Origin of the sequence: Halomonas sp. A11-A, from assembly GCF_003182195.1 — a bacterium.
In the GTDB taxonomy this organism is placed as follows: domain Bacteria; phylum Pseudomonadota; class Gammaproteobacteria; order Pseudomonadales; family Halomonadaceae; genus Halomonas; species Halomonas alkalicola.
This window is the reverse complement of record NZ_QGTM01000003.1, coordinates 1-56,324: the sequence shown is the minus strand read 5'-3', so window position 1 is coordinate 56,324 and position 56,324 is coordinate 1. Positions and strand designations below refer to the sequence as shown.

50 protein-coding genes, 4 tRNA genes and 4 pseudogenes (1 of these 58 running past the window's edge) are annotated in these 56,324 nt (G+C 67.6%); 16 read left to right on the top strand and 42 right to left on the bottom strand.

Translation table 11 applies throughout. The annotated features are described in order from the left end of the window. The 3 genes from DER72_RS16565 to cysQ all read right to left on the bottom strand — a co-directional run. A protein-coding gene (locus DER72_RS16565) for an OmpA family protein (RefSeq protein ID WP_110068635.1) crosses the window boundary here: on the bottom strand, positions 1–449 show its 5' portion. 214 nt of this gene lie to the left of the window's left edge; 449 of the gene's 663 nt are visible here — the first part of the coding sequence; it begins with the start codon at positions 447–449; its stop codon lies off the left edge, out of view. Between the two features lie 267 nt (positions 450–716). Further along, positions 717–1,184: a DUF2489 domain-containing protein gene (locus tag DER72_RS03620; protein ID WP_110068634.1), complete on the bottom strand. Its 468-nt coding sequence runs from the start codon at positions 1,182–1,184 to the stop codon at positions 717–719. 43 nt (positions 1,185–1,227) lie between these two features. Further along, positions 1,228–2,058, bottom strand: coding sequence for a 3'(2'),5'-bisphosphate nucleotidase CysQ (gene cysQ / locus DER72_RS03615; protein ID WP_219983226.1), 831 nt, complete (start codon positions 2,056–2,058; stop codon positions 1,228–1,230). 202 nt (positions 2,059–2,260) lie between these two features. On the opposite strand from cysQ, the pseudogene DER72_RS03610 reads away from it, so the two are divergent. Further along, positions 2,261–3,732: pseudogene (locus DER72_RS03610) on the top strand (SLC13 family permease). Positions 3,733–3,812: 80 nt separating this feature from the next. On the opposite strand, the gene cyoE reads toward DER72_RS03610, so the two are convergent. From cyoE to DER72_RS03590, 4 genes and pseudogenes are all read right to left on the bottom strand, one after another. Further along, complete coding sequence (cyoE, locus tag DER72_RS03605; RefSeq protein ID WP_375153259.1) at positions 3,813–4,736, bottom strand: heme o synthase; 924 nt, start codon at positions 4,734–4,736, stop codon at positions 3,813–3,815. Between the two features lie 7 nt (positions 4,737–4,743). Continuing rightward, positions 4,744–5,810, bottom strand: a pseudogene (locus DER72_RS03600) (heme A synthase). 21 nt (positions 5,811–5,831) lie between these two features. Further along, positions 5,832–6,380 carry a hypothetical protein gene (locus tag DER72_RS03595; RefSeq protein ID WP_110068632.1) on the bottom strand — a complete coding sequence of 183 codons (549 nt, stop codon included), beginning with the start codon at positions 6,378–6,380 and terminating at the stop codon, positions 5,832–5,834. After that, positions 6,380–7,120 (bottom strand): SURF1 family protein, encoded by a 741-nt coding sequence (locus DER72_RS03590; protein WP_258306183.1) that lies wholly within the window; start codon positions 7,118–7,120, stop codon positions 6,380–6,382. The genes DER72_RS03595 and DER72_RS03590 overlap by 1 nt, the downstream gene beginning before the upstream one ends. A gap of 10 nt (positions 7,121–7,130) precedes the next feature. On the opposite strand from DER72_RS03590, the gene DER72_RS03585 reads away from it, so the two are divergent. Then, positions 7,131–7,325 carry a DUF2909 family protein gene (locus tag DER72_RS03585; protein WP_110068630.1) on the top strand — a complete coding sequence of 65 codons (195 nt, stop codon included), beginning with the start codon at positions 7,131–7,133 and terminating at the stop codon, positions 7,323–7,325. 40 nt (positions 7,326–7,365) lie between these two features. On the opposite strand, the gene DER72_RS03580 is transcribed toward DER72_RS03585, so the two are convergent. From DER72_RS03580 to DER72_RS16355, 9 genes and pseudogenes are all read right to left on the bottom strand, one after another. Beyond that, positions 7,366–8,223 (bottom strand): cytochrome c oxidase subunit 3, encoded by an 858-nt coding sequence (locus tag DER72_RS03580; protein WP_110068629.1) that lies wholly within the window; start codon positions 8,221–8,223, stop codon positions 7,366–7,368. Continuing rightward, on the bottom strand, positions 8,220–8,819 hold the full coding sequence (locus tag DER72_RS03575; protein WP_110068628.1) for a cytochrome c oxidase assembly protein: 600 nt from the start codon (positions 8,817–8,819) through the stop codon (positions 8,220–8,222). The genes DER72_RS03580 and DER72_RS03575 overlap by 4 nt, the downstream gene beginning before the upstream one ends. Positions 8,820–8,851: 32 nt before the next feature. Next, the gene (ctaD, locus tag DER72_RS03570; RefSeq protein WP_110068627.1) at positions 8,852–10,486 is read right to left on the bottom strand and encodes a cytochrome c oxidase subunit I; all 1,635 of its coding nucleotides are present in this window, start codon (positions 10,484–10,486) and stop codon (positions 8,852–8,854) included. A 33-nt stretch (positions 10,487–10,519) separates the two neighbouring features. After that, positions 10,520–11,641 (bottom strand): cytochrome c oxidase subunit II, encoded by a 1,122-nt coding sequence (gene coxB / locus DER72_RS03565; protein WP_110068626.1) that lies wholly within the window; start codon positions 11,639–11,641, stop codon positions 10,520–10,522. A 142-nt stretch (positions 11,642–11,783) separates the two neighbouring features. Further along, a complete protein-coding gene (locus DER72_RS03560) occupies positions 11,784–11,957 on the bottom strand; it encodes a DUF2970 domain-containing protein (RefSeq protein ID WP_110068625.1) in 174 nt (57 codons plus the stop codon). 388 nt (positions 11,958–12,345) lie between these two features. Beyond that, on the bottom strand, positions 12,346–13,044 hold the full coding sequence (locus tag DER72_RS03555; protein WP_110068624.1) for a pseudouridine synthase: 699 nt from the start codon (positions 13,042–13,044) through the stop codon (positions 12,346–12,348). Then, a complete protein-coding gene (locus DER72_RS03550; protein ID WP_110068623.1) occupies positions 13,044–13,859 on the bottom strand; it encodes an amidohydrolase in 816 nt (271 codons plus the stop codon). Before DER72_RS03550 ends, DER72_RS03555 begins: the two co-directional genes overlap by 1 nt. 78 nt (positions 13,860–13,937) lie before the next feature. After that, positions 13,938–14,894, bottom strand: a complete 957-nt coding sequence (locus DER72_RS03545; protein ID WP_258306190.1) for a transposase — start codon at positions 14,892–14,894, stop codon at positions 13,938–13,940. A 145-nt stretch (positions 14,895–15,039) separates the two neighbouring features. Continuing rightward, a pseudogene (locus DER72_RS16355) lies at positions 15,040–15,114 on the bottom strand (helix-turn-helix domain-containing protein); the annotation flags it as partial. 239 nt (positions 15,115–15,353) lie between these two features. Here DER72_RS16355 and rarD point away from each other — a divergent pair. Next, a complete protein-coding gene (gene rarD / locus DER72_RS03540; protein ID WP_110068622.1) occupies positions 15,354–16,271 on the top strand; it encodes an EamA family transporter RarD in 918 nt (305 codons plus the stop codon). On the opposite strand, the gene DER72_RS03535 is transcribed toward rarD, so the two are convergent. Together DER72_RS03535 and DER72_RS03530 are read right to left on the bottom strand one after the other, a co-directional pair. Further along, positions 16,272–17,984, bottom strand: a complete 1,713-nt coding sequence (locus DER72_RS03535) for a methyl-accepting chemotaxis protein (protein WP_258306182.1) — start codon at positions 17,982–17,984, stop codon at positions 16,272–16,274. Positions 17,985–18,193: 209 nt separating this feature from the next. Further along, a pseudogene (locus tag DER72_RS03530) lies at positions 18,194–19,467 on the bottom strand (O-acetylhomoserine aminocarboxypropyltransferase/cysteine synthase family protein). Positions 19,468–19,623: 156 nt separating this feature from the next. Here DER72_RS03530 and DER72_RS03525 point away from each other — a divergent pair. The 6 genes from DER72_RS03525 to csiR all read left to right on the top strand — a co-directional run bounded on the left by DER72_RS03525 (position 19,624) and on the right by csiR (position 25,770). Further along, entirely contained in the window at positions 19,624–21,336 is a 1,713-nt protein-coding gene (locus tag DER72_RS03525; RefSeq protein ID WP_110068621.1) for a SulP family inorganic anion transporter, read from the top strand. Positions 21,337–21,444: 108 nt separating this feature from the next. Continuing rightward, entirely contained in the window at positions 21,445–22,572 is a 1,128-nt protein-coding gene (locus DER72_RS03520) for an ABC transporter permease (protein ID WP_110068620.1), read from the top strand. Further along, positions 22,569–23,378, top strand: coding sequence for an ABC transporter ATP-binding protein (locus DER72_RS03515; RefSeq protein WP_110068619.1), 810 nt, complete (start codon positions 22,569–22,571; stop codon positions 23,376–23,378). Before DER72_RS03520 ends, DER72_RS03515 begins: the two co-directional genes overlap by 4 nt. Next, positions 23,378–24,316 (top strand): MlaD family protein, encoded by a 939-nt coding sequence (locus tag DER72_RS03510; RefSeq protein ID WP_110068618.1) that lies wholly within the window; start codon positions 23,378–23,380, stop codon positions 24,314–24,316. Before DER72_RS03515 ends, DER72_RS03510 begins: the two co-directional genes overlap by 1 nt. Beyond that, positions 24,313–24,918, top strand: coding sequence for an ABC-type transport auxiliary lipoprotein family protein (locus DER72_RS03505; RefSeq protein ID WP_110068617.1), 606 nt, complete (start codon positions 24,313–24,315; stop codon positions 24,916–24,918). Before DER72_RS03510 ends, DER72_RS03505 begins: the two co-directional genes overlap by 4 nt. Positions 24,919–25,080: 162 nt before the next feature. After that, a complete protein-coding gene (gene csiR, locus DER72_RS03500) occupies positions 25,081–25,770 on the top strand; it encodes a DNA-binding transcriptional regulator CsiR (protein ID WP_110068616.1) in 690 nt (229 codons plus the stop codon). A 3-nt stretch (positions 25,771–25,773) separates the two neighbouring features. Here csiR and sugE read toward each other — a convergent pair whose 3' ends face one another. Next, entirely contained in the window at positions 25,774–26,088 is a 315-nt protein-coding gene (sugE, locus tag DER72_RS03495; RefSeq protein WP_162899980.1) for a quaternary ammonium compound efflux SMR transporter SugE, read from the bottom strand. Positions 26,089–26,347: 259 nt separating this feature from the next. On the opposite strand from sugE, the gene DER72_RS03490 reads away from it, so the two are divergent. Further along, positions 26,348–26,557 carry a hypothetical protein gene (locus tag DER72_RS03490; RefSeq protein WP_110068615.1) on the top strand — a complete coding sequence of 70 codons (210 nt, stop codon included), beginning with the start codon at positions 26,348–26,350 and terminating at the stop codon, positions 26,555–26,557. A 71-nt stretch (positions 26,558–26,628) separates the two neighbouring features. Here the strand turns inward: DER72_RS03490 and DER72_RS03485 are convergent, their stop codons facing one another. From DER72_RS03485 to DER72_RS03450, 8 genes are all read right to left on the bottom strand, one after another. Continuing rightward, positions 26,629–27,585 (bottom strand): biotin-dependent carboxyltransferase family protein, encoded by a 957-nt coding sequence (locus DER72_RS03485; protein ID WP_181395599.1) that lies wholly within the window; start codon positions 27,583–27,585, stop codon positions 26,629–26,631. Then, the gene (locus tag DER72_RS03480) at positions 27,582–28,307 is read right to left on the bottom strand and encodes an allophanate hydrolase subunit 1 (protein ID WP_110068614.1); all 726 of its coding nucleotides are present in this window, start codon (positions 28,305–28,307) and stop codon (positions 27,582–27,584) included. Before DER72_RS03480 ends, DER72_RS03485 begins: the two co-directional genes overlap by 4 nt. Further along, entirely contained in the window at positions 28,304–29,059 is a 756-nt protein-coding gene (locus DER72_RS03475; RefSeq protein ID WP_110068613.1) for a 5-oxoprolinase subunit PxpA, read from the bottom strand. Before DER72_RS03475 ends, DER72_RS03480 begins: the two co-directional genes overlap by 4 nt. Positions 29,060–29,191: 132 nt before the next feature. Beyond that, positions 29,192–29,863, bottom strand: a complete 672-nt coding sequence (locus DER72_RS03470; protein ID WP_110068612.1) for a hypothetical protein — start codon at positions 29,861–29,863, stop codon at positions 29,192–29,194. 58 nt (positions 29,864–29,921) lie between these two features. Further along, the gene (locus DER72_RS03465) at positions 29,922–31,772 is read right to left on the bottom strand and encodes a protein kinase (protein ID WP_110068611.1); all 1,851 of its coding nucleotides are present in this window, start codon (positions 31,770–31,772) and stop codon (positions 29,922–29,924) included. 4 nt (positions 31,773–31,776) lie between these two features. Beyond that, positions 31,777–33,099, bottom strand: coding sequence for a 2-oxo acid dehydrogenase subunit E2 (locus DER72_RS03460; protein ID WP_110068610.1), 1,323 nt, complete (start codon positions 33,097–33,099; stop codon positions 31,777–31,779). Positions 33,100–33,112: 13 nt separating this feature from the next. Next, a complete protein-coding gene (locus DER72_RS03455; protein WP_110068609.1) occupies positions 33,113–34,090 on the bottom strand; it encodes an alpha-ketoacid dehydrogenase subunit beta in 978 nt (325 codons plus the stop codon). 1 nt (position 34,091) lies between these two features. Further along, positions 34,092–35,300 (bottom strand): thiamine pyrophosphate-dependent dehydrogenase E1 component subunit alpha, encoded by a 1,209-nt coding sequence (locus DER72_RS03450; protein ID WP_110068608.1) that lies wholly within the window; start codon positions 35,298–35,300, stop codon positions 34,092–34,094. A gap of 241 nt (positions 35,301–35,541) precedes the next feature. Here DER72_RS03450 and DER72_RS03445 point away from each other — a divergent pair, with 241 nt between their 5' ends. Then, positions 35,542–36,555 (top strand): DUF1853 family protein, encoded by a 1,014-nt coding sequence (locus DER72_RS03445; RefSeq protein WP_110068607.1) that lies wholly within the window; start codon positions 35,542–35,544, stop codon positions 36,553–36,555. A gap of 97 nt (positions 36,556–36,652) precedes the next feature. Here the strand turns inward: DER72_RS03445 and cysS are convergent, their stop codons facing one another. Together cysS and DER72_RS03435 are read right to left on the bottom strand one after the other, a co-directional pair. After that, the gene (gene cysS / locus DER72_RS03440; protein ID WP_110068790.1) at positions 36,653–38,059 is read right to left on the bottom strand and encodes a cysteine--tRNA ligase; all 1,407 of its coding nucleotides are present in this window, start codon (positions 38,057–38,059) and stop codon (positions 36,653–36,655) included. Between the two features lie 14 nt (positions 38,060–38,073). Continuing rightward, positions 38,074–39,768, bottom strand: coding sequence for a glutamine--tRNA ligase/YqeY domain fusion protein (locus tag DER72_RS03435; RefSeq protein WP_110068606.1), 1,695 nt, complete (start codon positions 39,766–39,768; stop codon positions 38,074–38,076). A gap of 129 nt (positions 39,769–39,897) precedes the next feature. Here DER72_RS03435 and DER72_RS03430 point away from each other — a divergent pair, with 129 nt between their 5' ends. Together DER72_RS03430 and DER72_RS03425 are read left to right on the top strand one after the other, a co-directional pair. Beyond that, a complete protein-coding gene (locus DER72_RS03430; RefSeq protein ID WP_110068605.1) occupies positions 39,898–40,395 on the top strand; it encodes a peptidylprolyl isomerase in 498 nt (165 codons plus the stop codon). Positions 40,396–40,474: 79 nt separating this feature from the next. Beyond that, positions 40,475–41,239 carry a UDP-2,3-diacylglucosamine diphosphatase gene (locus DER72_RS03425; RefSeq protein ID WP_110068604.1) on the top strand — a complete coding sequence of 255 codons (765 nt, stop codon included), beginning with the start codon at positions 40,475–40,477 and terminating at the stop codon, positions 41,237–41,239. On the opposite strand, the gene DER72_RS03420 is transcribed toward DER72_RS03425, so the two are convergent. From DER72_RS03420 to DER72_RS03370, 11 genes are all read right to left on the bottom strand, one after another. Further along, on the bottom strand, positions 41,228–42,286 hold the full coding sequence (locus DER72_RS03420) for a GTP-binding protein (protein ID WP_110068603.1): 1,059 nt from the start codon (positions 42,284–42,286) through the stop codon (positions 41,228–41,230). The genes DER72_RS03425 and DER72_RS03420 overlap by 12 nt on opposite strands. A gap of 155 nt (positions 42,287–42,441) precedes the next feature. Continuing rightward, positions 42,442–44,259, bottom strand: coding sequence for a SurA N-terminal domain-containing protein (locus DER72_RS03415; RefSeq protein ID WP_110068602.1), 1,818 nt, complete (start codon positions 44,257–44,259; stop codon positions 42,442–42,444). A gap of 118 nt (positions 44,260–44,377) precedes the next feature. Further along, entirely contained in the window at positions 44,378–44,650 is a 273-nt protein-coding gene (locus tag DER72_RS03410) for an HU family DNA-binding protein (RefSeq protein WP_110068601.1), read from the bottom strand. Positions 44,651–44,827: 177 nt separating this feature from the next. Next, positions 44,828–47,233 (bottom strand): endopeptidase La, encoded by a 2,406-nt coding sequence (lon, locus tag DER72_RS03405; RefSeq protein WP_110068600.1) that lies wholly within the window; start codon positions 47,231–47,233, stop codon positions 44,828–44,830. Between the two features lie 210 nt (positions 47,234–47,443). Beyond that, positions 47,444–48,724 (bottom strand): ATP-dependent Clp protease ATP-binding subunit ClpX, encoded by a 1,281-nt coding sequence (gene clpX / locus DER72_RS03400; protein WP_110068599.1) that lies wholly within the window; start codon positions 48,722–48,724, stop codon positions 47,444–47,446. Between the two features lie 108 nt (positions 48,725–48,832). Further along, positions 48,833–49,453, bottom strand: coding sequence for an ATP-dependent Clp endopeptidase proteolytic subunit ClpP (gene clpP, locus DER72_RS03395; RefSeq protein WP_110068598.1), 621 nt, complete (start codon positions 49,451–49,453; stop codon positions 48,833–48,835). A gap of 88 nt (positions 49,454–49,541) precedes the next feature. Further along, entirely contained in the window at positions 49,542–50,903 is a 1,362-nt protein-coding gene (gene tig, locus DER72_RS03390) for a trigger factor (RefSeq protein WP_110068597.1), read from the bottom strand. Between the two features lie 273 nt (positions 50,904–51,176). After that, positions 51,177–51,251 (bottom strand) — tRNA-His (locus tag DER72_RS03385). 41 nt (positions 51,252–51,292) lie between these two features. Beyond that, positions 51,293–51,367 (bottom strand) — tRNA-His (locus tag DER72_RS03380). A 38-nt stretch (positions 51,368–51,405) separates the two neighbouring features. Next, positions 51,406–51,482: transfer RNA gene (locus DER72_RS03375), tRNA-Arg, on the bottom strand. 68 nt (positions 51,483–51,550) lie between these two features. Then, positions 51,551–51,627 (bottom strand) — tRNA-Pro (locus DER72_RS03370). 204 nt (positions 51,628–51,831) lie between these two features. Between DER72_RS03370 and folD the strand changes: the two genes are divergently transcribed. After that, the gene (gene folD, locus DER72_RS03365; RefSeq protein WP_110068596.1) at positions 51,832–52,689 is read left to right on the top strand and encodes a bifunctional methylenetetrahydrofolate dehydrogenase/methenyltetrahydrofolate cyclohydrolase FolD; all 858 of its coding nucleotides are present in this window, start codon (positions 51,832–51,834) and stop codon (positions 52,687–52,689) included. 74 nt (positions 52,690–52,763) lie between these two features. Then, positions 52,764–53,510: a 5'-methylthioadenosine/S-adenosylhomocysteine nucleosidase gene (gene mtnN / locus DER72_RS03360; protein WP_110068595.1), complete on the top strand. Its 747-nt coding sequence runs from the start codon at positions 52,764–52,766 to the stop codon at positions 53,508–53,510. A gap of 269 nt (positions 53,511–53,779) precedes the next feature. On the opposite strand, the gene luxS is transcribed toward mtnN, so the two are convergent. Both luxS and pyrC read right to left on the bottom strand, forming a co-directional pair. Further along, a complete protein-coding gene (gene luxS, locus DER72_RS03350; protein ID WP_110068594.1) occupies positions 53,780–54,304 on the bottom strand; it encodes an S-ribosylhomocysteine lyase in 525 nt (174 codons plus the stop codon). A 110-nt stretch (positions 54,305–54,414) separates the two neighbouring features. Continuing rightward, positions 54,415–55,452, bottom strand: coding sequence for a dihydroorotase (gene pyrC / locus DER72_RS03345; RefSeq protein ID WP_110068593.1), 1,038 nt, complete (start codon positions 55,450–55,452; stop codon positions 54,415–54,417). A 171-nt stretch (positions 55,453–55,623) separates the two neighbouring features. Between pyrC and DER72_RS03340 the strand changes: the two genes are divergently transcribed. Beyond that, entirely contained in the window at positions 55,624–56,217 is a 594-nt protein-coding gene (locus tag DER72_RS03340; RefSeq protein ID WP_110068592.1) for a DMT family transporter, read from the top strand. Positions 56,218–56,324 lie beyond the last annotated feature (107 nt).

Sequence of the window (56,324 nt, the reverse complement as noted above, 5' to 3'; positions counted from 1 at the left end):
CGAATGCGCACGTCGGTATGCTCGCGCAGGCGACGAGCGACTTCGTCCAGGGTCGACTCGGCAGCGGGGGTCAGCGCATCGGAATCGAACGCGAAGTTGACCTCGCTGGAGAGGGTCACCGGCTCGAAGTCCGGCACGGGCTCGGGCTCAGGTTCGGGCTCAGGCATCGGCTCGGGCTCGGCCACCGGGGCCGGGGTGCGGTCGGCACACAGCAGGGCGCCGATGGCGGCACCGGCTACGGCACCGGTGGCGGCACCCTCTTCTTCATCGGAGCTGCCGCTGGTGGCGTAGCCGATGCTGCCGCCGATCAGGCTGCCAGCGATGCCGCAGGTCACCGGCTGCTGGTACCAGGGACGATCGGACGAGGGGGTGGTGTTGGGGGTGGCGCAGCCGGCAAGGCCAACCACCAGAGCGGAACCGAGCAGCAAGCCAGTCGTGGACTTCTTCATGTGAAACTCCTTCTCTTTTTCTTTCTTGGTTCCAGGTCAGGCAACAGGTTCACCGCCTTCCCAGATGATCCCGACGATTGGGCGCCGCGGAGTCGGCTCCGCCGCGACCAGACCTCGCCTGCCGCAGACCGCTTCACGATCCGGGCAGGTTCGGCACGGGCCAAGCTTGCAGCAGCTCGCCCCATCTTTCAATCGCCTTCTTATGAACTTAGCAGATCGTTACAATATACGCACAGTGTTCGATAACAGGCGTGAGGCATTCAGGCGTCAGTGCAGGCTGCCCGGCCAGTTGCGCCGGAACTCCAGTACCGCACCGGCCGCACCGAGCACCGCCTCGCGCAGCTCCTCCTCCACGCTCAGCCGCTCGCGATCTTCCTTGAAGCGTTCCTTGGGCGTCAGCGCCTTGCGCGCCGCGTGGGTGTGCAGGTGACGAGTACGCTCATACACCTCACCGAAGGGGCGAAAGGACTCGCGCTCCAGCAGCCGCGGATCCAGGATCTCCAGTAGCACCTTGCAGCGCCAGGCCCCCTCGGTGACATCCACCTGCTCCTGGAGCAGGGCCGAAGCGACGAGTTCGAGGTTCTCCAGGCAGTTGTCGCGAGCGCGGCGCTCCTCCTCCTCACGGAAGGCCTGCCGGCGGCGAACCTCCTGGCGAAGCGTATAGGCGTAGGCGGCCAGGCCGGCGATGATCGCCAGGCCGAGGCCGGCCAGGACAAGCGCAGTCGTTGTCGTCATCAGGGCTCTCGAGGTTGTGGGTCGAATCGGGATTGGCCCCATTCTACCGGTGCCGCCCGCTCTCCCCAACCGCCTGGCGCCCCAGGGCCGCCAGGCGCTCCCGCCAGACCGGTGTCGCACAGGCGATGAAGTGGCCGTTGACCAGGCTCTCCCCCCGCTGGCAGCGCAGTGCCGCCAGGCTGTCCGCCGCGAGGACCGCGCCACCGGCGGCCTCCAGCACCGCCTGGCCAGCGGCGGTGTCCCACTCGCAGGTGGGCGAGAAACGCGGATAGAGATCGGCATGCCCCTCGGCGATGCGGCAGAACTTCACCGAGCTGCCGCAGCGCACCAGTTGGGCGCCAGGGATCGCCGCGATCCATGCCCAGGTGATGGCGTCCAGGTGTGCCCGACTGGCCAGCACCCGTGGCGGCCAGCGGGGCGCCACCTGGATCGGCCGGCGCGCCTCGGCCTGCCAGCGCCAGGCCCCCTGGCCGACGATGCCGGCCCAGCTGGTGCCCAAGGCCGGCGCATGCACCACCCCAAGCACCGGTCGCCCCGCCTCGACCAGCGCCACATTGACGGTAAAGTCATCGAAGCCGTCGACGAACTCGCGCGTGCCGTCCAGCGGGTCGATCAGCCAGAAACGCTGCCACTCTCGGCGCGCCTCCCAGGGCACCTCGCCCCCCTCCTCGGAAAGGATCGGCAGCGTCGAGCCGGCTTCGAGGCCCGCCACCAGGAGCTCATGGGCGGCCAGATCCGCAGCCGTCACCGGCGAGGCGTCCTCCTTGGCGTCTACCCGGAAGCCCGCCTCGCGCACCGCCAGGATGGCACGCCCCGCCTCCTCGCATAGGCGCACCAGGGTCTCGAGGTCCGGCTGAGTATCGCTTGGCATCATGACGGGGCTTCCGGAGGTTTGGGGTGTCGGGTGGGGACGGCGGGAACAGGGTTACCCCTGGCCATGCCCCGGGTCAAGGTTGCCGGCATCCACCGAGCGCGGGCGCGGCGCCTTAGACCAAAGGCGAACAAGCCTATCCTGACGCACAGCTACAACTTAAGTAGAATTCCGCGCTTTCACGCACCCCGGTACCAATCCGCTGATGGAGACACGCATGCCGTCGAGTCCCGATGTTCCCGAGAAGACGCAGGGCCCTTCCGGTCCCGGCCGCTTCGGCCTGTGGCTGGGCCCCGCCCTGTTGCTCGCCACCCTGATTCTGCCGCCCCCTACCGGCATGAGCGAGGCCGCCTGGGCCTGCGTGGGGCTAGCGCTGCTGATGGCCACCTGGTGGTCCACCGAGGCCGTCCCCATCCCGGTCACCTCGCTGCTGCCCATGCTGCTGGTGCCTGCCCTGGGCCTTGGCACCCTGGGCGAGGCCACCGGCAGCTACGCCAACCCGATTATCTATCTCTTCCTGGGCGGCTTCCTGCTCGGCATCTCGATGCAGCGCTGGAACCTCCATCGCCGCCTGGCGCTGCATGTGCTCAAGCTGGTGGGCCACCAGCCCCGTCGCCAGATCGCCGGCTTCATGATCGCCACCGGCTTCCTGAGCATGTGGGTCTCCAATACCGCCACCGCCATCATGATGCTGCCGATCGGCATGTCGGTGATCAGCCTGCTCGGTGACAACAGCGACCCCGACGAGGTCAAGCGCTACGCCACCGCCCTGCTGCTGGCCATCGCCTACTCGGCCAGCATCGGCGGGGTGGCGACCCTGATCGGCACCCCGCCCAATGCCCTGCTGGCCGGCTACCTGGCAGAGGATCGCGGCATCGACATCGGCTTCGCCCAGTGGATGATCATCGGCCTGCCCATCAGCATCGCCATGATGGGCGCGGCCTGGTGGTGGCTGACCCGTGGAGGCTTCCGCCTCGAGGCCGGCGAGGACAGCGCCGGGGTGGTCGGCCAGGAACTGGCCAGGCTCGGCCCCATGAGCGCCGCCGAGCGGCGTGTGGCGATCATCTTCTCGCTGGCGGCGCTGGCCTGGGTGGTGCGCCCCCTGCTCAACGACCTGGGCATGCCGTGGCTCTCCGACACCGGCATCGCCATCGCCGCCGGCGTGGTGCTCTTCCTGGTGCCCAGCGGTCGCGGCGAGGGCGAGCGGCTGATGGTCTGGGAGGAGGCTCAGAAGCTGCCCTGGGGGATCCTGCTGCTGTTCGGCGGCGGCCTGGCACTGGCGGGCACCATCACCGCACCGGGCTCGCCGAATGGATCGCCGGCCAGCTGGCCATCTTCGGCACCTTCCCGCTGCTGGCGATGATCGCCGTGGTGGTCCTGGTGATCATCTTCCTCACCGAGGTGACCTCCAACACCGCCACCGCCGCGGCCTTCCTGCCGCTGCTGGGCGCCCTGTCCCTGTCGCTGGACATCTCGCCGCTGCTGGTCACGGTGCCGGCCGCCATCGCCGCCAGCTGCGCCTTCATGATGCCGGTGGCCACGCCGCCCAATGCCATCGTGTTCGCCACCGGCCACATGAAGATCCAGTCGATGATCCGCGCCGGTTTCGCCCTCAACCTGATCAGCACCGTGCTGGTCACCCTGATGGCCTACTTCCTGCTGATCACCCTCTGGTAGGCCACCACGCCTGACGACACCTCGCTCTCCAACACGACTCCGCCCGGCCTTGGCCGGGCGGAGTCATCGGTGCCACCGACTCATCCCCACAGGGACCAGGCCATGGCGTAGTGGTCGAGCAGCAACACGCCAAAGACGCCGAGGATATAGCGGATCGAGAACCAGAAGGCGGCCAGGGGGGCCCTGGGGTCCTGGCCCCGCCACACCTTCCAGTTCCAGTACATGAAGCGCGCATTGAGCGCCACCATACCCACCAGGTAGACGGCCCCGCTCATGCCAATGGCGAAGGGCATCAGGGTCACCGCCACAGTGAGCCACCCGTACAGCCACACCTGCAGCCGGGTAAAGGCCTCGCCGTGGGTCACCGGCAGCATCGGCACCCCGGCGCGGGCGTACTCCTCGCGCTTGTGCAGCGCCAGCGCCCAGAAGTGCGGCGGGGTCCAGGCGAAGATGATCAGCACCAGCAGCAGCGGCTCGGGACCGACCTGCCCGGTCACCGCCGTCCACCCCAGCAGCGGCGGCGCCGCCCCGGCCACCCCGCCGATCACGATGTTCTGCGGCGTGGCGTGCTTGAGAAAGGCGGTATAGACCAGCGCATAGCCGATCAGCGAGCCCAGGGTCAGCCAGGCGGTGAGTGCATTGACCTGCCAGGCCAGCAGGCCCACGCCCGCCACCGAGAGCAGCGTGGCCCACGCCAGCGCCACCGCGCTGGGCATGCGCCGAGCCGCCAGCGGGCGGCGGGAGGTGCGCAGCATCATCGCATCCAGCCGCCGGTCGACCACGTGGTTGAAGGCCGCGGCGCCGCCGGCGGCCAGCCCGATGCCGGCCAGCCCGAAGACCACCACGGCCAGCGACGGCAGTACCGGGCGCGCGAGCGCCATGCCCACCAGGGCGCACACCAGCATCACCACCACTACCCGCGGCTTGCACAGGGTCAGTAGGTCTCTCCAGCCCCAACGGGCCGACTCCAGCGGCACGGACGCTGCCGTGCGAACTTGCGTCATCATGGCCTCAGACATGGACCCACTCCTTCTTGGTCGATTGTTGTAATGCCGACACGCCTTCGGCCTCGCGCCAGGCCCACACCGCCATGGCCATGGCGATCACCAGCGCCACCGCCCCGGCGGTGTGCAGCAGCGCCAGCCACAGCGGCAGCCACAGCAGCACATTGGCGATGCCTAGCCCCAGCTGTACCACATAGAGGCCAGCCAGCGCCCCCAGCCAGGGCCTCAGACGCGCCTCATGCCAGTGGCGCATGGCCAGCAGCAACAGCGCCAGCCCCAGCACCAGGGCCCCCAGCCGATGCCCCATCTGGATGGCCGTGCGCGCATCGGCATGCAGCTGGCCATGCAGGTAGTTGGGCCCCACGCTCTGGGTCAGGTGAAAGCCCTCGCTCCAGTCCATGGCCGGCCACCACTGGCCGTTGCAGGTCGGAAAGCCCTGGCAGGCGATGCCCGCATAGTTGCTGGAGACCCAGCCTCCCAGGGCGATCTGCGCCACCAGCAGCAGCATGGCGAGCCCCCAGAGCGGCGTCAGCGGGCGGCGCGGCGGCGCCACGCCACCCGGCGTCAGTCGGCCGCCGGCGAAGCGACGCAGCCGCAGGTGCAGCCACAGGAACAGCAGCATCACCGACAGCCCGCCGAGCAGGTGGAGGGTCACCACCTGAGGCCACAGCTTGAGGGTCACGGTGAAGGCCCCGAAGGCCCCCTGCACCAGGATCACCGCCAGCAGCGCAAGGCTCACCCCCCAGGGATAGTCGGGCTGACGACGCAGCGGCGCGCCCAGCACCACCAGGGCGATCACCAGCAGCCCCAGTGCTGATGCCACGTAGCGATGCACCATCTCGACCCAGGCTTGGAAGGTCTCGAGCGGCGCCTCGGGCGTGTGGGCCATGGCCCGGGTCTCATCCGGCACCACCAGCCGCCCGTAGCAGCCGGGCCAGTCCGGGCAACCCAGTCCGGCATCCACCAGCCGGGTGAACACCCCCACCAGGATCACCGCCACGGTGAAGCCCCCCCCCCCACCAGGCTGAGAGCCATGAGCCGCCGCAGGCGGCGCCGATATGCCTCATTGGTCATTGTCGTCATCCCTGTCGCTTCCTAGCGTCCCGCCAGCCTGGGCTCATCCCGACGCAGCACCTCGGGGTTCATGCGCAGCAGGCGATTCACATCGTCGAGCACATCCCGGGGCGACACCTCGGGCCCATAGGCGAGCACCGGCACACCCCGCGGGTCCAGCACCCAGAGGTGGTCGGGGGCATGCCATGCCGGGGGCTCGGTCCAGTGGGCCACCGCCTCACCGGGCAGTGCACTGGCCTCACCGCCGACCCGCAGCCGGCTGACCCGCGGCGCCTCGCGCCCCAGGGCCCGGTGCAGGCGCCACCACTGGTCGGCCAGCGCCGCACACTGGTCGCCGCAGTCGAAGGCCAGTACCCAGTCACCGCCAAGCCCGGCGGCGTGCTCCCCCTCCAGGGGCCAGGCCGCCAGCGCCGGGAGATCCGGCGCCAGATCCCCGTGGGCGGTACGCTGCTCGGGAATGCCGACCCGCCAGGTCACCATGGCCCAGGCCACCAGCAACGGCAGTGCGAAGAGCGACAGCAGCGCCAGCACCTTGAGGCGGGACGCACGGGCTCGAGAGGTCTGACTCATCACAAGCTCTCCTGCTTGTTGTCTGTACGACAGGGATCATCATTGACCGCCCGGCGGTCACGCCCCAGGCGGCGGCCACCGATCACCATCACCACCAGGGCGGCCAGCGCCAGCCCCCACCACTGCACGGCGTAGCCCAGGTGGCGACTGGGGGGCATCACGCTGGGCGTCCACCAGGGTTCGAGCCGCCCCGGGCCCTGCTCGAGGTGCAGCCAGCCGTCATGGGCAAAGGGTCGCTCCCAGGCATCGAGCTGGATGCGCTGCAGGCGCTGCCCCTCGCGGTTGGGGCCGAACAGCGGCGCCCCCTCGCCCGCCTCCTGCCAGCGCCCCTCCAAGGTCACCAGACCTTGCGGGGTCGCCACCTCCGGAGTCTCACGGCCGGCACCACTGGCCAGGAAGCCTCGCTGCACCAACCACAGGCGGCCGTCGGCGGTGCGCAGCGGGGTCAGCGGCGCCACGCCGTGACGCCCATTGAGCACCCGGTTGTCGAGGAACAGCGTCTGCTCGGCGAGGTACTCACCGCTCAGGGTCAGGTGGCTGCCGTCCGGCGGCCGCTGGTGCGGTGCCTCCAGGTGCGGCGCCGCCGCAAGGCCCGCCAGGTAATCACGCTTCTCGCCCGCCCGCTCCCACTGCCAGAGCCCGAGCCCCAGGCCGAGCAGCACCAGCGGCGCCCACAGCAGCCACCACAGGCGTTGCCGCCATGGCCCGCGACGGGCATGCTGAGAGGGAGAATCGTTCAAGGAGTGCTCCATGCTACTCAAGGTCCTGATCGCACTGGTATTCCTGGCCATGCTGGCGAGCCTTGCCGCCGGTGCGGGCTTCCTGCTCCGCGACGAGGCCGCCTCGCGCCGGCTGCTGGTGTCACTCAAGCTCCGCGTCGCCCTGGCCGCCACCCTGCTGGGTCTGCTCTTCTACGGCTTCTACGCCGGCGGTCTCGCCGGCTGAACGCAGCCCGGGATGCTGGCGGACCCAGCCAGCCCCGGGCTCAGAAGACATAGACGAACAGGAACAGGCCGATCCACACCACGTCCACGAAGTGCCAGTACCAGCAGGCCGCCTCGAAGCCGAAGTGGTTGTCGCTCGAAAAGTGGCCGCGCAGCACGCGCACCAGCATCACCGCCAGGATGGTGGCGCCGATGATCACGTGGGCTCCATGGAAGCCGGTGAGCAGGAAGAAGGTCGCCCCGTAGATGCCCGCCTCCAGGGTGATACCGTAGTGGACATAGGCCTCGTAGTACTCGATGCCCTGGATGGTGATGAAGCTGATGGCCAGCAGCAGGGTGGCGAACAGCCAGTTGCGGGTGGTCTCGCGATGCCCCTCCTTGAGCCCCTCGTGGGCCACCGTCAAGGTGATACTCGACGCCACCAGAATCAGGGTGTTGACCAGCGGCAGCTGCCAGGGGCTGAAGGTGTCGCGGGGGCCGGTCACATCCCCGGGCGGCTCGAGCAGCGGCCAGCTGGCGGTGAATTCCGGCCACAGCAGCGCCGCCACCCCCTTGGCCCCCTCGCCGTCGAGCCATGGCAGGGCAAAGGTGCGGATATAAAAGAGCGCCCCGAAGAAGGCGGCGAAGAACATCACCTCGGAGAAGATGAACCAGCCCATGCCCTGGCGGAAGGAGCGGTCCATCTGGGCGTCGTAGAGCCCCTGGCGGGACTGCTTCACCACGTCGCGAAACCACAGCCCCATCACCGCCAGCACCGCCAGCAGCCCCGCCGTCATGACCAGGGTACCGCGGTCGTACACCAGCACCATGCCGGTGCCGACCATCATCAGGCCCAGGGCCAGCGAACCGAGGATCGGCCACTTGCTGGTTGCCGGAACGTAGTAGCTGCCACCGCTCATGCCTCATCTCCTTTGCCGGCAGTCGCCCGAGCCTGAAGCGGCGCCTCGTCGCGGGTGACCGGATACAGGGTGTAGACCAGGGTTACCGTATTGACCTCGGGCGGCAGGTCCCGGGCCAGCTGGAACACCAGCGGCAGCTCCAGGCGCTCGCCCGCCTCCAGATGCTGCTCCTCGAAACAGAAGCAGCTCACCTTGCGCAGGTGACGCGTGGCATTCGAGGGCGAGACACTGGGCACCGCCCGCCCCCAGGTGCCCTCGCCGCTGGCATTGTGGAAGGCGAAGCCCACCTCGGTGGTCTGTCCCGGGTGGACGCGCATCTGGCGGGTCTCCACCTCGAGGTTCCAGGGCAGCCCCGACCCGTTGCGGGTGATGAACTGCACGGTAACGTAGCGCGAATCGTCCACCCCCTCGTGCACGATGGCCTGGGCGGTGGTGTCCACCTTGCCGTTGATGCCGGTGACGCGGCAGAAGACGTCATAGAGCGGCACCAGGGCGAAGGCGAAGGCGAACATGCCCACCAGGGTGGCCACCGAGCGCACCACCGTTCGGCGCACGCCGGGGTTGGGGGCGGTGGAGTGTTGCTGGGGCTCTGTCATGGGTCACCTCCTTGGGCGCGGGCCAGGCTCGCTCAGTGCTCATGGCGCTGGAAGGTCGGCGGCGTTTCGAAGGTGTGCAGCGGGGCCGGGCTCGGCACGCTCCACTCGAGATCCTCGGCACCCTCCCAGGCCTTGGCCGGCGCCTTCTCACCGCCGCGCACGCAGAGGATCACTACCGCGACGAAGAGCAGCTGCGAGGCGCCGAACATGAAGGCGCCCAGGCTCGACACCAGGTTGAAGTCGGCGAACTGCAGGGCGTAGTCGGGAATGCGCCGCGGCATTCCTGCGAGCCCCGAGAAATGCATGGGGAAGAAGGTCAGGTTGACGCCGATCACCGAGAGCCAGAAGTGCCACTGGGCCAGCTTCACGTTGGGGTAGTGGCCGGTCCACTTGGGCAACCAGTAGTAGACCCCCGCCATGATGGCGAAGACCGCCCCGGGCACCAGCACGTAGTGGAAGTGGGCCACTACGAAGTAGGTGTCGTGGTACTGGAAGTCCGCGGGGGCGATGGCCAGCATCAGGCCGGAGAAGCCACCGATGGTGAAGAGCACCACGAAGGCCAGGGCGAACAGCATCGGCGGCTCGAAGGTGATGGAGCCGCGGAACAGAGTGGTGATCCAGTTGAACACCTTCACCCCAGTGGGTACCGCGATAATCATGGTGGTGTACATGAAGAACAGCTCGGCGACCAACGGCAGCCCCACCACGAACATGTGATGCGCCCACACCAGGAAGGAGAGAATGGCAATGGCGGCGGTGGCATAGACCATGGAGGCGTAGCCGAACAGCCGCTTGCGGGCGAAGGTCGGGATGATCGCCGAGACGATACCGAAGGCCGGCAGGATCATGATGTAGACCTCGGGATGCCCAAAGAACCAGAAGAGGTGCTGGAACAGCACCGGGTCGCCGCCGCCGGCGGCATTGAAGAAGTGGGTGCCGAAGTTGATGTCCATCAGCATCATGGTGATCACCCCGGCCAGTACCGGCATCACCGCGATCAGCAGGAAGGCGGTGATCAGCCAGGTCCAGACGAACAGTGGCATGTCCATCAGCCGCATGCCCGGTGCGCGCATGTTGATGATGGTGGCGATGATGTTGATGGCGCCGAGGATCGAGCTGATCCCAGCGATGTGCAGCGAGAGAATAAAGAAGGTGGTGGACGGCGGCGCATAGGTGGTGGAGAGCGGCGCGTAGAAGGTCCAGCCGAAGTTGGGCCCGCCCCCCGGCATCAGCAGGGTGGAGAGAAGCAGCAGGAAGGCCACCGGCAGCAGCCAGAAGCTGAAGTTATTGAGCCGCGGCAGGGCCATGTCCGGCGCACCGATCTGCAGCGGGATCATCCAGTTGGCCAGCCCCGTGAAGGCCGGCATGACCGCCGCGAAGACCATGATCAGGCCGTGCATGGTGGTCATCTGGTTGAAGAATTCCGGATTGACCAGCTGCAGGCCCGGCTGGAAAAGCTCGGCCCGCACCACCAGCGCGAAGATGCCGCCGATGAAGAACATGATCAGTGAGAAGATCAGGTAGAGGCTACCGATCTCCTTGTGGTTGGTGGTCAGCAACCAGCGCAGGATGCCACGCGGCGGCGCGGGATGGGCGGCTGCCTGGCCGCCGGCGGTGGCCGAGGTGCTCTGCTCGACGGGGTGATGCGGAGGCAGCTTGGGCGCCATCGTAAATCTCCCTGATCTGTCATTGTGCTGTTGTTATTGGTTCGCCAGCTTGTCGACCACGTCAGCCGGCTGGACGGCGTCGCCGGTGTCGCTGCCCCAGGCGTTGCGCGTCCAGGTGGTCACGGCGGCGATCTCGACCGGGTTCAAGGTGCTGCGGAAGGCCGGCATCGCCGTACCGGAGACGCCGTTGACGATGGTGTCCAGGTGCCACTCGAGGTCGTCAAGCAGCCGCTGGTTGCCGGCGAGCGCCGGGAAGGCCGGCGCCGCCCCCTGCCCCTCAGGCTGGTGGCAGGAGGCACAGATGCTGGCATAGACCGCCTCACCGCGCTCCATCAGCTCCTCAAGTTCCCACTCGCGATCGACGCCCATCGCCTCCTGCTCCGCCTCCTCGCGACGCTCGGCGAGCCAGGTATCGAACTCCTCCTCCTCCATGGCGTGCACCACGATCGGCATGAAGCCGTGATCCATACCGCAGAGCTCGGTACACTGGCCGCGATAGATGCCAGGCTCGTTGATGCGCACCCAGTTCTCGTTAACGAAACCGGGAATGGTGTCCTGCTTGACGGCGAAGTCCGGCACCCACCAGGAGTGGATGACATCGTCTGAGGTCATCAGGAAGCGCACCTTGCGATTGATAGGCAGTACCAGAGGATTGTCCACCTCGAGCAGGTAGTGCTCCTCCCGCGGCTCATCCCCACGAATCTGGGCGCGAGGTGTACTCATGCTGGAGTTGAAAGCGACCTCCTCGCCCAGGTACTCGTAGCGCCAGCGCCACTGCTGGCCGATGATCATCACATCGAGCTCGGCATCGGAGGCGTCGTACATCTTCTTGAGGGTCGCGGTGGCCGGCACCGCCATGCCCACCAGGATCAGCAGGGGAACGGCGGTCCACAGCACCTCCACAGTGGTGTTCTCGTGGAAGTTGGCCGCCTTGGCACCGCGGGAGCGACGGAACTTGAACAGGGAGTAGAACATCACCCCGAACACGACCACACCGATGATCACGCAGATCCAGAAGATGGTCATGTGCAGGGAGTAGATCTCACGACTGAGATCGGTGACCCCCACCGGCATATTCCAACCGCTGGCGACTGCCGCGGGGCCGAACGCAAGCCCCATCAGACAGCTCGCCATCCACACGAACAACGTGCGCATCGGCGCCTCCTTGTTTCCTTGTTATTGTTGTCTTAGCGGTTAACGCAACATTAGCTGTGTCTGCGATGCAGTATAGAAGGCCCTACCGTAACAACTCGCCGCAGTCGCCGGGTGTACCAACGCCGGATTCAACGGGACCCCTTCAGCGCGCGACCACGATGGCCACCGCCGCCACTCCCACCACGAACAGCAGCCCCATCAGCACGCCCACCACGATGAAGGCCAGCGGCCTGCCCTGCTCGAAGTCCTCGCGTCGGCGCTGCTCCTTCTGCACGCCGAAAAATGCCGCCAGTACCGACTTGATCACGCGCCACATCGCCAGCTCCTTGTCTGTTCATCGGGTGGCAGGGTGCGGTGTGACGGACGTCAAGTAAACGCTCATTCCCCGCGTCACTCCGCCGACCACCTCTCCTATACGCTAGCCCGGATACCGCATCATAAATGAAAAAATCGGCTGAAAATCGGTTATAATTCAAGAACCTAAAGCAGGACATCTTCCTGAAGCTGGCTGGCAAACTGGTGCCTGGGTAGCGCCGCGGCGTGCTGTCCCCGGCACAGAAAACACATGGGGGTTGGGGGCAGTGCGCCTTGAGCAAAGGAAATTGTTCAATAGCAATATATAGCCAACTTCCAGCTCTGGGCGGCATCATCGCCACCCAACCTGGCATCTGGGTGCTGCTGACCAACCCGGTGCAACATCCGGGCTAGAAGGCGGCGATTTGGTCGGCGGTGAGCTCGCGCCACTCCCCTTCGGGCAGCTCACCCAGCGCCAACGGACCGATGGACTCGCGGTGCAGGGCGACCACGTGGTTGCCGATGGCGGCGAACATGCGCTTCACCTGGTGGTACTTGCCCTCGTATAGGGTGAGCTCGGCGACCGTCGGCTCGCGCATGGCAAGCTCCGCCGGGCGGGTGGGTGTCTCCTCACCGTCGAGCACCACGCCCTCGGCGAAGGCCTCGATGGCGCGCGCCAGCGCATCGCCCTCCAGCGGCTCGGCCAAGGTGACCCGGTAGACCTTGCCGCAGCGGTGCTTGGGGGAGGTGACCCGGTGGGACCACTGGCCGTCGTCGGTCAAGAGCACGAGCCCGGTAGTGTCGACGTCGAGACGCCCCACCGGCTGCAGGCGCTCCACCTTGGGCAGCTCGATCAGGTCGATGGCCCGGGGATAGAGGGTGCGCCGGGCGGTGCACTCCACCCCTGCAGGCTTGTGGAGCATCACGTAGCGCAGCCCCACCAGGGTCAGGGGCGCGTCGTTCCAGATCACCCGGCTGGCCTCATCGATCTGGGTGGCGGGGTTCTTGACGATCTCGCCGTCGACACTGACTTCGCCGCGATGCAGGGCCTTCTTGGCCAGGCTGCGGGTCAGGTCGGTGGTCTCGGAGAGGAAGCGGTCGAGGCGCATCAGAAGCCGACTCCATCCGAGAGGATGAAGTGGTCGGCGTCGCGCCAGGCGGGAAACTTCTCCCGAAAGGCCTTGAGCTCGTCAAGCGACAGGCTGCCGGTCTTCACGAAGACGCGGCCTTCGGGCTCGTCGATCAGCGCCTCGCCCTTGGCGTCGATCAGCATGGAATCGCCGGCGTAGGGCAGTCCGTTGGCGTCTTCGCCGACGCGATTCACGCCGATCACCGGGCAGAGGTTCTCGATGGCGCGGGCCTGCAGCAGGGTGCACCAGGGGTGACGCCGCGGGGCCGGCCAGTTGGCCACGCAGAGCAGGGCGTCGTACTCGAAGTGCTCGCCGGGGGCCGGCTGCTGGCGCAGCCAGACCGGGAAGCGCAGGTCGTAGCAGACGCTGAGCAGGAGCCGGAAGCCCTTGAGCTCGACGATCACCCGCTCGTGGCCCATGGCGTAGCGCTCGTGCTCGCCGGCCATGCGGAACAGGTGGCGCTTGTCGTAGGTGGCAAGCGACCCGTCGGGGCGTGCCCATACCAGGCGGTTGAAGTAGTCCCCGTTCTCCACCACCGCTACGCTGCCGGTGACCACGCAGCCGCGCTGGCGTGCCTGCCCCTGCAGCCAGGCCACGCTGCGGCTCTCCGCCATGGGCTCGGCCATCTCCCGAGAGTTCATGGTGAAGCCGGTGGCGAACATCTCGGGCAGCACGATCAGGTCGGTATCGGCCTGACCGAGGCCGCCCAGGGTCTCCTCCAACATCCGACAGTTGGCATCCGGGTCTTCCCAGCGCAGGTCGCACTGCACCAGGGTCACTCTCAGCTCGCTCATGGGCCGCTCCTGCTCGATAGGTGATAGTGACAGCAAGCGTGACTGCTCCCCGCCCTAACGGGCGAGGCTTCCCACTTCTCAGGCAGCAACCGGCGACATGCCGGACTTACGCAAGCCTCCATGGGCAGAGACGGACAGCCCTTCCGCCTTCAGCTCGATAATGCCTTGATGCTTGATGTTCAGCGCCGCGTTGATGTCCCGGTCGTGCTGTGTGTGGCAGGCGGGGCACTCCCACGACCGGACGTTCAACGGCATGGCGTCCATCTTGTGCTGGCAGACATGGCAGGTCTTGGAGCTGGCAAACCACGGGTCGATCTTGACCAGATGCTTGCCCTGCTCCTTGGCCTTGTAGTCCAGCTTGGTCACCAAGGCATGCCAGGACGCATCGCCGATGTGCTTGGCGAGGCGGGCGTTCTTCATCATGTTGCGGACCTTCAGCGTCTCGACGATCACCGCTTGGCTGTCGTCAACGATCTGTCGAGAGAGCTTGTGCTGGAAGTCATGGCGGGCATTCGCCAGCCGCTCGTGCGCCTTGGCGACGAGTAACCGTGCCTTGGCCCGATTGGCGCTGCCCTTCTTCGTGCGGGACAACGCCTGCTGCTTGCGCTTGAGATTTTGCTGCGTCTGCTTGAGGAAGCACGGATTGGCGATCTTGCGGCCGGTGGAGTCAATGGCCAGATACGACAGCCCCATATCGAGGCCCACGACCTTAGCGGCGTCAACGTCCTTCAGCGGTGCCGGGGCAGCCTGCTCAGTGTCAAACAGCAACGAGGCGTAGTGCTTGCCGGTGACGGTACGGGTCAGGGTGATGCTTTTCAGCCTGCCCTCGACCTGGCGATGCATCCTGGCCTTGATCGGCCCGAGCTTGGGGACCTTGATCCAGTCGTCGCCGGCCTTGACGCCGACGCAGTGATAGCTGGACTGCTTGCCCCGCTTGCTCTTGAAGCGCGGATAGCCGGCTTTCTGCGCGGGGTCGAAGAAGCGCTGGAAGGCATGATCGAGGTTGAGGCACGCCTTGCTGGAGGGCGATGGAATCCGCCTCTTTCAGCCATCCGTACTTGCGCGATTTCTTGGCCACCGGGAGCAGCTTTTTGATGTCGTGCTTGGCGCTCAACGACTGGCCGTGGCGCTGGTAGCGATGGGACATGATGCGAAGGCCGGTGTTATAGACGAAGCGCACCGCGCCGAACTGGCGGTTCAGGAACTCCGCCTGCTCGGTCGTGGGGTAGAGTCGTACCTTCGTAGCCTTCAGCATGGCGCGCCATTGATGCATAGATATATGTACAGCTTATGCCGCCGGGCCCCATACCGCAAACCCAGCAGCGCTATCGCGCTGCCCGCTTGTATCCCCGCCCGAGTGGGCGAGGGTTTACGCGGATTTTTGCTAACTCAGGCCCGGAGCCACGTCAGCCGCCCCGTGGCGGCAAGGCCAATAGCCTGCTAACGTACAGCTTTTCCCGTCACCTTATACGCCGCCCTGGCCACGAGACCCCGATGCGCCCATCGCCGAGCCCTGCCCCCGATCGCGAACCCGCCAAGGGGGTCGCCTTCGGTCTCTCCGCCTATATCCTGTGGGGCTGCTTTCCGCTCTTCTTCGCCCTGTTCCAGGGGGTGCCGGCCTTCGAGATCCTGATCCACCGGATCCTCTGGTCCTGCCTGTTCCTGGTGGGGCTGGTCACCCTGCTTAAGCGCTGGGCACCGGTCCGCAAGGCTCTGAGCGAGCCGCGCCGCCTGGGCAGTGTGCTGGGCTGCGCTCTGCTGATCGCGATCAACTGGGGGCTCTACATCTATGCGGTGGAGACCCGCCAGGTGCTGCAGGCGAGCCTGGGCTACTTCATGACGCCGCTGGTCAACGTGGCGCTGGGGATGCTGGTGCTGCGCGAGACCATGCACCGGCTGCAGGCGGCGGCCGTGGGGCTCGCCGCCGTGGCAATTCTGATCCAGCTGCTGCTGCTCGGAGAGCTGCCGTGGATCAGCCTGGGGCTCGCCTTCTCCTTCGGTACCTACGGGCTGCTGCGCAAGCAGGTTCCGCTGGACGGCCTCTCGGGGCTCTTCGTGGAGACCTTGCTGCTGCTGCCGCTGGCACTGCTGACGCTGGCCAGGCTGGTCCAGGTCGACCTCTCCCACTTCCTGGGAGAGCCCCGCACCACCCTGCTGCTGATCGCCAGTGGGGTGATCACCGCCCTGCCCCTGCTGGCCTTCGCCGGCGCGGCCAGGCGGCTGCGCCTGGCCACCCTGGGTTTTCTGATGTACATCAACCCCACCATCCAGTTCGGCATCGCCCTGCTCGTGTTCGGCGAGCCTCTCACGGCGGTGCAGCTGGCCACCTTCTCGCTGATCTGGACGGCGCTGGCGCTCTACACCTGGTCCGCCTGGCAGGGGCGCGCGCGGCGCGAGATGGCCGGGGAGTGATCACGACAGGGCTTCTTGCTGCCGCCGCGCCGGATCCGGCGAAGCTCGCACCTCTGGATCCGCCGCCTGCAGCTCGCCCTCGAAGGAGGACGGCACCTGCTTCGTGTTCGTGTCGTGACTCTCGAGCACCGGGGAGTAGCCGACCCGAAAGCCGCCCCAGTGCTTGCCCGCCACCATGAGTGGCACCGACAGGTCGTGCATGATTTCACCGGTGTCACGCTTGTAGGTCTGCAGCAACAGCGGCTGGCGGTGACTGCCGCAGCGCTTGCCGGTCGGGTCATCGAAGATCCGCTTGCTGCGGCTGAACTTGAGATCGTGCGCGAGATCCCCGGTGGGAGGATGGCTGACGGCCAGGTTGTGGGTCGGCACATAGCCGTTACGATCGCAGCTGATGGCGTAGGCCAGGCCATATGCCTTGAGCAGCGGTTCCTGCACGCCAGGAAAGAGACGGTCGCAGCACTCGTCATAGCGCGTCCGATACTTGGTGGGCTGGGTATCCGGCACCGGCTCATAGCGGTCGTCGAAGAGCTGATCGATACTCAGCTCCCCGCGGCGCAGCGCCTTCTCCAGCAGTCCCTGCAGCTGATCCGCCGCCTGACGTGCCACGCGATAGACCTGCTGATGGCGGCCATCGAGACGCTGCTGGGCCAAGGCCGCCTCGACCTCTTCGGCGCTCTGCATCAGGGCACGGGCCTGGCACGCCAGACTGTGCATGTCGCGGTTGCCCTCATCGACCTCCCGGGACAACGACTGCAGGGTGCCGGCAATCCGCTGGCTATGGTGCCTCGTGTCCTCCATGGCGGTGGCGATCTCGGCAATCTCGCGCTCCACGCCCTGCACGCTGTGGTTCATGGCGGTGAGGCGCTCCCCCACCGTCGTTATCTCGGCCGCCTGGTGCCCCACGCGCCCCATCAGCGAACCGATGTTCTCGACCACCTGGTGAATGCTCACGCCGATATCGCTTACCAGGGATTCGACGTGGCGGGTCGCATCGGCCGTCCGCCCGGCCAGCGCCCTGACCTCGCCTGCTACCACGGCAAAGCCGCGCCCGTGCTCCCCGGCCCGCGCCGCCTCGATCGAGGCATTCAGGGAGAGCAAGTTGGTCTGCTCGGCGATCTCCTCGATCATGGCGGTGACCCGCTTCACGCTGCCGGCCTTCTCCTCCAGGGAACCGAGCTGCGCCAGCGCCTCGGAGGAGCGCTCGGCCAGCGCCTGCATCTCGGTGATCACCGCATCGAGTTGCTCTCGACTCGCCTCGCTCCCCTCCCGGGAGCTGGTCGCCAGCCGGGCGACCTGACTCGCCCCGCTGGCCACCTGCTCGATGGCACTGCTGATGGCCGTCATGCTGGTGGAGGCGTCATGGACAACGCGCTCCTGGCGCGTCAGCCGCTGATCGAGGCGATCGGCGTGGTGGGAGACCTCGGCGGAGGCGATGGCCGCCACGCCGGTGCGCCCTACCAGGTCATGACCCAGGCGGCGCAGGGCCAGATAGTCCTGCACCGAAGGCAGCCAGGCTCGCCGCCGAGCCTTCAGCTCCGCGGCAGGCAAGGCGTAGACCCTTAGCATCCTGGCATAGAGGGCCAGGGCGCCGGCCACGGCGGCGAGCGGCAGGGCAAGCCAGGGAGTCCAGGGAGACACCCCGTACTGGGTGACCACGCCGGCCGCAACGGCCACCAGCGCGGCCAGAAGATGGATGAAAAGCTGCATCGCCATGCGCCCCATACGTTGATGTTATTTCAGGACCGCAGCTTAGTCCCTTCGGCGCCGGGTGAGACCTGCACTTTGGCCTGACACACCATGGTAGGACTCAAGTTCTGACAGCGTTGGACGACAATGGCGAACACACTTGCCCTGCATCAACAAAGCGGCGCCGTCCCCCTGCCAGGACAAGGGGACGGCGCCGCTCTTGGATGACGAGGTAATCAGCGCTGGCTTGCGGCCAGGGCCTGATCGAGGTCGGCGAGGATGTCGTCAATATGCTCGATGCCGATGGAGAGGCGCACCATGTCCGGCGTCACCCCCGCCTTGACCAGCTCCTCGTCGTTGAGCTGGCGGTGGGTGGTGGCGGCGGGAATCGATGAGCAGGTCTTGGCATCGCCGATGTTGACCAGGCGCAGGATCATGCCCAGGGCGTCGTAGAAGCGCGCGCCGGCCTCGCGGCCACCCTTGATGCCGAAGCTCAGGATGCCCGAGGCGCGCCCGCCCATGTACTCCTGGGCCAGGCCGTGGTCCTTGTGGCTCGACAGACCCGCGTACTTCACCCAGGTCACCGCGTCGTGGCCCTCCAGGTACTCGGCCACCCGCTGGGCGTTGTCACAGATCCGCTCAATGCGCAGCGCCAGGGTCTCGAGCCCCTGCAGCAGGTTCCAGGCGGCCTGGGCGGAGAGCGCCGCGCCCATGTTGCGCAGCGGCACCACCCGGGCGCGGCCGATGAAGGCGGCCTCGCCGAGATCCCGCGTGTAGCAGACCCCGTGGTAGGAGACATCCGGCTGGTTGAGCAGCGGGAAGCGCTCGGCGTGCTCGGCCCAGGGGAACTTGCCGGAGTCGACGATCACCCCGCCCACGGTGTACCGTGGCCGCCGATGTACTTGGTGGCCGAATGGATCACGATGTCGGCGCCGTGCTCGATGGGACGCCACAAGAAGGGGGTGGGCACGGTATTGTCTACGATCACCGGTACGCCGTGGCGATGGGCCACCTCGGCCAGGGCCTTCATGTCCACCACGCTGCCCGACGGGTTGCCGACGCTCTCGCAGAAGACCGCCTTGGTGCGCGCATCGATCAGCGCCTCGAGGCCGGCCAGGTCGTCCTTGTCGGCGAAGCGCACCTCGATGCCCTGGCGCGGCAGGGTGTGGGCGAAGAGGTTATAGGTGCCGCCGTAGAGCTCGCTGATCGAGACGATATTGTCGCCCGCCTCGGCGATGGTCTGGATGGCATAGGTGATGGCGGCCATGCCCGATGCCACGGCGAGGCCGGCGAGCCCGCCCTCCAGGGCCGCCACGCGCTGCTCGAGCACCGCACAGGTGGGGTTCATGATCCGCGAGTAGATGTTGCCCTCGACCTTGAGGTCGAAGAGGTCGGCGGCGTGCTGGGCGCTGTCGAAGGAGAACGAGGTGGTCTGGTGGATGGGCACCGCCACCGAGTGCTGGTCGTCGGGGGCATAGCCGTGATGCAGGGCGATGGTTTCGCGCTTCATGAGGTGTCCTTGCGGTTGTTGTGGATGAGCCGATGTGGATGATCCGGCGTGGGTGGTGGGCCGACACGGCCATTTCACCAGATCTAACCCACTCTGAACACGGCCACGCATATCGTTTAGTCTCTAGGGTCACTCCCTACGCCGAACGAAGAACGGATGCTCAAGCGCTACCTGCCGATTCTCACCTGGCTGCCCCACTACAACCGCCGGCTGGGTGGCGCCGACCTGCTGGCCGGCCTGATCGTCACCGTGATGGTGATTCCCCAGTCACTGGCCTACGCCCTGCTCGCCGGCCTGCCCGCCGTGGTGGGGCTCTACGCTAGCATCCTGCCGGCGGTGCTCTATGCGCTGCTCGGCACCAGCCGAACCCTGGCGGTGGGGCCGGTGGCGATCATCGCGCTGATGACCGGTGCGGCCCTCTCCGGGGTGGCCACCCCGGGCACCCCGGAGTACCTGCAGGCGGCCCTGGTGCTCTCACTGCTCTCCGGGCTGATGCTCGCGGCCATGGGCCTGGCCCGCCTGGGCTTCTTCACCAACTTCCTGAGCCACCCGGTGATCGCGGGATTTCTCTCCGCCTCGGGGCTCCTGATCGCCGCCAGCCAGATCGGGCACCTGCTGGGCCTCGAGGCGAGCGGCTACACCGCCACCACCCTGGTGGCCAACCTGGTCGGCCAGCTGGGGCAGGTGCACTGGCCCACCCTGGCGCTGGGGGTCGGCACCCTGGGCTTCCTGCTCGCCAGCCGCCGCCACGCCAGGGGGCTGCTCCGGCGCCTGGGGCTGGCCGACGCCAGCGCCGCCCTGCTGGCCCGGGCCGCCCCGGTGCTGGCCGTGGCGGTCACCACCGGGCTCAGCTGGCAGCTGGGGCTCGCCGAACGCGGTGTGGCAGTGATCGGCTCGGTGCCGAGCGGGCTGCCGCCGCTGACCCTGCCGGGCTTCGACGGCTCGCTCTGGTATGCGCTGCTGATTCCGGCGCTGCTGATCAGTGTGGTGGGGTTCGTGGAGTCGATCTCCATGGCCCAGATGCTGGCCGCCCGGCGGCGCCAGCGCATCTCCCCCAACCAGGAGCTGGTGGGCCTGGGCGGCGCCAACCTGGCCGCCGCCTTCACCGCCGGGATGCCGGTCACCGGCGGGCTGTCGCGCACCGTGGTCAGCGACGAGGCCGGTGCCCAGACCCCCATGGCCGGGCTCTTCACCGCACTCGGCATCGGCCTGGTCACCCTGGCCTTCACCCCACTGCTCTACCACCTGCCCATCGCCACCCTGGCCGCCACCATCACCGTGGCCGCCCTGACCCTGGTGGATCTCCCCATGATCCGCCAGACCTGGCGCTACTCCCGGGCCGACTTCTCGGCCATGGCCGTGACCATCCTGCTCACCCTGGCGGAGGGGGCCGAGGCCGGCATCATCAGTGGGGTACTGCTCTCGGTGGCGCTCTTCCTCTACCGCACCAGCCGCCCCCACAGCGCCATCGTGGGGCTGATTCCCGGCAGCGAGCACTTTCGCAGCGTCACCCGCCACGAGGTGGAGACCCTGAGCCACGTCGCCTTCCTGCGCATCGACGAGAGCCTCTACTTCGCCAACGCCCGCTACCTGGAGGACACCGTCCATGAACTCGTGGCGCGCCGCCCGGGACTCGAGCACGTGGTGCTGATCTGCTCGGCGGTCAACCTGATCGACGCCTCGGCCCTCGAGAGCCTCGACGCCATCAACGCCCGCCTCAAGGAGTCCGGGGTGACCCTGCACCTGGCCGAGGTAAAGGGGCCGGTGATGGACCGGCTCAAGCGCAGCGACTTCCTCGACGATATCACCGGCCGCGTCTTTCTCAGCACCTACGCCGCCTGGCAGGCCCTGGGCAAGCCCCCGGAATAGACGCCGGAGCCTAGACCCGGGGGCATACATTGCTGTAGGTATCCGCTAGGATAGCCCCATGCCCGACGCTTCACGGACGTCGCCCCCGGGAGAAGGAAACGCCTGACCATGGCCTCGACAGACGCCCCTGCCGGCCGCATCGAGCTCGATAACGGCCGGCTGCTGATCACCGGCAGCTGGACCCTGGCGCATCATGATGCGCTGAAGGCCCAGCTGCGCCGCCACACTTCACTGGACTGGGAGGAGGTCGACCTCTCCGGCCTTGCCGGCCTGGACACCGCCGGGGCCAGCCTGCTGGTGGAACTGCTCGGGGCCGAGCGCCTCGAGGCGGTGGCCGAATGGGCGCCGGCGCTTCCCGAAGCGCGTCAGGCGCTGCTGGAGACCGTGGCCCGGGTGCTGCGCGAGCCGCTGACGCCCACCTCGCCAAGGCAGGCGCCCCTCACCGACTGGCTGGTCGACGTCGGGGATCGGGTGCTGGCCCTGTGGCGCCAGCAGCGCATGCTGCTCGGCTTCATCGGCCTGACCCTGACCACCCTGCTGGCCTGCCTGCTGCGCCCCTGGCGCTGGCGGGTCACCGCGCTGGTTTCCCACGTGCACCAGACCGGCCTCAACGCCGTGCCCATCGTGGCACTGCTCACCTTCCTGGTGGGCGCCGTGGTGGCCTTCCTCGGCGCCACCGTGCTGCGCGACTTCGGCGCCACCATCTTCACCGTCAACCTGGTGGCCTTCGCCTTCCTGCGCGAGTTCGGGGTGCTGCTGGCCGCCATCCTGCTGGCCGGCCGCACCGCCAGCGCCTTCACCGCCCAGATCGGCGCCATGAAGGCCAACGAGGAGATTGACGCCATCCGCGCCCTGGGCCTCGACCCCATGGAGCTGCTGGTGCTGCCGCGGCTGCTGGCGATGATGGTGATCCTGCCGATCCTCACCTTCATCGGCATGCTGAGCGGGATCCTCGGCGGCGCCCTGGTGTGCATCTTCATGCTCGATATCTCGGCCACCCAGTTCCTGCTGATCTTGCAGCGGGATATTCCCCTCAATCACTTCCTGGTGGGCCTGGGCAAGGCACCGGTGTTCGCCTTCCTGATCGCGGTGATCGGCTGCCTGGAGGGCTTCAAGGTCAGCGGCAGCGCCCAGTCGGTGGGCGAGCACACCACCTCGAGCGTGGTGCAGTCGATCTTCATGGTGATCCTGCTCGACGCCGTGGCCGCGCTCTTCTTCATGGAGATGGGCTGGTGAGCGGCGCCGACGACACGGTCATCCGGGTGCGGGGGCTGGCCAACCGCTTCGGCAGCCACGTGGTCCACGAGGACCTGGACCTGGACATCCGCCGCGGCGAGATCCTCGGCGTGGTGGGTGGCTCCGGTACCGGCAAGTCGGTGCTGCTCAGGAGCATCGTGGGGCTCAAGCGCCCCGACGCCGGGCGCGTCGAGCTGTTCGGCGAGGATCTCTCCGCCCTGCCCGCCCGCCGGCGCTCCGAGATGGAGCGGCGCTTCGGCGTGCTCTTCCAGCGCGGCGCGCTCTTCTCGTCACTCAACCTCCAGGAGAACGTAGCGCTGCCGCTGATCGAGCATGTAGGCCTCGGCCGGCGCGACGCCGAGGACCTGGCGCGCATGAAGCTGGCCCTGGCCGGGCTTCCGCCGAATGCCGCGCTCAAGATGCCCGCCGAGCTCTCCGGCGGCATGATCAAGCGCGCGGCGCTGGCGCGGGCGCTGGCGCTGGACCCGGAAGTGCTCTTCCTGGACGAGCCCACGGCCGGCCTCGACCCCATCGGTGCCGCCGACTTCGACCGCCTGATCATGACCCTGCGCGACGCCCTGGGCCTCAGCGTCTTCCTGGTCACCCACGACCTGGATACCCTCTATACCGCCTGCGACCGGGTCGCCGTGCTCTCCCAGCGCCGCGTGCTGGTGGCCGACCGCCTGGCGGTGGTGGAGGCCAGCGACGACGCCTGGATCCGCGACTACTTCCACGGCCCCCGAGGCCGTGCCGCCGCCCGGGCCGCCGCCTCCCACCCGCCGACAACCTCCGGGGAGAACACCTGATGGAAACCCGCGCCCACCACCTGGTGATCGGCCTGTTCACCGTCATCGCCCTCGTCGCCGCCCTGGGCTTCGCCCTGTGGCTCGGCAAGTCCGCCACGGACCGCGAGGTGACCTTCTACGAGGTCGGCTTCGAGAGCCCCGTCGGGGGCCTTGCCACCGGCAATGCGGTGCTGTTCAGCGGCATCCGCGTCGGCGACGTGGCCGATCTTCGCCTGGACCCGGACGATCCACGCCTGGTGCGCGCCCTCATCCGCATCGATGCCGATATCCCGGTGCGCGAGGACACCCGCGCCAGCCTCGCCCTGGCCAACGTCACTGGCAGCATGAACATCCAGCTGCGTGGCGGCAGCCCGGAGCGGCCGCGCCTGCAGGGAAGCCGCAGCGACCCGCCACTGATCCTCGCCGAGCCCTCCGCTCTGAGCTCGCTGCTCGCCGACGGCGAGACCCTGATCGGCGGCCTGAACCAGCTGATCACCAACGCAAACCGCCTGCTCGCCGAGGAGAACACCGCCCGGGTCGAGCAGATCCTGATCAACCTGGAGCAGCTCAGCGAGGAGCTGGCCGCCCGCAGCGGCGAGCTCGGGGCGGTGGTCGACATCGCCGACCGGCTGGGCGAGGAGGCCACTTCCCTGCTGCGGTCGCTGGCTGGCCTGAGCCAGAGCGCCGAAGCCCTGGTCGACGAGGATGGCCGCCAGGTCCTGGAGAGCGCCGGCCAGGCCATGGGCAGCCTGCAGGGCATGGCCCGCCGCCTGGAGGAGCTGCTCGGCAGCAATGAGGAGGCCCTGAGCCGCGGCATGCAGGGGCTGGGCGACCTCGGCCCGACCATCCGCGAGCTGCGTGGCACCCTGGACACCCTGGGGCGCATCACCCGCCGCCTGGAGGAGAACCCGGCCGACTTCCTGCTGGGCCGTGAACCGATCGAGGAGTTTTCACCGTGAGACGCCTGGCCCTGCTGCTGCTAGCAAGCACCCTCACCGCCTGCACCCTGCTGCCGGAGAGCGAGCCGCCCAGCCTTCACCTGCTGCCCGCCACCCCGCTTGCCCCCGCCCAGAGCGCCCCCCTGGAGGCACGCCTGCGGGTGGAGACCCCCCAGGCATCGGCGCTGCTCTCCGGGGCGCGCATCCTGGTGATGCCGGAGCCCAACCGCCTGCAGGCCTACGCCGGCGCCCGCTGGAGCGACCGCATCCCACTGCTGCTACGCGACCGCCTGGTGGAGGGGCTGCGCGACCGCAGCCGTCTGCAGGTTCAAGACGACAACAGCCCGCTGAGCGCCGATGTGGCGCTAGTCAGCGACCTGCGCGCCTTTCACAGCGTCTATCCGCCGACAGAGGCGCAGGGCTCGCCGGTGGCGGTGATCCGCCTCGACGCCAGCCTGGTGGACGAGAGCCAGCGACGGCTGCTGGCCGAGCGGCGCTTCGAGGTGCGCGAGCCCAGCGAGGGGGCCGCCGTGGCTCAGGTGGTGGAGGCCTTCGGTCGCGCCGCCGACGAGCTGGCCCGGGCCATCGCCGAGTGGAGCGAGGAGGTCATGGCGACACGCTGACGCCCGCCGGCCAAATGACGCCATTACGGCAGGATGCCGCCGATTATTCAGATCGGCGATGTTCGGCTATGATGTCGGCAAACGATGGCTTGGATAAGAACGGCTTGGACACGTACGGCGTGAATGAGTACGGCTCGAATTAAGTACAAGGACGCAGGCGGCATGGACACGACTCCCCCTCGGCAGAACCTCGGCATCAGCGCCTACCGCTGGCTCAAGCAGGACATCATCCGCGGGGCCTTCCGGCCCGGCGAGAAGCTGCTGATGAGCCGGCTCAAGGCGCGCTACGACCTGGGCGTCGGCCCGCTGCGCGAGGCGCTCTCCCAGCTGGTGGCCGAACGCCTGGTGGTAGCGATCAGCCAGCGCGGCTATCGGGTGGCCCCCATGTCCCTGGCCGAGCTCGAGGACCTCTACGACGCCCGTGCCCAGCTCGAGGGGCTGGTACTGCGGCTGGCCATCGAGCGCGGCGACGACGCCTGGGAGGCCGAGATCCTGGCCACCGCCCACACCCTCGCCAAGGTGATGGAGGTCAACTCCCCCGACGAGCTGCTCGACGTCTGGGACGCCCGCCACAAGGCCTTCCATACCGCTATCGCCAGCGGCTGTCGCTCGCCCCACCTGCTGCAGGTACGCGAGAGCCTGTTCGATCAGGTGGAGCGCTACCGCCACCTGTGGCTGCGCGAGACGGTCTTCTCGGAGCAGGCGCTCGAGCGCAAGCGTCAGGAGCACGCCGCCCTAGTGGAGGTGATCCTCGCCCGGGACGTGGAGCGTGCCAGCGAAATGATGCGCGAGCACCTGATGACTCCGGTGCCCATCATCACCGAGGTGATGACCCGGCAAGGCCTCGCCTGAGGCTCAGCCGGCCAGCTTGAGCCCGACCAGGCCGGCCAGGATCAGCACCAGGCTGAGCAGGCGCAGCGGCGAGGCGCTGTCGCCGTAGATCAGGATACCCAGCAGCACGGTGCCCACCGCGCCGATGCCGACCCACACCGCATAGGCGGTGCCCACCGGCAGCACCTTCATCGCCTGGGCCAGCAAATAGAAGCTGGCCACCATGGCCAGCACGGTCAACACGCTCGGCAGCGGCCGGGTGAATCCGGCAGAGGCCTTCAGCCCCAGTGCCCAGGCGACTTCCAGCAGGCCGGCCACGGCCACGAGAATCCACGCCATCTCGATGATGTCCTTTCCAGGCGAGGCCGTCCCCGCTGCGCAGGCGCGCACCGGGTCGTCCCGGGCGCGTAGTTCAAGGATCTGCTCGAGCCGGGCATGCTAGCACCCGGGGCGAGGAGTTCAAGGGGCCGCACCCGCTGTCACCCTGCCGTCATCTCGCGGTGGCAGGCTCAACGTAAGGAAGCGTGACAGGATAAAACATCCGTTTTATCCTGAGGAAAACACCCCGCCCGAGGATGGGCCTGTTGGAGACGACGAGATGCCTCACCTGCTGAGATTTTCCCGCGATCTGGAAGCCCGCCTCGAGACCCTGGCCGAGACCACCGGCCTGAGCAAGAGCGAACTGATCACCCGCTGCGTCGAGGGCGGCATCACCGCCCTGGAGACCCAGCTGCTGCCCACCGACAGGCACCCGCCCGCCGAGCGCAGCATCGACCAGGTGCTGCGGGAGAGCGGCCTGGGGGCGTGACGCCAGGATCTCCCTCGACGGGGCCCGGCCACGGCTGAGCCAGCACCTCCCGCCAGGCGCCTTCGCCCCGTCTACCCCTGTGCCAGCTGGCCGTGAAAGCGGCGCAGTGCCGCCAGTGCCTGCTCGCTCGAGCCCGCCACCAGCCTCACCTCCTGCCCCGGCAGGCACTGGGCCAGCCGCGAGGCGGCCAGCGGCGTCAGCGCCCCCAGCCGCGGATAGCCGCCGATAGTCTGGCGGTCGTTGAGCAGCGCGATGGGCTGGCCGTCCGGCGGCACCTGCACGGCCCCGAGGCCGATCCCCTCCGACACCAGCGAGCCGATGCGGCACTGCAGCCGCGGCCCGGTCAGCCTCACCCCCATGCGGTCGGCGCGGTCATCCACCCGCCAGGCCGAGTTGAAGGCCTGGAACAGGCTCTGGCCGGTGAAGTCGCTGATCTGGGCGCCGGGCAGCAGCGCAAGCCTGGCCGGAGCGCGATAGTCGGGTCGTAGCGCCTCCGGTGCCTCGGTCGGCCCATCGATGCCCCGGGGCTCTCCCACCGTCAGGCGATCCCCTTCGGCAAGCCGGCTGCCGCGCCCGTCGAAGCCGCCCAGCCCCTCGCGCACCACGCAGGCCACGCTGCCCAGCACCGGCTCGGCGACGAAGCCGCCGGCCACCGCCAGGTAGGCGCGCAGGCCATTGACGGGGGCGGTGAAGACCAGCCGCTGCCCCTCCCTGCAGGTGACGCGCTGCCACATCGGCAGAGGTTCGCCCTCCAGGGTGACCCCCAGGTCGGCGCCGGCCACGGCAAGCGTCAGGTCACGCTCGGCCACCAGGGTCAGGCCGCCGAAAGTGACCTCCAGCGCCGCCGCGCCCCAGGGGTTGCCCGCCAGGCTGTTGGCCCAGGCCCAGCCGTGGAGGTCGGCCGGCCCGCCCTGGGTGACCCCCAGGCGGCGCACACCGAAGCGTCCGGCATCCTGCAGCAGCGCGAGGGGGCCGGCACGCTCGACGCGAAATCCGATAACGGTATGCTTTCCTTTATCGCGACTCATCGGCCTGCCTCCATGGGCGTGGTATCGCCCCCCTCGGCCTCGAAGGCCTGCCGGTCCACCGGCACGAAGCGCACCCGGTCGCCCACCCGGAGCAGGCTGAAGCCCTCCCGGTCGCGATCGAAGAGCCGCGCCGAGGTACGTCCCAGCAGGTGCCAGCCGCCGGGGGTGACCGCCGGGTAAGCGGCGGTCTGGCGCCCGGCGATGGCCACGCTGTTGACCGGCACGCCCTTCCGGGGCGTGTCGAGCCTTGGCACCTCCAGGCGCTCGTCCAGCAGCCCCATGAAGGCGAAGCCGGGCGCGAAGCCCAGTGCGAAGACCCGATAGTCGTGGCCGGCGTGGCAGGCGATCACCTCGTCCACCGTCATCCCGACCCGCTCGGCCACCCGGGGCAGGTCCGGCCCCACGCTCGGGTCGTACCAAGTGGGCAGCTCACGGACCTCGCCGGCATCGGCCTGCTCTTCCGGGGCGAGATCGCCCATCAGCCCGAGCAGACGAAGGCGGGCCTCCTCGGGGGAGAGCCTGAGCGGGTCGAAGACCACCAGCAGGGTGGTATAGGAAGGCACCAGGTCGACCAGCGCTTCGCCGAAAGCCGCCTCGCAGCGCCGCGTCAGCGGGGTGATCCAGGCCAGGTTGGCCTCCTCGATGCGTTCGAAGAGCCGCACCATCCAGCCGTCCAGGCCGGCGGACTCCAGCCGCGGCAGCCCTGCGCACTCCCCCCTCATGGGCCCGCCTCGATCTCGTCGAGGGCCTGGCGGATCGCCCGCACCGCAGCGATGGACTCGGGGTTGTCGCCGTGCACGCAGAGGGTATCGGCGGCAAGCACCAGTTCGCTGCCGTCCCTGGCGGTGAGCGGCTGGCCGGTGGCGATACGCCGCGCCTGGTCCACGATCACCGCCTGGTCATGATGCACCGCTCCCGCCTCGCGCCGGGAGACCAGCCGCCCCTCCCCATCGTAGGCGCGGTCGGCGAAGGCCTCGAACCACAGCGCCACCCCTTCAGCCTTGGCCAGCGCCCGGGCCGCCGAGGTGTCGCGAGTGGCCATGGTCATCAAGGGCAGCGCGGGGTCGAAGGCCAGAATCGCTCGCATCACCGCGGTCATGATCTCCGGGTCCCGGGCCATGTCGTTGTAGAGGGCACCGTGGGGCTTCACGTAGCTCACCTCGACCCCCTCCGCCCGGCACATGCCGTAAAGCGCCCCCAACTGGTAGAGCACCAGGTTCTCGACCTCCTCGGCCGAGCAGGCCAGGGAGCGGCGCCCGAAGCCGACCAGGTCCGGGTAGGCCGGGTGAGCGCCGATGCGCACCCCGTGCTTCTTCGCCAGGCGCACCGTCATGCGGATCACGTCGGGGTCCGAAGCATGGAAGCCGCAGGCGACGTTGGCCAGGTCCACGTGGGGCATCACCTCGTGGTCGAGCCCCATGACCCAGGGGCCATAGCTCTCCCCCATGTCGGCGTTGAGCAGGATAGGTGTCATGGAGTCTCTCCTTGTGGAACAGGATTGGGCCCGAGCCCTAGTCGTTGTTTTGGGCGTTGCTGTCTACGTTGTTGTCCGGGTTGTTATTGTTGGTCGTTTTCCGTTGGTCGTTTTCCGTGTACCGCCGTCGGCTCATGAATCGAGGATGCCGCCCCTGCGGGCGAGGGCGTGCCTGAACCGCCACTGGCTGATCAAAAACAGCGTCGCACTGACGCCCATGGAGGCCAGCAGCGCGAGCAGGAAGACCGCCATCGGAGGCAGATGGCCGACCAGAGTCGCCGTCACCACGCCGAAGGCCACCAGGCTCAGCATGCCCTTCTGGGCCATGCTCACGGTGGCACGCGCCACCTCGGGACCGTAGCGCTCATGCAGGGTCCAGCCAATGGTAAACAGCCCCACCGGAAACCCCACCAGCATGCCGGAAAGCAGCGGACCCGACTTGACCGCCAGGGTGGTCGCCACGCTCACCAGCACACCGGCCAGCAGGCCGCGCAGCGCCAGATCGAACCAGCCGGATCGTGCCACGACGACGGGCTGGCGCAACCTGAGCCCCCGCCTGACTCCCTCCGCCAGCAGCAGCATGGCAAAGTACATCAGCACCGCGACCCCCACCCCTCCCGGCACCCGCGTGAACAGCAGGGCCGCGGGCACCCAGCAGAGCGTGGCGATACCCAGGCAGGCCAGGGGGCTCAGCCGTCCGGCGGTAACCACGAAGCTGATGCTGAACAGCAGGGTGGCGACCAGCGCATGCAGGGTCGAGAGCGCCGCGGCCTGGATGAACTCGGTCGAATGCTCCCGAAGCATGAAGAAGTAGCCGGGGCCCAGGATGATGGGGTCCCGGCGATGAACCGCTGAACCGGGGTCAGTCGCCCTCTGCCCTGCGAGCCGATTCCCGCAGCGCGGCGCGCGGGTTGCGCGGATAGAAGCGCTCAGGCTGGCGCTCCACGTGGGGGAAGAAGCGGGTGTCCTTGTAGGGCATCTTCATGAAGCCGGAGACCCCGAGCCCTTCGATCAGGCCCACGGCGTCGAGGATGTCCTCCAGGCGGCGGCGGAACTCCGCCTCCCGGGAGGGGTCGAGCAGGCGGTAGTAGCTGTGGATCTTGAGGTGAGCCGGCAGCGCCTCGAAGATGATCATGCCGGTGTGGTGGATCTCGTTGAGTGCCTCCAGGGAGGTGATGATCTGCTCGGGCAGTATCAGGAACTCCTCGGGGTCGGGGCCATCCTCGAAGTAGCTGTGCAGGCGGCTGCGGTCCTCCAGCTCCGGCATCGCGCTGACCTCGTAGGCCAGGCGCATCCCGGGCTCCAGCCGGAAGGGCTGCTCCGGCCCCTCGCGATCCAGGTGCAGGGTGTCCCGGGCATTGAACAGGCAGCTCTTGAAGATGCCCTGGCGGTAGATGGCCCGGGCCAGGTGGACCATGTTGTTGACCGCGGCGATGAAGGCCGGGCGCCGCTCGGCGTCGTGCAGGTTCAGCGAGGTGTCAATATAGACCCCGTCGGCCTCCCAGCGCACCGCCAGCCCCCCCACCACCGGGTAGCGCCCCAGCCGGCTCACCGCGGCCAGGAAGGCCTTCTCGGTCTCGCCCATGCCCTGCATGAAGTTCTTGTAGTAGCGATCGAGCTGCACGTCGTTGACGTCGCTCAGGGTCTCCGGCGCCCCCTCCTCGCGCAGGAAGGCCTTGCGCGAGCTGTAGACCACGGTGTCGATCTCGCGCTCGGCCGGTCGCACCCAGACCGGCACCAGCGCCTGGGGCGGCGTGACCGGCAGGTCGATCACCACCAGTCGGGCGAGCCTGGGCATCTCGCGGATGAAGTGGTCGCCGGCCCGGTGGCGCTGGCGTGGATCGGGGTCGAGCATGCCGTCGAGCATGCGCGCGAACTCCACCGGCAGCCCCAGGGAGGTGGCGGGAATGGCGCGGTGGCCGAAGCGGCAGGACTGCGCCGAGGCCAGCGCATAGAGGGTGCCGGCGGCCCCCTGCTCGTCGAAGCGCGGCGAGGAGAGCGCGCCATTGAGTTGCTCCTCGCCGATGAAGTAGACATCGCCCAGGCGGGCATTGGTCTGCTGCAGGTTGTCGGACATCAGCTCCATGACGTTGGCCGCCACGAACTGCTGGTTGGCGTCGAGTTGGGCGAACACCGAGGAGCCCCAGTCGATCAGGGCGATGTTCTCGGTGGCGGCGTCGAACACCAGGTTGGAGGGCTTGATGTCGCCATGCACGATGGGCCGGCCCACCGGGCTGGACTCCCGGCGCAACGCGCGCAGGATATCGGCCAGTTGGCCGGCGATATGCACCACCAGGCGCGGCGAGAGCCGCCCCTCGCGCAGCGACACCTCCTCCAGGTTGAGGCCCGGCGCCCGCTGCATGACGAGGATCGACTGGTGGCGCACCCGCTGGTAGGCGATCAGCTTCGGGACCCGGGGGTGGTCCACCTGCTCCAGCATGAAGGCCTCCTCCTCGAGGCGGTCCTGGAGATGCTGGGGCAGGTTGACCCGGGTGAACTTGAAGACGTACTCGTCGCCGAGCGCGGTGAGCCCCGCGAAGACGAAGCCGTAGGCGCCCTTGCCGATCAACGCGATCTCCCGGTAGCCCAGCTGCTCGAGCTGGGCCTGGCACAGCGCCACCCACGCCTTGAGCTTGCGGGCGTCGTGGTGGCTGAGCAGGTAGATCGACTGCTCTTCCGGGATATAGAACTGCTGCAAGGGCGCCTGGGTCATGATGCTACGCCAGATGCAGAAGCATGGTCTCGGGTGCCTCCAGGAAGCCCTTCCAGGCGTTGCAGAAGCGCGCGATGGTCCCGCCATCGATGAGGCGGTGGTCGCCGGCCCAGGTGACGGTCATGATTCCGCGGCGTCTTACCTCGCCGTCGGCATCGAAGCGCGGCAGCCACTGGGTCTTGCCGATGGCGACGATCGCCACCTCCGGGGCGTTGATGATGGGGGCCGCATAGGTGCCCCCGAGCGCCCCGATATTGGAGATGCTGATGGTGCCGCCCTTCAGGTCCGCCTGGCTCACCTTGCCGGCCCGGGCCGCCTCGGTGAGGCGCCCCACCTCCTCGGCCACCGACAGCAGGCTCCTGTGCTCCACCCCCTTGACGTTGGGGACCAGCAGGCCGGCGCGGCTGTCCACCGCCATCCCCACGTTGACCGAGTCCAGGTAGTGGATCTCGCTTTCGTCATCGCTGAGCCGGGCATTGAGGATCGGCGCCTCGCGCACCGCCAGCGCCATCGCCTTCATGAAGAAGGGCATCAGCGTGAGACGCGCACCCTCGGCCTCGGCCAGGGGCTTCAACCGCTCGCGCAGCGCCAGCAGCTCGGTGACGTCGATCTCCTCGCCGTACTGGAAGTGGGGAATGGTGCTGGCCGCCTCCACCATGCGCCTGGCCATGACGGCGCGAACGCCGCGCAGGGGCTCCACGCGTATCTCCTGCCGGCTACCGGCGTCGGTTGCCGCGGCGCCCTCCGCGGCTCGGGCGTCGGGGCCGCCCTCCTCCAGGTAGCGCAGCACGTCCTCCTTGAGTACCCGCCCCTGGCGGCCGGACCCCGGCACCGCCTCGAGGTCGAGGTCGTGCTCGCGCAGCAGGCGACGCACCGCCGGGGCGACCGGAATGCGCCCGTAGGGGCCACGGCCCGGCTCGGCTCTCTCCTCTTCCGGGGCCGCCTCCGAGGCGTCGGGCGCCTGCCCTTGGCGGCTCGAGGCCCGGTCGGCAGTGCCCTGGTCGACCGTCGCCCCTGGCGCCTGCGCGGCGGCGCCGGTGTCATCGGGCGTCGCTTCCGGCACGGCCGCGGGCTGCCCCTCGTCCGCCTCCCCCTCCGCCACGTAGCCGAACAACGGCGCGTGCACCTTGGCGATCTCGCCCTTCTGCACGTAGAGCCGTGTCACCCGCCCCGCCTCGGGGGCGGTGATCTCCACCAGCGCCTTGTCGGTCATCACCTCGACCACCGGCTGGTCCTCCTCGATCACGTCGCCCTCGGCCACGTGCCACTCCACTACCTCGCACTCCACGATACCTTCGCCGATATCGGGCAGCATGAAATCGCTCATCGTCTTGTCTCCCTCAGAAGGCCATCGAGGCCTGGATCGCTTCGAAGATCTTCAGGTGGTCCGGCAGGTACTCCTTCTCCAGGGTCAGCGGGAAGGGGGTATCCAGGCCGGTCACCCGGGCGATGGGAGATTCCAGGTAGAGGAAGCAGCGCTCCTGGATGGTGGCGGCGATCTCGCCGGCGAAGCCGCCGGTCAGCGGCGCCTCGTGGGTGATCAGCAGGCGCCCGGTCTTGAGCACCGATTCGACTACGGTGTCCTCATCCCAGGGCAGGATGGAGCGCAGGTCGATCACCTCGCAGGAGATGCCCTCCTTCTCCGCCAGCGCCACGGCGCGCTCGATCACCTCCATCTGAGCGCCCCAACCGAGCACGGTGATGTCGCTGCCTTCGCGGGTCACCTCGGCCTCACCGATGGGCAGCTGGTAGTCCGCCTCGGGCACCTCGCCGGTGGAGGCCCGATAGAGCCGCTTGGGCTCGAAGAAGAGCACCGGGTCGGGGTCGCGGATGGCCGAGAGCAGCAGGCCCTTGGCCTGGTAGGGGTTGCGCGGCACCACCACCTTGAGGCCCGAGGTATGCGCGAAGTAGGCCTCCGGCGACTGGGAGTGATAGTGGCCGCCGGAGATGCCGCCGCCGTAGGGGGTGCGGATGGTCAGCCCACCGACGTTGAAGAGATCCCCCGAGCGGTAGCGGAACTTGGCGGTCTCGTTGACGATCTGGTCGAAGGCCGGAAAGATGTAGTCGGCGAACTGGATCTCGGCCACCGGCACCGAGCCCTGGGCGGCCAGGCCGTTGGCAAAGCCGATGATGCCCTGCTCCACCAGCGGCGTGTTGAAGCAGCGCGCCTTCCCGTACTTCTCCTGCAGGTGGCTGGTGGCGCGGAAGACCCCGCCGAAGAAGCCCACGTCCTCGCCGAAGCAGATGACCTTCTCGTCCTCGGCCATGGCGATGTCCAGGGCGTTGTTGATCGCCTGCAGCATGTTCATGTTAGGCATCTCACTCCCCTCCCTGGGTATCGAGGCTGGCACTCACGTCCGGGTCCAGGGAGCGCGCCCCCTTCGGGTAGGCCTCCGGGTACTTGCGGATATGGGCCTTGAGCCCGTCGAGCTGGCGCTGCAGCGCCGGGGTCACGTCCGCATAGACGTCGGTGACCAGGCTGTCGAGCGGCGGCGGCGGGCGCTTCTCGGCACGCTTCATGGTCTCCAGCACCTCGCGGCGCAGCGTCTCCTGGAGCGTCTTCTCCTCCTCTTCGTCCCACCACTCCCTGGCCAGCAGCCAGTTCTGCATGCGCTGGATGGGATCCTTGTCGCGCCAGGCCTCCTCCTCCTTCTTGGAGCGGTAGCCGGAAGGGTCATCCGAGGAGGAGTGGGCCGCCAGGCGGTAGGTCATCGCCTCGATCAGCACCGGCTTGTTCTCCTCCACGGCGATTCGACGGGCCTTGCGGGTCGCGGCCAGCACCGCCAGCACGTCGTTGCCATCGACGCGGATCACGTGCATGCGGTAGCCGAAGGCCCGGGGCGCCACGCCGTCGGCGGCGAACTGCTCGATGGAGGGGGTGGAGATCGCATAGCCGTTGTTGCGGCAGAAGAAGATCACCGGCACCTCGTGGACGGCGGCCATGTTCAGCGCGGCATGGAAGTCCCCCTCTGAGGCCGCCCCCTCGCCGAAGAAGACGATGGTGCAGTGCCCCTCGCCCGCCAGCTTCTGGCCGTAGGCGTAGCCGGCGGCCTGGGGGATCTGGGTGGCCAGGGGCGACGAGATGGTCATGTAGTGCAGCTTGCGCGAGCCGTAGTGGATCGGCATCTGGCGGCCCTTGCCGTAGTCGAGCTCGTTGCCGAACAGCTGGTTCATGAACTCGTCGTAGCTGAAGCCGCGATAGACCAGCGCCCCCTGCTCGCGGTACTGGGCCATGATCATGTCAGCGTCGTCGAGCGCCGCTGCCGAGCCGATCACCGCGGCCTCCTCGCCGGTGCACTGCATGTAGAAGGAGAGCCGTCCCTGGCGCTGGGCGGCCATCATGCGCTCGTCCAGCACCCGGGTCGCCACCATGGCGCGGTAGATCTTCAGCGCCTGGCCGCGCTCGAGCGCGGGCGCCTCGGCCCCCTCATGGAGGGTGCCGTCCTGCCGGAGCAGGCGAAAGGTGGGAATGGAAAACTCGTCGCCGCGCAGGAAGTCGGGCGTATGGATATCTTGTGTCGTTGTCATCTCGGTTTCCTCTACCCCTTTTGAGGGCAGTGTTGTTGCTTGCCTCGCCCTTTGCCAGGAGGATTGCCCCGGCGGGTCAACGCAACCCGAGTTGACGTTAACGTAAAATGCGACGACGTGCACCCATCTTGCCAGGCAAGTGACCACCGCTGGTGGATTCCACTGCCCAGACCCCCTGGCGGTGGCCGCGGTCAACCGTATCCCGGCCCTCGCGGGCCCTCACCCTGGAAGCCGATCCGCCATGACATTCTATTGCCTGACCCTCGCCGCGGCCCCGGTGGCCGGCCCCACCCAGGCCGACCCGGACGCCTTGCTCGACCGCTGCCACCATCCGCTGGTCCGCGACCTGGCGTGGCTGCTGCTGGCACCCGACCTGCTCAACATGCCCTGGCCAGGCCGGCCCAGCCGCGAGGCGCTGGGGCTGGGTGACGACGCCCTGCTCGCCGCCTGGCTGGATGATCTCGAGGCCGACCCGGCAGCCCTCGAGGCCTGCGTCGGCGAGACCCTCGTCGGCCGCATGGGGCTCTACCACGAGCGGCTCTGGCAGTTCCTGCTCGACGCGGCCCCGGGTACTGAGCTGCTCGCCCACAACCTGCGCATCCATCGCGGCAAGCAGACCCTAGGCGAGCTCGACCTGCTCTACCGCCGCCGCGGCGAGACGACGCTGATCCATCTCGAGGTCGCCATCAAGTACTACCTGGGGCTGATCGAGGGACCGGGAAGCGCCGCGGACCAGGCGCGCTGGATCGGCCCCGGCGGCGCCGACAGCCTGGGCGGCAAGCGCGAGCACCTCCATCGACACCAGCTTCGCCTGACCGAGCAACCCGAGACCCGCCAGGCCCTGCGCAAGCTGATCGACGACGATGCCGTCGCTCGTCCCCTCGAGATCCATCGCCAGTTGGCCATACCGGGGGTGCTCTTCTATCCCTGGCGCCACCCCCTGCCGGGGCCTCGGGAAGCGAACCCGGCGCACCTGCGTGGGACCTGGCTGTTCTGGGGAGCGTGGCGCGTCTTCCGGGATGGGCTGCCGACCGGCACCCGGGCGGCCAGGCTGACCAAGCCCCACTGGCTGGCGCTGCCCCGCCATGAGTGCCTGCAGCCCCTGGGCGAGGTCGAGGCCCGGCTAGCCGAGCACTTCCGGGAGTCTGCCTCGCCGGTGCAGCTCGCCCTCTGGCATGCCGAGATGGGCTGGCAGCGCCTCTTCGTGGTGGCCGACGACTGGCCGCGACAGATCCCGCTGCCGCCTGCCGCCTAGACTCGCGCCTCCTGGCGCACGGAGCCTGCCCGCGACAACCAGAAAGCCCGGTCCCACAGGGGACCGGGCTTTCCGGGATAACGATGCTGACTTGCGGCTAGGCGTCGGGCTTCTCGAAGACCCAGGTGGTGCCTTCGCGGGAGTCCTTGAGGATAATGCCCAGCACCGCGAGCTCATTGCGGATGGCGTCGGCGGCGGCGAAGTCCTTCGCCTGCTTGGCTGCGGCGCGCTCGTCGATCTTCGCCTGGATCTCGGCTTCCGAGAGCGGCAGGCCGGAGGCGCCCGCCTTGAGGAAGCTCGCCGGGTCCTGCTGCAACAGGCCCAGGATGCCCCCCAGACGCTTGAGCTCGAGGGCCAGGGCCGGTGCCTGCTCGGGCGCCTCCTTCCTGGCGCGGTTGAGCTCGCGGGCCAGGTCGAAGAGCACCGATAGCGCCTCGGGGGTATTGAAGTCGTCATCCATGGCGGCGGTAAAACGCGCCGCGAACGCCGATGACGCCTCGCTATCTGCCGCCGCCCCCCCCTCCAGGGCCACCCCTTCAAGGGCGTTGTAGAAGCGCTCCAGGGACTTGCGGGCCTCAGCCAGGGAGTCCGGCGAATAGTTGATGGCGCTGCGGTAGTGGCTGGCCACCAGCAGGTAGCGCACCACCTCCGGGTCGTGGTGCTCGAGCACCTCGCGGATGGTGAAGAAGTTGCCCAGGGACTTGGACATCTTCTCCTGATTCACCCGCACCGCCCCAGCGTGCATCCAGGTATTGACGAAGGGCTTGCCGTTGGCGGCCTCGGACTGGGCGATCTCGTTTTCGTGGTGGGGGAAGGTGAGATCCGGCCCGCCGCCGTGAATATCGAAGGTGTCGCCCAGGCAGCACTTCGACATCGCCGAGCACTCGATATGCCAGCCGGGGCGCCCCTCGCCCCAGGGGGAGGGCCAGCTCGCCTCGCCGGGCTTGGCGGCCTTCCAGAGCACGAAGTCCAGCGGATCCTCCTTATGCTCGTCCACCTCGATGCGCGCCCCAGCGCGCATCTCGTCGAGGTCGCGGTTGTTGAGCTTGCCGTAGCCCTCGAAGCGGCGCACCCGGTAGTAGACGTCGCCGTTGTCGGCGGCATAGGCGTAGCCCTTGGTGATCAGGGTCTCGACCATCGCGATGATGTCGCCGACATGGCGGGTCGCCCGGGGCTCCTGGTCGGGGGGCAGCACGAAGAGGCGTGCCTCGTCCTCGTGCATCGCCTCGATCATGCGCTCGGTGAGCGAGGCGATGCTCTCGCCGTTCTCGTCGGCACGGCGCAGGATCTTGTCGTCGATGTCGGTGATGTTGCGCACATAGGTGACGTCATAGCCGCGATGGCGCAGGTAGCGGGTAATGACGTCGAAGGCCACCATCACCCGGGCATGGCCCAGGTGGCAGTAGTCGTAGACGGTCATGCCGCACACGTACATGCGCACACGGCCCGGCTCGATGGGGGTAAAGGCTTCCTTGCGGCGGGTCAGCGTGTTGTAGATCTGCAGCTCGTTGCTCACGATCACCCCTTCGTTTGCGCGTCTTTCTTCATGACTTTGGCCCAGCCGTCCTTGAGGCCCACGGTGCGGTTGAACACCAGCTTGCCGTCGCGGCAGGCGTGGCGGTCGGCGCAGAAGTAACCCACGCGCTCGAACTGGAAGCGGCTCTCGGGGGCGGCCTCGGCGAGGCTCGGCTCGCCGATGGCCTGGCAGACCACCAGCGACTCGGGGTTGAGGTGGTCGAGGAAGTCGGCATCCCTGTCGCGGTCCGGCTGCTCCACGGTGAAGAGGTTGTCGTAGAGCCGCACCTCCATGGGCACGCCGTGCTTGGCGCTGACCCAGTGAATCACGCCCTTGACCTTGCGACCCTCGGGGTTCTTCCCCAGGGTATCGAAGTCCACGGAGCAGTGGAGCGCCTCGATCTCGCCGTTGGCGTCCTTGACCACCTCGTCGCAACGGATGACATAGCTGTTGCGCAGGCGCACCTCCTGGCCCGGCGCCAGGCGGAAGAACTTCTTGGGCGGCTCCTCCATAAAGTCATCGCGATCAATGTAAATTTCACGCGTGAAGGGCACCTTGCGCACGCCGAGATCGTCCCTCGCCGGGTGGCCGGGCACCTCGTAAGTCTCCTCATGGCCTTCAGGCACGTTGGTCAGCACCACCTTCAGCGGCTTGAGCACCGCCATGGCTCGAGGGGCATTGTCCTCGAGGTCAGAACGGATGGCGTGGTAGAGCATGGCGATATCCACCAGGCCGCCGTCGGCCCGGGTCACCCCGATCATCTCGCAGAACTTGCGGATCGACGCCGGCGTGTAGCCACGCCGGCGCATGCCGGAGATGGTCGGCAGGCGCGGGTCGTCCCAGCCGTCGACGATGCCCTCGTCCACCAGCAGCTTGAGCTTGCGCTTGGAGGTCAGGGTGTAGTTGAGGTTGAGCCGCGCGAACTCGATCTGGCGCGGCTTCGCCGGCACCGGCAGGTTCTCCAGGAACCACTCGTAGAGGGGACGATGATCCTCGAACTCCAGGGTACAGATGGAGTGGGTGACCCCCTCGATGGCGTCCGACTGGCCATGGGCAAAGTCGTAGGAGGGGTAGATCTTCCACTTGTCGCCGGTCTGGTGATGATGGGCGTGGCGGATGCGGTAGAGGATCGGGTCGCGCAGGTTGATGTTAGGCGAGGCCATGTCGATCTTGGCCCGCAGCACCTTCTCGCCCTCGGCGAACTCGCCGACACGCATGCGCTCGAGCAGGTCGAGGTTCTCCTCGGCCGTGCGCTCGCGGTAGGGGCTCGGGCGGCCGGGCTCGGTGAGGGTGCCGCGGTACTCGCGGATCTCATCGGCCGAGAGGTCGTCCACATAGGCCTTGCCCTCGCGAATCAGGTGCTGGGCCCAGGCATAGAGCTGATCGAAGTAGTCCGAGGCGAAGCGCACCGCCCCAGCCCACTCGAAGCCCAGCCAGTGGACGTCCTCCTGGATGGCGTCGATGTAGGCCTGCTCTTCCTTGGCCGGGTTGGTGTCATCGAAGCGCAGGTGACAGTCACCACCGAACTGCTCGGCGAGGCCGAAGTTGAGACAGATCGACTTGGCGTGGCCGATATGCAGAAAGCCGTTGGGCTCCGGCGGGAAGCGAGTCACGATCTTGCCGGTGCGACCGGCCTCGATCTCGTCGCGAATCTGGTTGCGAATGAAATTCGGCGCGCTGGTGGTGTCGGTGGTCATGGTTGGGAAAACAACCTCTGGTTGAAGGTGCAGGCGCTCACTTCGCGCCTCGAGGCAAAACCGGTATTATAGCGCCACGTCCCTGGGCAACGCCAAGGCGAGGCCCCTTTACCGCACAGGAACTTACGCATGATCATCCTGCAGACTACCTACGGCGACATCGGCATCGAGCTGGACTACGAGAAGGCGCCGAAAACCGCGGCCAACTTCGAGCAGTACGTGCGCGATGGCTTCTATGACGGCACCCTCTTCCACCGCGTGATCGACGGCTTCATGATCCAGGGCGGTGGCTTCGACGAGGACTTCAACCAGAAGCCCACTCGCGATCCCATCGAGAACGAGGCCGACAACGGCCTGCAGAACGAGACCGGCACCGTGGCCATGGCACGCACCCAGGACCCACACTCCGCCACCGCGCAGTTCTTCATCAACGTGGCCGATAACGCCTTCCTGAACCACAGCGGCAAGTCCATCCAGGGCTGGGGCTACTGTGTTTTTGGCCGCGTGGTCGAGGGCATGGACGTGGTCGAGAAGATCAAGGGCGTGGCCACCACCCGCCGCGGCATGCACGCCGACGTGCCCGCCGAGGACGTGGTGATCCAGAAGGCCTACGTGAAAGAGGCCTGATGCCACCGTCCCGCTCCGGCCGACGCCCGCCCCCCGCGGGCGTCTTGCCCTCTGCCCGACAGCCCAGGACCCCGCTGCCATGACCACCCTGCTGATATCCGACCTGCACCTGCACCCCGGCGCCCCCGAGGTCACCGAAGGCTTCCTGCACTGGCTTCAGAGGCGTGCCTGCGGCTGTGACGCGCTCTACATCCTGGGCGACTGCTTCGAGGCATGGATCGGCGACGACCTGCTCGACCTGGCCGGCCAGGACCCCAGCGGCAACGCCGACCTGGCCCAGCGCGTCGCCCGGGCGTTGCGGCGCCTGACCGACGACGGCACCGAGCTTTTTCTGATGCATGGCAACCGCGACTTCCTGCTCGGGGAGCGCTTCGCCGAGGCGGCCGGCGCCACCCTGCTCCCCGACCCCAGCGTGGTGACGCTCGGCGGCCAGCGGATTCTGCTGATGCATGGCGACAGCCTCTGCACCCTGGACGCCGAGTACCAGGCCTTCCGCGCCCAGGCCCGCCACCCGCTGTGGCAGGCCCAGGTGCTCTCCATGCCCCTGGCGCAGCGCATCGCCCTGGCGAAACAGCTACGCGAGCAGTCCGGGGAGGCCAACTCCAACAAGGCCGAGGACATCATGGACGTGACGCCGGAGGAGGTGGTCAGGGTAATGGCCGAACAGGACGTCACCACCCTGATTCACGGCCACACCCACCGCCCCGCGGTGCACGACCTAAGCATCGACGGCCAGGCCGCAACGCGCCTCGTGCTGGGCGACTGGCAGCCCGACCAGGGGTGGGAGATCGTCATCGAGGAGGGGCAGGCCCCCAGGCTTGAGCACTTCGCCCTAGGCGGGTGATGCCGCGCCGAGCCGACAGGCCGCGAGGCGCGCCTCCAACACTGCGGCGTCGGGCAGGCTCCCCGCCGCGCCGATGACCTCGAGGCGCGAGTCGCGACGCCAGGCGCTGGCGGTGAGGCTGGCCTGCCCCGCGACGCGATTGTAGAGCCGCCAGCCAGCGTCACAGTGGAACACTCCCTTGACCCGCAGGGTGGACGGCAACTCCCCCAGCAACATGGCCAACCGGTCGAGCTCGAACCGGTCGTCGGGGTGCCAGCGCCACCCCAGGGTGGCGTATCCCAGCGCCTCGCCCTCCTCCCGTTGGGGCCGCCCCGGCGCGGGCAGCGGCGCCGCGAACGCCTCCAGCACCACGCCCTGCGAGCCGAGCGCCCCGCCCGCCGCGTCGCGAAGCCGTCGGTGGATCTCGCTGCCAGGCGGCGCGCGCGGCGAGGCGGGCGCACCGGCCTCGAGCAGTCGCGCCAGCGGCAGGCGGCCGAGGGGCGCCTCCATGATCCAGCGCTTGGCGGGCCACAGCTCAGCGAGCCACGCCTTTGCCCTCGCCACCTGCTCGTGGCTTACCAGGTCGACCATGGTCAGTGCCACCCCATCGGCCAGGGTCAGCTGGTCGCGGAAGGTCTCGTGCTCGAGGGCGCGCGGGTCATCCAGACGGCGGGGGTCCAGCACGGCAACCATCTCCCCCAGCGCCAGCACCCCCTCGAAGGCCTCGCCCCCCAGTACCTCCAGCAGCCCCGCGGGATGGCCGAGCCCGGAGGGCTCGATGATCACCCGGTCCGGGCGATGGCGACGCAGCAGGTTAACCAGGGTCGCCTGCATCACGAAGGCCAGCTGGCAGCAGAGGCAGCCACCCGGCAGCTCCTTCACCACCAGGTCGTCGCGCTCCTCAAACATGGTCTGGTCGATGCCCACCTGGCCGAACTCGTTGACCAGCACCGCCCAGCGTTCATCCGCGGGTTTCTGCTCGATCAGCCGATGGATCAGGGTGCTCTTGCCACTGCCCAGAAAGCCGGTGATCAGGTGCACGGGGATATTAGCCAGGGGTGCGGGCATGGGGGAGTCCTCGGATGATGAAAGTGTTATATCATAACACAACAACCAAGGGGACGAAGCGGACGAGGGTCAGGGCCAGCAATGACAAAGGAGCAAGCCAAGGGGTTGCCTTGAAGCTTGCTCCTTTTCGCTGGCCTTGCGGCTGGCAGAGGACCCTAGCGGCGAATCTCCGCCCTGTCGCGCAGGTCATCCAGCAGGCCCTGGATGGCGGCCTGGGCGCGCAGCCGTTCGGCCATGCTGGCCACGAACTGCTCGACCTGGGGATCCAGCTCGCCCTCCTCGACCCGCTCCAGGGCGATCAGCACCACCCGCTCACCGTCGGCGGCAAGGCCATAGACCGGGGCATCGCCCTCGGGGGCCGGGAGGCGGAACACCGTATCCACCAGCGCACGGGAGAGGCCCTGGGTCTCCTGGCGGCTCACACCATCGACCCGCTGCCAGTCGAGGCCCTGCTCGTCGCCGTCGCGCAGCGCCGCGAGGCGCTCCTCGGCCAGCGCCATCAGTGCATCGCGGCGCAGGTTGGCGGCCACGCTGGCCTCCACCCGGTCACGCACTTCCTCCAGCGGCAGGATGGTGGCCGGACGGTGGTCGACGACGCGCAGGACCAGGCGGCGATCGCTGTCCAGCTCGATCACCTCGCTGTTGAAGCCCTCCTCCAGCACGTCGGCGCTGAAGGCCTCGCGCATCACGCCGGGCTCCGAGAGCACGCCCTCGGCGCTGTCGCGGGAGACCCAGTCGCTGGTGTGGAGCTCAAGGCCGATGTCGTCGGCCACGCTCTGCAGGTCGTCGGCGGCGAAGCTCTCGTCGATCAGGCGCTGGACCCGCTCGTTGAACTCGCCGGCGACCCGGGAGAGCGCCAGTTCGCGGTGGAGCTCGTCGCGCATCGACTCGAAGGGCTGGCGCTCCAGGCCGGTCACGGTCAGCAGGTGCAGGCCGTTGTCGGTCTCGACGATATCGGAGACCTCCCCCTCGTCAAGGCTGAAGGCCGCCTCGTCGAAACTGTCGCCGAAGAAGCCCTGGCTGATCACGCCGAGATCGCCGCCCTGCTCCGCGGAGACCGTATCGTCGGAGACCTCGAGGGCCAGGTCGGCGAAGGCTTCGCCCTCGGCCAGCCGCTCGCGCACCGCTTGAAGCTCGGCGCGCGCCTCGTCGCGACTGCGCTCGCCGCCGACGGTCAGCATGATATGGGCGATGCGACGATCGGCGTCGGCGGTGCGCTCCTGCCAGGCATCACGCAGCTCGGACTCCTCCACGTCGACCGCCTCGGCCATCTCCTGACGGTCAATGATCACGTACTCCAGGCGCACCTGCTCGGGACGGCGGTAGCTGTCGGCGTTGGCGGCGTAGTACTCCTCCAGGGCGGCCTCGGTCACCTCCACCTCGTCTTCCACCTGCTCGGCGGACAGTACCGCGTAGCGGAAGCTGCGGGTCTGGCGCTGCAGCGCCGCCAGGGTCTCCTGCTCGCTGGGCAGGGTGAAGTCGCTGAAGGCCAGGCCCTGCTGCAGCTGCTGACGCTTCATGTCCACGCGCAGCTCCTCGCGGAAGGCCATCGGGGTATAGCCGGCGCTGGCCAGGCGGTTGCGGAAGAGCTCGCTGTCGAAGCGGCCCTCCTGGTCCTGGAACTCCGGCAGCGACACGATGATCTGGTCGAGCTGCTCCTCGGAGAGGTGCAGGCCGCCCTCCTCGGCATACTGGGTCAGCAGGCGGTCGGCGATCAGCTGGTCGAGCATCTGGGCGCGCAGGGCGCGCTCCTGCTCCGGGGCCACCTGGCCGCTGCGAATCGCGCGCTGGACCTCGACCTCCAACTGCTGGCGGGTGATCGGCTCACCGTTGACCTTGGCGATCTCGTCGCCCCCGCCGCCGAACAGGCCCACCAGGGACTCGACGCCGAACAGGGCCATGGTCACGACCACGGCCCCGACGATGATCTTGGCGCCCCAGCTTCGGGAGCGGTCACGAATACTTTGCAGCATGCAGGCCTCGGCAACGTATTGTGTGGAAAGTACGGTCTCTGAACCAAGACAGGCGCACCGCCATGGGCGATGCGCCTGTAGGAGAATCAACCATCAGCGGCGCGGCGAAACGGACGCCTCAGTTGACGGAATCCTTGAGCGCCTTGCCTGCCTTGAAGCTCGGCACCTTGGCGGCGCTGATTTCGATCGGCTGGCCGGTCTGAGGGTTGCGGCCGGTACGCGCGGCGCGCTCCTTGACCTGGAAGGTGCCGAAGCCCACCAGGGAGACGCTGTCGCCCTTCTTCAGGCTTTCGGTCACGGTGTCGACCATGGCGTCCAGGGCCCGGGCAGCGGCTGCCTTGGGAATGTCGGCAGACGCCGCGATGGCTTCGATCAGCTCGGACTTGTTCACACTTCACCCCTTGACTATTTCGGAATTTGGCTCTAATCGGCGCAGCTTTTTAACCGACAGACGCGATCACAGCATGGCGCATTTTATAGCAATGCGTTGAAAGGACTGTCAAGCATACTACCGCGCCGGACCCCACCATATCAGGCTTTTCGTCAAAACATGGTGGGGAAATTATTGTCAATGCGTGCTGATCATCGAAGGGGATAAGGCGGCATCCTCGGATCGAGATTCCTCTCCGGAGGCTTCAGGCCTTTTGGCGAGTGCCACTTCGAGCACCTCATCGATCCAGCGAACCGGCCTGATGTCGAGAGCCTCCTTGATATTATCCGGAACCTCCTTGAGGTCGCGACGATTCTCCTCGGGCACCAGCACGGTCTTTATACCACCGCGCCGAGCGGCCAGCAATTTCTCCTTCAGGCCGCCGATAGGCAGCACCTCGCCGCGCAGGTTGACCTCGCCGGTCATCGCCACGTCGCAGCGCACCGGGCGACCAGTGTAGGCGGAGACCATGGCGGTGACCATGGCGATGCCGGCGCTGGGACCGTCCTTGGGCGTGGCGCCCTCGGGCACGTGGATGTGAAGGTCCTCCTTCTCGAAGCGCTCAGGGTCAATGCCGAACTTTAGCGCTCGGGCCCTCACCACGGTCTGGGCCGCGCTCACCGACTCCTTCATCACCTCACCGAGCGAACCCGTCTTGTTGATGCGCCCCTTGCCCGGCGTCACCACCGACTCGATATTGAGCAGCTCGCCGCCCACCGAGGTCCAAGCCAGGCCCGTCACGCGGCCGACCTGGTCATCCTGGTCGGCCAGGCCGTAGCTGTAGCGGCGCACGCCGGCGTAGGCCTCGATGTCGGCAGCAGCCAGGGTCTGCGGTGCCAGAGCGCCCCCCTGGCTCTCCTTCTCGAGGCGCTCGCGCAGCACCTTGCGGCACACCTTGGCGATCTGGCGCTCGAGCTCGCGCACGCCCGCCTCGCGGCTGTAGTAGCGGATCAGCTCGAGGAGCGCCTCGTCGGCGAAGGCGAGCTCCCCTTCCTTGAAGCCGTTGGCCTTGAGCTGCTTGGGCACGAGGTAGCGCTTGGCGATGGCCAGCTTCTCGTCCTCGGTGTACCCCGGCAGACGAATCACCTCCATGCGGTCCAGCAACGGACCCGGGATGTTCATGGAGTTGGCGGTACAGATGAACAGGGTCTCGGAGAGATCGTAGTCCAGTTCGAGGTAGTGGTCGCTGAAGGTGTCGTTCTGCTCCGGGTCGAGCACCTCAAGAAGCGCCGAGGCGGGATCGCCACGGTGGTCCATGCCGATCTTGTCGATCTCGTCGAGCAGGAACAGCGGGTTCCTGACCCCGGCCCGAGACATGCGCTGGATCACCTTGCCCGGCAGCGAGCCGATGTAGGTGCGACGATGGCCGCGGATCTCGGACTCGTCACGCACCCCGCCGAGCGCCAGGCGCACGTACTTGCGGTTGGTGGCCCGGGCGATGGACTTGCCCAGCGAGGTCTTGCCCACCCCGGGCGGCCCCACCAGGCAGAGCACCGGACCCTTGAGCTTCTTGACACGCTTGTGCACCGCCAGGTACTCGAGGATGCGCGCCTTGACCTCCTCGAGGCCGTAGTGATCCTCATCCAGCACCTGCTGGGCGTGCACCAGGTCGTGCTTGACCCGGGTGCGCTTCTTCCAGGGCACCGAGACCAGCCAGTCGAGGTAGGAGCGCACCACCGTCGCCTCGGCGGAGTTGGGCGACATCATCTTGAGCTTGCCGAGCTCCTGGGTGGCCTTTTCGCGAGCCTCCTTGGGCATCCCGGAGGCCTCGATGGCCTGCTCGTACTTCTCGGCCTCGTTGGGCACATTCTCAAGCTCGCCCATCTCCTTCTGGATGGCCTTCATCTGCTCGTTGAGATAGTACTCGCGCTGGGACTTCTCCATCTGGTCCTTGACCCGGGAGCGGATGCGCTTCTCGACCTGCAGCAGGTCGATCTCCGCCTCGATCAGCGCCATCAGGTGCTCGATGCGATCGCGCACGCGATCCATCTCCAGCAGCCGCTGCTTGTCGTCGATCTTCAGCGACAGGTGAGCGCAGATGGTGTCCACCAGGCGGCTCGGGTCCTCGATGCCGGAGAGGGAGTTGAGCACCTCGTTGGGCACCTTCTTGGACATCTTGACGTACTGCTCGAACTGGTTGAGCAGCACGCGCACCAGAGCCTCCTGCTCGCGCTCGGTCAGCGGCTCGCTCTCGCGCAGCACCGCCTCGGCCGAGGTGAAGGCCTCGCCGGCATGGAGGATTCCCACGTCGGCGCGGGAGACCCCCTCGATCAGCACCTTGACGGTGCCGTCGGGAAGCTTGAGCAGCTGCATGATCTCGGCCACGGTGCCGATGGCGAAGAGGTCATCCCGGCCGGGATCGTCCTTGCTGGCCTCGCGCTGGGCCACCAGCAGCACCCGCTTGTCGGCACTCATGGCCGCCTCGAGGGCCTGGATCGACTTCTCCCGGCCGACGAAGAGCGGAATGACCATCTGCGGGTAGACGACCACATCCCGCAGCGGCAAAAGGGGCAGACTCAGGGTCTGATCGGCGTTCTGCTGCATCGCAGACGTTCCTCAAACAAAACGGGTGAATGTGACAGGGGTGGGGGCGCGCCGGCTGCTTTGCAAGGGAAGGCCTGACGCTGAATGACGAAAAAAGACAGCGCCCGCACAAAAGAACGCGGGAGCGGCCTCGCCTGGCCGGCGGGTCACCGGCTATGGCGAGGCACGCTCCCGCATCAGGGGCCGGCGCTGGCGCCGGGCCCGTACCGCTCAGCCGTCGGTGCCGTCGCCGGCCACTTCCTGCTGCTGGGAGTAAATCAGCAGCGGCTCGCTCTCGCCGCTGATCACGGAGGCGTCGATCACCACCTTGCTGACCCCCTCCAGGGAAGGAATCTCGTACATGGTGTCGAGCAGCACCGACTCGAGGATCGAGCGCAGGCCACGGGCACCGGTCTTGCGCGCCATCGCCTTGGCCGCCACCGCACGCAGGGCGTCCTCGCGGAATTCGAGCTCCACGCCTTCCATCTCGAACAACTTGGCGTACTGCTTGACCAGCGAGTTCTTCGGCTCGGTGAGGATCTGGATCAGCGCATCCTCGGTGAGCTCGGTCAGCGTGGCGATCACCGGCAGGCGCCCCACGAACTCGGGGATCAGGCCGAACTTGACCAGATCCTCGGGCTCGACGTCGGCCAGCAGCTCGCCCACGCCGCGCGACTCGTCCTTGCTCTTGACCTCGGCGCTAAAGCCGATGCCACCCTTCTCGGCACGGTCGCGGATCACCCGATCCAGGCCGGCGAAGGCACCGCCGACGATGAACAGGATGTTGCTGGTGTTGACCTGCAGGAACTCCTGCTGCGGATGCTTGCGCCCGCCCTGGGGCGGCACCGAAGCGGTGGTGCCCTCGATCAGCTTGAGCAGCGCCTGCTGCACGCCCTCCCCCGAGACATCACGGGTGATGGAGGGGTTGTCCGACTTGCGCGAGATCTTGTCGATCTCGTCGATGTAGACGATGCCGCGCTCGGCCTTCTCGACGTCGTAGTCGCACTTCTGCAGCAGCTTCTGGATGATGTTCTCGACATCCTCGCCCACGTAACCCGCCTCGGTCAGCGTGGTCGCGTCGGCGATGGTGAAGGGCACGTTGAGCAGGCGCGCCAGGGTCTCGGCCAGCAGGGTCTTGCCGCTGCCGGTCGGACCGATCAGCAAGATGTTGGACTTGCCGAGTTCGACGTCGTCCTTCCTGACCTCGGAGCGCAGGCGCTTGTAGTGGTTGTAGACAGCCACTGACAGCACCATCTTGGCGCGGTCCTGGCCGATCACGTAGTCATCGAGGGTGTGACGAATCTCGCGGGGAGTCGGCAGGCGCTCCTCGCCGGTCTCGGCATCGGCATCGAGCACCTCCTCGCGAATGATGTCATTGCAGAGGTCGACACACTCATCGCAGATATAGACGGACGGGCCGGCAATCAGCTTGCGCACCTCGTTCTGATTCTTGCCGCAGAACGAGCAGTAGAGCAGCTTGCCGCCTTCGTCCTTGCCTTTGCCGTCGGCCATTCGCTTACCTCATTTCAGTTGGCCCGGCGCACATGGCGCCCGGCCGGGCTCACATCGGCAGCACAAGCTACCGGAGAACGGTGTCAGGACGTGATGAAATTCACGCTATCAGGATGTCGGCCGCTTATCCAGCACCGCATCGATCAGGCCATACTCGGCCGCCTGCACACCGTTCATGAAGTTGTCGCGGTCGGTGTCCCGCGCGATGGTATCGATGTCCTGGCCGGTATGGTGCGCCAGGATGTGGTTGAGTCGGTCGCGAATACCGAGGATCTCACGGGTGTGGATCTCGATATCCGAGGCCTGGCCCTGGTAGCCGCCCAGGGGCTGGTGGATCATCATCCGCGAGTTGGGCAGGCAGAAGCGCTTGCCTGCCGCACCGCCGGCCAGCAGCAGGGCCCCCATACTCGCCGCCTGGCCGATGCAGACGGTAGAGACGTCGGGCTTGATGAACTGCATGGTGTCGTAGATAGACATCCCCGCGGTCACCGCCCCGCCCGGGGAGTTGATGTAGAGGTGGATGTCCTTGTCCGGGTTCTCGGACTCAAGGAACAGCAGCTGAGCCACCACCAGGTTGGCCATGTAGTCTTCCACGGGACCTACCAGGAAGATCACACGCTCCTTGAGCAGGCGGGAATAGATATCATAGGCCCGCTCACCGCGCGCGCTCTGCTCGACCACCATCGGCACCAGGCCACCGGCGTTGTGGATCTCGAACTCGTTGCTCATCAATGTGACGTCCTTGCATCCGGAGAATGGAAGCGGCTGGGCAGGCGCACCAAACGTCGGCGCGCCTGCCCGGAGGCGGTAAAGGAGATCAGGCCTTGCTCTCTTCCTGACCCTCTTCCTCGCCCTCCTCCTCGTCGGTCTCGGCCTGCTGCTGGGCAGCGGCCAGGACCTCCTGGTAGGTCATGGTGACATCCTTGACGCTGGCCTGCTCGAGCAGCTTGTCCACGGCCTTCTCTTCGAGAATGGCAGACTTCAACTGAGTCTTCATCTGCTCGTTGCCCATATAGTACTCGACCACCTGGGCGGGCTCCTGGTACTGCTCGGCGAGCTCCTCGGCCTTGGCCCTGATCTCGTCGTCGGTGGCGTCGAGCTCACCGGACTTGATCACCTCGGCCAGCAGCAGCCCGACCTGGACGCGGCTCTTGGCCTGCTCGGAGAACAGCTCGTTGGGCAGCTGGGAGACATCGAAGTCCTCGCCCAGGCCGAACTGCTGGGCCGCCTGGCGCTTGAGGCCGTCGGTCTCCTGCTGGATCAGCGCCTGCGGCACCGGGATGTCGTTGGCCTTCTTGAGCGCCTCGAACACCTGCTGCTTGACGCGGTTGTCGACAGCTTGAGAGGCCTCGCGGGTCATGTTCTTCCTGACCTCGGCGCGGAACTTGTCGAGGTCGCCGTCCTCGACGCCAAACTTCTTGACGAATTCGGCGTCCACCTCGGGCAGGGCCTGAGCCTTCACCGTGTGCAGCTTGATCTTGAAGGTCGCTTCCTGACCGGCCAGATGCGCGGCCTGGTAGTCCTCGGGGAAGGTGACCTTGATCTCCTTCTCCTCGCCGGCCGCGACACCCACCAGCTGCTCCTCGAAGCCGGGGATGAAGCTGCCGGAGCCCAGCACCAGGCTGTGGCCCTCGGCGCTGCCGCCCTCGAAGGGCTCGTCGCCCAGAAAGCCCTGGAAGTCGATGGTGACCTGGTCGCCCTCGGCGGCGGCACGCTCGACCTCTTCCCAGCCGGCATTCTGCTTACGCAGGGTCTCGATCATCTCGTCGACGTCGGACTCGACCACCTCGACCACCGGGCGCTCTACCTCGGTGCCCTCGATGGAGGAAAGTGTGAACTCCGGATAGACCTCCAGGGTCGCCACAAACTCCAGGTCCTTGCCCGCCTCGTCGACGGTCGCCTCGATGCGCGGGAAGCCGGCCGGGTTGAGCTCGTTCTCGGAAATGGCGCGCACATAGCGCTCGCGCATCACTTCGCCCACCACTTCGTTTCGCACGTCGCGGCCGTAGCGCTGACGGATCACCGACATCGGCACCTTGCCCTTGCGGAAGCCGTCCATGCGAACGTTTTTGGCGGCATCCTTGAGGCGGGCATTGACGGCCTCGTCGATCTCGGCGGCCGGCACCTGGACGGTGATGCGGCGTTCGATCTGGGAGGTCGTATCGACGGAAACTTGCATGAAATGTCCTCTACCGACTGGGGGCGTTATGTTGAAGGGTGGAAAGATCAAAGAAGGGATTTTATGAATCCCGCCCGGCACTGGCAAGCGCCATGCCGCAGAACATGGGGACTTCGGACGTTTTTACAAGGGCAGTGCGACCAGCGGCGTCGAAATCGGCTACGCCATGGCACAAACGCCAGAAACGACAAGAACGCCGACTCGTGGAGCCCGCGTGAAGATGCAACGCAACAGAAGAACAGAAACGAGGATCGAACGAAGGAAGTCAAGGAGTGGGGTGGATGATGGGGATCGAACCCACGACCACCGGAGCCACAATCCGGGGCTCTACCACTGAGCTACATCCACCACTGCCTTGAAACAACTGTCGAAACTACCGCCTGCCGAAATGGGGTGGATGATGGGGATCGAACCCACGACCACCGGAGCCACAATCCGGGGCTCTACCACTGAGCTACATCCACCATAATCGACAACAGCTCGAACCGCATCCCGCCAGAGCTGGCACGCCCAGCAGGACTCGAACCTGCAACCTACGGCTTAGAAGGCCGTTGCTCTATCCGGTTGAGCTATGGGCGCATTCTACTCTTCAGACTGCCGAACCGCAACCCACGGATCTCATTTTCTACAGACCATTCAACAGGTTGTGGTCGGAGTGGAGGGATTCGAACCCCCGACATCCTGCTCCCAAAGCAGGCGCGCTACCAGACTGCGCTACACTCCGCCGCGATTCATGCCGGCCTGACGCCGCCGCAGGGGCCTCGTCGAGCGCTGCGTATTCTACGTGACTTTCCCCTGCGGTCAAGCGCTTGGATCCTACATTGGGGCCTGGCGCTTTGTTTCGACGCCGCGGCATGCGAAAATCACGCCTTCTTCCGCGGGCCACCTGACAGCCTGCACCGCCCACCCAGACGCCAGAGGAAGCGCGATGTCCGCCCAACTGATCGATGGCAAGTCCATAGCCGCCCGAGTCCGCCAACAGGTCGCACGCCAGGTTCAGGCACGTCGCGACGCCGGGGCTCGCGTGCCGGGGCTCGCCGTGGTGCTGGTGGGCCAGGACCCCGCCTCGGCGGTCTATGTGCGCAACAAGCATAACGCATGCGTGGAAGCGGGGATCGAATCCTTTCAGTACCAGCTGCCGAGCGAGACCACCCAGCTCGAGCTCGAGGCCCTGGTGGATCAGCTCAACGCCGACCCGGCGGTGGACGGCATCCTGGTGCAGCTTCCGCTGCCTGCCCATCTCGATGCCCGGCCGATCCTCGAGCGCATCCGTCCCGACAAGGACGTGGACGGCTTCCACCCCTACAACCTGGGCCGCCTGGCCCAGCGCCTGCCCATGCTGCGCCCCTGCACCCCCAAGGGGGTGATGACGCTGCTCGAGCAGTCCGACATCCGGGTGCGCGGGCTGGACGCCACCGTGGTCGGCGCCTCCAATATCGTCGGGCGCCCCATGGCGCTGGAGCTGATGCTGGCCGGCTGCACCACCACCGTCTGCCACCGCTTCACCCAGAACCTCGAGGAGCACGTGCGTCGCGCCGACCTGCTGGTGGTGGCCGTAGGCAAGCCTGGGCTGGTGAAAGGCGAGTGGGTCAAGGAGGGCGCCATCGTCATCGACGTGGGCATCAACCGCCTGGAGGACGGCACCCTGGCGGGGGACGTCGACTTCGCCGCCGCCGCCGAGCGCGCCAGCTGGATCACCCCGGTGCCCGGCGGCGTAGGCCCCATGACGGTCGCCACCCTGCTCGAGAACACCCTGCAGGCCGCCGACATGCACGACGCACGCTGACCCCGATACCCGGGTCAGTACCCGAGACTCACTTCGGGGTCCGCCGCGACGGGCCCCCACCATCAGGACCTGCTATGCAACGCATCGGTATCATTGGCGCCATGGCCCAGGAGGTGGAACACCTGGCCTCCCTGCTGGAGGGGCGCGAGACACACTCCCACGTGGGCTCCACCTTCCACAGCGGACGGCTGCACGGGGTCGAGGTGGTGATCCTGCAGTCCGGCATCGGCAAGGTGAACGCGGCGGTCGGCACCACCCTGCTGCTGGACATCTACAAGCCTGATGCTGTGATCAACACCGGTTCCGCCGGCGGCTTCGGCAAGGATCTGGCGATCGGCGACGTGGTGATCTCCAGCGAGGTGCGCCACCACGACGTGGACGCCGTGGTATTCGGCTACGAGTATGGCCAGGTACCGCAGATGCCCGCCGCCTACCTGCCCGACCCGCGCCTGGTCGCCATCGCGCGGGAGTGCGTGGAATCCCTGGGCGAAGTCCGCGTCGTCGAGGGGCTGATCGCCACCGGCGATGTCTTCATGGCCTGCCCCAACCTGGTGGAGCAAACCCGCCGGCGCTTCCCCACCATGCTCGCCGCCGAGATGGAGGCCGCCGCCATCGCCCAGACCTGCCTGCTCTACGGCTGCCCCTTCGTGGTGATCCGCGCCCTCTCCGATATCGCCGGCGGTGGCGACAACCACCTCTCCTTCGAGGCGTTCCTGGAGAAGGCCGCCACCCACTCCGCCCACATGGTGGAGGCCATGGTGAAGCGCCTGGCGAGCCTCCCCGTCGAGCAGCCCAACGATGCCCCGGCGGAGCGGGTCTGACTCCTGGCGGTGGGTGCCAGCGGTGGGGCCGGCGCCCTGCTGACCGGTTGCGGCTCCACACCTCGACGACAGCTTCGCGCCGGTGGCCCGCGGTGGCGAGGCCGAACTCTATCTGCAGCATGGGCGCGGTCACTTCCTGAGCTTCCTGCCCCGTGGCAGCGCCATCGAGGCGGGGGTCGACTTCATGACGCCCCCACATACGGCACTGCCGGCCCAAGGGCCGGCAGTGCCGCGTGATGGCAGGCCCGAAGGCCCTGGCTGCGAGGCGCTCAGGCGCTCTTGCCCTCCGCCTCCTTCAGGAAGGCCTCGCTCAGGTAGAGCGCCTCGTTGCTGTTGACGCCAATCCCGCGGGCGATGATGTCCCGGGCGATCGCCTGCGCCTCCTCCAGGGAGTGCAGGGTGTAGGTGCCGCACTGGTACTCGTTGAGCTCGGGGATCTGGTCCGCGCTCGGCACCCGGGTGACATCCTCCATGGCGGCCAGCCACGCGCGGCTCACGTCCGCTTCGCTGGGCGTGCCGATCACGCTCATGTAGAAGCCGGTACGGCAGCCCATGGGCGAGAGATCGATGATCTCCACCTCGGGCCCGTTGAGATGGTCCCGCATGAAACCGGCGAAGAGGTGCTCCAGGGTATGGGTACCCTTCTCCGAGAGGATCTCCCGGTTGGGCAGGCAGAAGCGCAGGTCGAAGACGGTGATCTTGTCGCCGGAGGGGGTCTGCATGGTCTTGGCGACCCGCACGGCGGGCGCCTCCATCCGGGTATGATCAACGCGAAAGCTGTCCAGAAGTGGCATGGGGTTCTCCATTCAGGTCCGATGAATTCAACGGCACGATAACAGATCCGAGCGGGGCCCTGCTCGAAAACTGGCGGCGCCCGCCGGGGCCTCGCACGGGCGCAGAGGCGTTACGCCTGCAGCTTCCAGGCCAGCGTCTCGCCGGCACGCAGCGGTACGATGCGCTGGCCCGCGGCGTAGGGCAGCGAGGCCGGCAGCTGCCACGGCTCGCGCACCAGGGTGATGGTGTCGGCATTGCGAGGCAGGCCGTAGAAGTCCGGCCCGAAGTGGCCGGCGAAGCCCTCCAGGCGCGCCAGGGCTCCCGCCGCCTCGAAGGCCTCGGCGTAGAGCTCGATGGCCGCCGGTGCCGTGTAGGCACCGGCACAGCCGCAGGCGCTCTCCTTGTCGCCCTGGGCATGGGGGGCACTGTCGGTGCCCAGGAAGAACTTGGGACTGCCGGAGGTCGCCGCCGCCAGCAGCGCCTGGCGGTGACGCTCGCGCTTGAGGATCGGCAGGCAGTAGTAGTGGGGACGAATGCCGCCCACCAGCATGTGGTTGCGGTTGTAGAGCAGGTGGTGGGCAGTGATCGTCGCGGCCACGTTAGCCGGCGCGCTGGTCACGAATTCGGCGGCCTCCGCGGTGGTGATGTGCTCGAAGACCACCTTCAGGGTGGGGTGGCGCTCGAGCAGCGGCTTCAACACCCGCTCGATAAACACCGCCTCGCGATCGAAGATATCGATCTCGGCGTCGGTCACCTCGCCGTGCACCAGCAGCGGCAGGCCGAGCCTCGCCATGGCGGCGATGGCGGCATCGCAGTGGGCAAGGTCGGTGACCCCGGAATCGGAGTTGGTGGTGGCGCCCGCCGGGTAGAGCTTCACGGCATGCACCAGGCCACTGGCGTGGGCACGCTCGATCTCCTCGGCCGGGGTGTTATCGGTGAGGTAGAGCGTCATCAGCGGCTCGAAGGCGCTGCCCGCCGGCAGCGCGGCCAGGATGCGCTGCCGATAGGCCAGGGCCTGCTCGGTGGTGGTGACCGGCGGCTTGAGGTTGGGCATGATGATGGCGCGCCCCATCTGACGGGCGGAAGCCCCGGCCACGGCGGCCAGCGCCTCGTCGTCACGCAGGTGCAGGTGCCAGTCATCGGGGCGAGTCAGGGTCAGTGAAGTCACGGCGGGTCCTGTGTCGGCGGGTCAAGGAAGCATGCGCCCTATTATACGGAAAGATGTCCAAAGATACCGGAAGAGGCCGGGCGAGCGTGCCGATCCGCACACGGCAAGTTGCTTTGTCTGCTAACATCCATGCCGCCCGTCTCGGGCCCACTATCAGCTCCTCAGGACCCCATGCCCAACACCACCACCCGGGCGCCGCTGCGCGCCGACCTGCTGCTGCTACTGGTCACCCTGCTGGCCGCGGCCGGTTGGATCTTCTCCAAGGAGGCCCTGAACGGCATGCCGCCACTGCTGTTCATCGGCACCCGCTTCCTGCTGGCCGGGATGCTACTCGGCGCCTTCGCCCTGCCTGCCCTGCGCCGGCTGTCCCGCAGCGACATCCTGACCGCTTCGGGTGTCGGCGTGCTATTCAGCGCCGCCCTGGCGCTGTGGATCCTCGGCCTCTACCACTCCCGCCACCTCGGCGAGAGCGCCTTCATCAACAGCCTGGGCATCCTGCTGGTGCCGGTGATGGCCCGCCTGCTGTTCGGCGACCGCCCGCCGCGTACCACCTGGATCGCCCTGCCGGTAGCGCTGGTCGGCTTCGCCCTGCTGTCACTCAACGCCGGGCTGCGCATCGAGGCCAGCCAGGGCCTGATCACCGCCTCGGCGGTGCTCTTCTCGATCCTGATCAACTTGACGTCCTCCCCTCCCTCAGCTTCTTGGGAAGCTGCCGCCTGCGGCGGAAAGGAAGGGGATTCCTACGGCGCTCAGGCACGGCATTGAGCCATCCCTGAGTCGCTTCGGTGGGTTCCTGCTGCTGGCGGCCTTACTGCACCACTCACTTCACAGGCTAGCCGGGCGTGCCCCGCCCTTAATACATTGATGGCGCC

Excerpts from the sequence above, each read along its gene's own strand:
- DER72_RS03620 (WP_110068634.1), bottom strand. The coding sequence starts at position 1,184 with ATGACGACAACGACTGCGCTTGTCCTGGCCGGCCTCGGCCTGGCGATC.
- cysQ (WP_219983226.1), bottom strand. The coding sequence starts at position 2,058 with ATGATGCCAAGCGATACTCAGCCGGACCTCGAGACCCTGGTGCGCCTA.
- cyoE (WP_375153259.1), bottom strand. The coding sequence starts at position 4,736 with ATGACGCAAGTTCGCACGGCAGCGTCCGTGCCGCTGGAGTCGGCCCGT.
- DER72_RS03595 (WP_110068632.1), bottom strand. The coding sequence starts at position 6,380 with ATGAGTCAGACCTCTCGAGCCCGTGCGTCCCGCCTCAAGGTGCTGGCG.
- DER72_RS03585 (WP_110068630.1), top strand. The coding sequence starts at position 7,131 with ATGCTACTCAAGGTCCTGATCGCACTGGTATTCCTGGCCATGCTGGCG.
- DER72_RS03580 (WP_110068629.1), bottom strand. The coding sequence starts at position 8,223 with ATGAGCGGTGGCAGCTACTACGTTCCGGCAACCAGCAAGTGGCCGATC.
- DER72_RS03575 (WP_110068628.1), bottom strand. The coding sequence starts at position 8,819 with ATGACAGAGCCCCAGCAACACTCCACCGCCCCCAACCCCGGCGTGCGC.
- ctaD (WP_110068627.1), bottom strand. The coding sequence starts at position 10,486 with ATGGCGCCCAAGCTGCCTCCGCATCACCCCGTCGAGCAGAGCACCTCG.
- coxB (WP_110068626.1), bottom strand. The coding sequence starts at position 11,641 with ATGCGCACGTTGTTCGTGTGGATGGCGAGCTGTCTGATGGGGCTTGCG.
- DER72_RS03560 (WP_110068625.1), bottom strand. The coding sequence starts at position 11,957 with ATGTGGCGCGTGATCAAGTCGGTACTGGCGGCATTTTTCGGCGTGCAG.
- DER72_RS03555 (WP_110068624.1), bottom strand. The coding sequence starts at position 13,044 with ATGCGCCTCGACCGCTTCCTCTCCGAGACCACCGACCTGACCCGCAGC.
- DER72_RS03550 (WP_110068623.1), bottom strand. The coding sequence starts at position 13,859 with ATGAGCGAGCTGAGAGTGACCCTGGTGCAGTGCGACCTGCGCTGGGAA.
- rarD (WP_110068622.1), top strand. The coding sequence starts at position 15,354 with ATGCGCCCATCGCCGAGCCCTGCCCCCGATCGCGAACCCGCCAAGGGG.
- DER72_RS03535 (WP_258306182.1), bottom strand. The coding sequence starts at position 17,984 with ATGGCGATGCAGCTTTTCATCCATCTTCTGGCCGCGCTGGTGGCCGTT.
- DER72_RS03525 (WP_110068621.1), top strand. The coding sequence starts at position 19,624 with ATGCTCAAGCGCTACCTGCCGATTCTCACCTGGCTGCCCCACTACAAC.
- DER72_RS03520 (WP_110068620.1), top strand. The coding sequence starts at position 21,445 with ATGGCCTCGACAGACGCCCCTGCCGGCCGCATCGAGCTCGATAACGGC.
- DER72_RS03510 (WP_110068618.1), top strand. The coding sequence starts at position 23,378 with ATGGAAACCCGCGCCCACCACCTGGTGATCGGCCTGTTCACCGTCATC.
- csiR (WP_110068616.1), top strand. The coding sequence starts at position 25,081 with ATGGACACGACTCCCCCTCGGCAGAACCTCGGCATCAGCGCCTACCGC.
- sugE (WP_162899980.1), bottom strand. The coding sequence starts at position 26,088 with ATGGCGTGGATTCTCGTGGCCGTGGCCGGCCTGCTGGAAGTCGCCTGG.
- DER72_RS03490 (WP_110068615.1), top strand. The coding sequence starts at position 26,348 with ATGCCTCACCTGCTGAGATTTTCCCGCGATCTGGAAGCCCGCCTCGAG.
- DER72_RS03485 (WP_181395599.1), bottom strand. The coding sequence starts at position 27,585 with ATGAGTCGCGATAAAGGAAAGCATACCGTTATCGGATTTCGCGTCGAG.
- DER72_RS03480 (WP_110068614.1), bottom strand. The coding sequence starts at position 28,307 with ATGAGGGGGGAGTGCGCAGGGCTGCCGCGGCTGGAGTCCGCCGGCCTG.
- DER72_RS03475 (WP_110068613.1), bottom strand. The coding sequence starts at position 29,059 with ATGACACCTATCCTGCTCAACGCCGACATGGGGGAGAGCTATGGCCCC.
- DER72_RS03470 (WP_110068612.1), bottom strand. The coding sequence starts at position 29,863 with ATGCTTCGGGAGCATTCGACCGAGTTCATCCAGGCCGCGGCGCTCTCG.
- DER72_RS03465 (WP_110068611.1), bottom strand. The coding sequence starts at position 31,772 with ATGACCCAGGCGCCCTTGCAGCAGTTCTATATCCCGGAAGAGCAGTCG.
- DER72_RS03460 (WP_110068610.1), bottom strand. The coding sequence starts at position 33,099 with ATGAGCGATTTCATGCTGCCCGATATCGGCGAAGGTATCGTGGAGTGC.
- DER72_RS03455 (WP_110068609.1), bottom strand. The coding sequence starts at position 34,090 with ATGCCTAACATGAACATGCTGCAGGCGATCAACAACGCCCTGGACATC.
- DER72_RS03450 (WP_110068608.1), bottom strand. The coding sequence starts at position 35,300 with ATGACAACGACACAAGATATCCATACGCCCGACTTCCTGCGCGGCGAC.
- DER72_RS03445 (WP_110068607.1), top strand. The coding sequence starts at position 35,542 with ATGACATTCTATTGCCTGACCCTCGCCGCGGCCCCGGTGGCCGGCCCC.
- DER72_RS03435 (WP_110068606.1), bottom strand. The coding sequence starts at position 39,768 with ATGACCACCGACACCACCAGCGCGCCGAATTTCATTCGCAACCAGATT.
- DER72_RS03430 (WP_110068605.1), top strand. The coding sequence starts at position 39,898 with ATGATCATCCTGCAGACTACCTACGGCGACATCGGCATCGAGCTGGAC.
- DER72_RS03425 (WP_110068604.1), top strand. The coding sequence starts at position 40,475 with ATGACCACCCTGCTGATATCCGACCTGCACCTGCACCCCGGCGCCCCC.
- DER72_RS03420 (WP_110068603.1), bottom strand. The coding sequence starts at position 42,286 with ATGCCCGCACCCCTGGCTAATATCCCCGTGCACCTGATCACCGGCTTT.
- DER72_RS03415 (WP_110068602.1), bottom strand. The coding sequence starts at position 44,259 with ATGCTGCAAAGTATTCGTGACCGCTCCCGAAGCTGGGGCGCCAAGATC.
- lon (WP_110068600.1), bottom strand. The coding sequence starts at position 47,233 with ATGCAGCAGAACGCCGATCAGACCCTGAGTCTGCCCCTTTTGCCGCTG.
- clpX (WP_110068599.1), bottom strand. The coding sequence starts at position 48,724 with ATGGCCGACGGCAAAGGCAAGGACGAAGGCGGCAAGCTGCTCTACTGC.
- clpP (WP_110068598.1), bottom strand. The coding sequence starts at position 49,453 with ATGAGCAACGAGTTCGAGATCCACAACGCCGGTGGCCTGGTGCCGATG.
- tig (WP_110068597.1), bottom strand. The coding sequence starts at position 50,903 with ATGCAAGTTTCCGTCGATACGACCTCCCAGATCGAACGCCGCATCACC.
- folD (WP_110068596.1), top strand. The coding sequence starts at position 51,832 with ATGTCCGCCCAACTGATCGATGGCAAGTCCATAGCCGCCCGAGTCCGC.
- mtnN (WP_110068595.1), top strand. The coding sequence starts at position 52,764 with ATGCAACGCATCGGTATCATTGGCGCCATGGCCCAGGAGGTGGAACAC.
- luxS (WP_110068594.1), bottom strand. The coding sequence starts at position 54,304 with ATGCCACTTCTGGACAGCTTTCGCGTTGATCATACCCGGATGGAGGCG.
- DER72_RS03340 (WP_110068592.1), top strand. The coding sequence starts at position 55,624 with ATGCCCAACACCACCACCCGGGCGCCGCTGCGCGCCGACCTGCTGCTG.